Genomic DNA, 57,671 nt, shown 5'->3' on the forward strand with positions numbered 1-57,671 from the left:
CTGTCGAGATCGTCGTCAATCACCGCGGACGGATCGCCGTGGAGTCCGTCCGGCTCGACGCCGTCGACCGTGCCGTCGTCGAGGTCGACTTCTCCCGTCCGAGCGTCGCCGAACTGACCCGGTGCGGACTCGACGACGCGGAGATCGCGCGCCGTCGCGACCCCGGTACCGCAGAATTGTGAGAGATGCGCACGACGGTGAGATGCGCCGACCCGTGCAGGCCCGGGCATCGAGAACGACCATGCGACAAGTGAATACGCCGACAAGTGAATAGGAGTCCACGAGCAATGAACATCGACATCAACGCCCTGCGGATGATCGAGTCCGACAAGGGCATCCCGATCGACACGGTGATCACCGCGATCGAGACGGCACTGTTGACCGCCTACCGCCACACCGACGGGTTCGCCCCGCACGCGCGGATCGACGTGAACCGCAAGACCGGCGCGGTCCGGGTGATGGCGCAAGAACTCGACGAGCACGGTGAGGTCGTCCACGAATACGACGACACCCCGGAGGGGTTCGGGCGAATCGCGGCGACCACCGCCCGGCAGGTGATCCTGCAACGGCTGCGTGACGCGGAGAACGAGAAGAGCTTCGGCGATCTCGTCGCCCACGAGGGTGAGATCGTCGGTGGCGTCGTGCAGCAGGATGCCCGCGCGAACGCCCGCGGCATGGTCGTGGTGCAGATCGGCAACGAGGCCAATGCCACCGAGGGCATCATCCCGTCGGCCGAGCAGGTCCCCGGCGAGACCTACACCCACGGCGACCGCATCAAGTGCTACGTGGTCGGCGTCAGCCGTGGACAGCGCGGACCGCAGATCACCCTGTCGCGCACCCATCCCAATCTCGTGCGCAAGCTGTTCTCCCTGGAGGTCCCGGAGATCGAGGACGGATCGGTGGAGATCGTGGCGGTGGCCCGGGAGGCCGGACACCGATCGAAGATCGCCGTGCACACCGGTGTCAGCGGCCTCAATGCCAAGGGGGCGTGCATCGGGCCGATGGGTCAGCGGGTCCGCAACGTGATGAGTGAGCTCGCGGGGGAGAAGATCGACATCATCGACTTCGACACCGACCCGGCGGTGTTCGTCGGGAATGCGTTGTCACCGGCGAAGGTTGTGTCCGTCGAGGTCGTCGACCTCGCCGCCAAGGCGGCCCGGGTCGTGGTGCCGGATTACCAGTTGTCGCTGGCCATCGGCAAAGAAGGACAGAATGCCCGACTCGCCGCACGGCTGACCGGATGGCGGATCGACATCCGGTCCGATGCAGACGACGCCCGTGCTGCAGGCCCGGGCACGCCCGGCAGCAGCCGATTGTCCTAGTCGCGGCCACTAGCGCTAGACTGAGCGATGGTTCAGCGAAAGCCGTCGACCTCGTCACCCGACGATGGCCGTCGGGGTCGTCCGATTCGGATGTGCATCGGATGTCGGTCTCGTACCGACATCACCGCACTGGTCCGCGTCGTCGCCCGAGAGGGTGCCGACGGACCCACGATCGTCGTCGATCTCGCGAAGACCATGCCGGGACGGGGTGCGTGGTTGCATCCGCGGGAGGACTGTGTGTCCGCCGCGGTGCGGCGGCGAGCGTTCGCCCCGGCGCTGAGGGCGTCGCGTCTCGTCGTGAACCCCGACGACCTCGTAGAAGTGTTCGATGCAGAAGTGATCGGTGCAGCTGCACCATCACCGACCACGGACGACAGCAGGCCCGATACCGGGCCGGAACAGGTAGCAGAAGACATGAGCACACCGTGAAGTCACCACGATGAGCACGTATCGGACGTAATCCGAGGCCGTAGCGGGCAGCCCGCTCGGCCTCCAAGTGAGGAGAGCAGTGGCAGGCAAGGCCCGCGTGCACGAACTGGCCAAGGAACTGGGCGTGACGAGCAAACAGGTGCTCGAGCGACTCAAGGAACAGGGCGAGTTCGTCAAATCCGCGTCGTCGACCGTCGAGGCCCCGGTGGCCCGTCGACTCCGCGAATCATTCCCGAACAAAGACGGCGGTTCGTCGGCGCCCAAGCCCGGCACCAACGGTTCCGCCCCCAAGCCCGGCGCAGGTCCGCGTCCGGGCCCCAAGCCCGGCGGTCCCAAGCCGGCACCGGCAGCGGAGCAGAAGCCCCCGAGCCGTACCGAGCAGACTCGCCCGGCCCCGCAGCCGGCCGCATCATCCCCGGCACCGGCCGCCCCGGCCCCGGCAGCTCCGACGCCCGCCGCCGCACAGGCACCGGCGACGCCCGCTGCCCCGAAGCCGGCAGCTCCGGCGCCTGCGGCCGCCGAGCGCTCCGCGCCCGCACAGCAGCCCGCACCGGCCCAGAAGCCGGGCGGACCGACACCGGGACCGCGTCCCGGTGGCCCGAAACCGGGCCCGCGTGCACCGCGCGTCGGCAACAACCCGTACTCATCGGCGCCCGCGCCGGCACCCCGACCCCCGGCCGGTCGTCCCGGCCCGGGCCAGGGCGGACCCCGCCCCGGTGGCGGTCGCCCCGGTGCCCAGGGTGGCCGACCCGGTCAGGGTGGTCCGCGTCCGGCTCCCGGCCAGGGCGGACCCCGTCCGAGCCCGGGTAACATGCCCCCACGCCCGAATCCGGGTGCGATGCCCAGTCGCGCCGCCCGTCCCGACGCCCGTCCGGGTGGTCGTAGTGGCGGTCCCGGTGGAAACCGGGGTGGCGGCGGCGGTGGATACCGCGGCGGCGGTGGCGGCGCTCCCGGTGGTGCTCCCGCCGGTGGTGGCGGTTTCCGCGGTCGTCCCGGTGGCGGCGGTCGTGGCCGCGGCGGTGCCGCGGGTGCGTTCGGTCGTCCCGGTGGTGCCCCACGCAAGGGCCGCAAGTCGAAGCGGCAGAAGCGTCAGGAATACGACTCGATGCAGGCGCCGGCCGTCGGTGGCGTCCGGCTGCCGCGCGGCAACGGTGAGACCATCCGGCTCGCCCGCGGCGCATCGTTGTCGGACTTCGCCGACAAGATCGACGCCAACCCGGCCTCGCTGGTCCAGGCGCTGTTCAATCTCGGTGAGATGGTCACCGCGACCGAGTCGGTCAACGACGAGACGCTTGAGCTGCTCGGCTCGGAGATGAACTACACCGTCCAGGTGGTCAGCCCCGAGGACGAGGATCGCGAACTCCTCGAGAGCTTCGACCTCAGCTACGGCGAGGACGAGGGCGACGAGGAAGATCTCGAGCAGCGTCCGCCGGTGGTGACCGTCATGGGTCACGTCGATCACGGTAAGACCCGACTGCTCGACACGATCCGTAACGCCAGCGTCCGCGAGGGCGAGGCCGGTGGCATCACCCAGCACATCGGTGCCTACCAGGTCAACACGCACCTCAACGGTGACGACCGGTTGATCACCTTCATCGACACCCCCGGTCACGAGGCGTTCACCGCCATGCGTGCCCGCGGTGCGAAGGCCACCGACATCGCGATCCTGGTGGTCGCGGCCGACGACGGCGTCATGCCGCAGACGGTGGAGGCCATCAACCACGCGCAGGCGGCCGATGTGCCGATCGTGGTGGCGGTCAACAAGATCGACAAGGAAGGCGCCGACCCGCAGAAGATCCGGGGTCAGCTCACCGAGTACGGTCTGATCCCCGAGGAGTACGGCGGCGAGGCGATGTTCGTCGACATCTCTGCCAAGCAGGGCACCAACATCGACGAACTGCTCGAAGCGGTGCTGTTGACCGCGGACGCGTCACTCGACCTGCGGGCCAACCCCGACATGGACGCACAGGGTGTGGCCATCGAGGCCCACCTCGACCGCGGACGTGGACCGGTGGCGACCGTGCTCATCCAGCGCGGCACGCTGCACGTCGGCGATTCCATCGTTGCCGGTGACGCCTACGGTCGTGTGCGTCGCATGGTCGACGAGCACGGCGACGACATCGAGGCGGCGCTGCCGTCGCGGCCGGTGCAGGTCATCGGCTTCACCTCGGTGCCCGGTGCCGGTGACAACCTGCTCGTCGTCGAGGAAGACCGCATCGCGCGTCAGATCGCCGACCGCCGCAATGCGCGCAAGCGCAACGCGCTGGCCGCACGCAGCCGCAAGCGGATCAGCCTCGAGGATCTCGATTCGGCGCTGAAGGAAACCAGCCAGCTGAACCTGATCCTCAAGGGTGACAACTCCGGTACCGTCGAGGCCCTCGAAGAGGCGCTGCTCGGTATCGACATGGGCGACGAGGTCTCGTTGCGGGTCATCGACCGCGGTGTCGGTGGCGTCACCGAGACCAACGTGAACCTGGCGGCCGCCTCGGACGCGATCATCATCGGATTCAACGTCCGAGCGGAGGGCAAGGCGACCGAGCTGGCCAACCGCGAGGGTGTCGACATCCGGTACTACTCGGTGATCTACCAGGCGATCGACGAGATCGAGAGCGCGCTCAAGGGCATGCTCAAGCCGATCTACGAAGAGGTGGAGCTCGGCCGCGCCGAGATCCGCGCGATCTTCAAGTCGTCGAAGGTCGGCAACATCGCCGGCTGTCTGGTGCAGTCGGGCATCGTGCGTCGCAACGCCAAGGCACGTCTGCTGCGTGACAACGTGGTCGTCGCGGAGAACCTCACCATCGCCTCGCTCAAGCGGGAGAAGGACGATGCCACCGAGGTTCGCGAAGGCTACGAATGTGGTCTCACACTGACGTACAGCGACATCAAGGTCGATGACGTCATCGAGTCCTATGAGTTGCAGGAGAAGCCGCGCGACTGACGCGTATCACTCTCGAGTGCTCCCCTTCCGCGAGTGTGCCGCGCAGGCACCGCGCGGGAGGGGAGCGCCTTTCGATCCCTTCGGGAAGGACAATCATGGCCGATCCGGCACGAGCACAACGGCTGGCCAAGCGGATCTCGTCGATCGTCGCCTCGGCGATCGCCCACGACATCAAGGACCCACGGCTGGCCCATGTGACGATCACCGACGCGCGCGTCACCGGCGACCTGCACGACGCGACGCTCTTCTACACGGTGATGGGCGAGACCCTGGACACCGAGCCGGACTACGAGGCCGCCGCGGCCGGTCTGGCGAAGGCCACCGGAGTCCTGCGGTCCAAGGTCGGTGCGGGCACCGGGGTGCGTTTCACCCCGACGCTCACCTTCGTCCTCGACACCGTCCCCGACGCCGCCCGGCACATGGAGGAGTTGGTGGCGCGAGCGCGGGCGAGTGATGAACTCGTTGCGCGGCGTGCCGCCGAGGCCAGACCGGCCGGTGAGGCCGACCCGTACCGTGCGCCCGGTCACGACGACGATGGTGATCCCGACCGTGATGATGAGGACGGCGATCAGGCGTGACCGCAGCGTCGAGTGCGGCGATCGCGCAGACCATCCGACGGGTCGCCGACGACGAGGGCCCGGTGACCATCCTGTGTCACGTCCGACCCGACGCCGACACCATCGGCAGCGGGTTGGCGCTCGGGTTGGCGCTCGATCGGCTCGGGGTGGACGTGGAGGTCGCTCATCCCGGTCCGGAGTCACTCCCGGTGGCTTTCGCCGATCTGCCCGGGCACAAGTTGCTCGTCGACTCGGCAGCCCTGCGAGGCAGTCGGCTGGTGGTGTCGGTTGACGCCGCGAGCCGCACGCGGCTCGGTGAGCTCGAGTCGCTCTTCGCCGACGCCGAGACCACGGTTGTCATCGATCACCACGCGTCGAACCCCGGTTTCGGCGACCTCGACTTCGTCGACCCGCACGCCGACTGCACCGCGGTGCTCGTCCTGCGTGTGCTCGACGACCTCGGCGTCGACCTCGACGAGGACATCGCGACCTGTCTCTATGCGGGTTTGATCACCGACACCGGCTCGTTCCGCTGGGCACGGCCGGAGTCGTTCCGGGTGGCTGCCCGGCTCGCCGACGCCGGCGTGGACTCCCGGACCTGGAGTCGCCGGCTGCTCGACACGCATCCGTTCGGCTGGCTGGGCATGGTCTCGGAGATCCTCGCCACCGCGACGCTCGACCGAACTGCCTGTGGCGGTGAGGGATTGGTGTACGCCGTGGTGAACCATCGGGCGTTGGCCGGGATGAGCTGGGAAGAATCGGAGAGCGTCATCGACATCGTCCGGACCACTGCCGAAGCCGAGGTCGCCGCGGTGTTCAAGGAGATCGACGCCGGTGAGTGGACGGTGTCGTTGCGTTCCAAGAGCACCGTCGACCTGGTTCCCATCGCCCGTACCCATGGCGGCGGCGGACATCGCCACGCCTCGGGCTACAGCGACTCGGGTACGGCCGACGAGGTGATCGGTCGCCTCAGGCAATCCCTGTGACCGAACGCAACGCCCCCGAGCCCGCAAACCCCGAGGGGTCGGAACCGGATGCCGGCGGGCTCGATGCCGGTGTGCGTCGGGTCGGCATCCTGACCGTCTCGGCTCTCGCGGTACTGATCGCGCCCCCGCTGTATCTGCTGTTGGATCTCGCAGTGGTCGGTCGGTTGGGCGGCGACGAGCTGGCCGCGCTGGCCGTGGCGACTCTGGTGCTGTCGATCATCAGCACCCAACTGACGTTCTTGTCCTATGGCACCACCGCCCGCTCGGCGCGCAGGTACGGTGCCGGTGATCGGCCGGGCGCGATCGCCGAGGGCGTACAGGCGAGTTGGATAGCGCTGGCCGTGGGACTGGTGATCATCGCCGTCGCCTGGCCGGTCGCGCCGTACGTGATGTCGGCGCTGGTGGGCGACGCCTCGGCGTCGTCGGCGGTCGTGGCCACCGATGCGACGCAGTGGGTGCGGGTCGCGGTGTTCGGTGTGCCCCTCATCCTGTTGTCGATGGCCGGCAACGGCTGGATGCGCGGGGTTCAGGAGACACGTCGACCCATCATCTATGTGGTTGTCGGGCTGGCGATCTCGGCAGTGCTCGTCGTCGGTCTCGTCCACGGACTGTGGTTCTTCCCGCGACTGGGCATCGTCGGCAGCGCGGTCGCCAACGTGATCGGACAATCGATCACCGGGCTGCTGTTCGCCGCGCGCGTGGTGCGTGAGCAACTGGTGAGCGTGCGGTCTTCGGCTGCCGAGGAGTCGGGCAGTGTGTTCGCGGCCTTCGCACCGAATCGCCCGATGATCGCAGCGCAGCTGGTGATGGCCCGCGACCTCATCGTGCGCAGTCTGTCGTTCCAGATCTGTTTCATCTCCGCGGCGGCGGTGGCCGCCCGATTCGGTGTCGCGCAGGTGGCCGCACACCAATTGGTGCTTCAGCTCTGGGAATTCATGTCGCTGTTCCTCGATTCGGTGGCCATTGCCGCCCAGGCCCTAGTCGGGGCAGCACTGGGCGCGGGATCGGTGACCATTGCGCGCTCGGTCGCCCGGCGGGTGACCTTGGTCTCGGTGATCGCCGCCGCGGTGATGGCCGCGGTGTTCGCGGCGGGCGCGACGACGCTACCCAAGGTGTTCACCTCCGACTCGGCGGTGCTCGACGCGATCGGGGTGCCCTGGTGGTTCTTCGTGGCGATGCTGCCGATCGCCGGCGTGGTGTTCGCCCTCGACGGTGTACTGCTCGGCAGCGGCGACGCCGCCTTCTTGCGCACGGCGACCCTCGTCGCCGCACTCGTCGGCTTCCTCCCGCTGATCTGGATGTCGCTGATCTTCGAGTGGGGACTCGCCGGCGTGTGGAGTGGACTGGTGGTGTTCATGATCGCCCGGCTGATCGCGGTGTGCCTGCGTATCGCCTCGGGACGCTGGCATCGCGTGGGCGCGACGACGCCGGCCGGCAGCCGGGTCGATCAGGTGCCCGCCGGAGGCTGACTGGGCGGCTGACCTGGCCACGCCTGCGGTGGCGGGGTGGGCCAGGCCGGCGGTGGCTGAGAGGGCCATACAGGCTGCTGCCCGGCAGGCCACGATGGCGGCCCGGATGTGGCCGGTGACGAGGGTGGCCACGGTGCTGGGCCGCCCTGGGTTCCCCACGCGGCGGTCGGGCCGGCGGAGGTCGGGGTAGGCCGATCACGTCGAAGGGCGAGACCTATGGCGTCGCATGCCCACACAACGAGGACTCCCGCGATGACGAACGCTGCCTGGATCGACACGTTGGCAAACCACCACCACGTCAGGGAATCGATGTGGACGTTGAGCCACCTGATATTCGCCATGTGATTGGCGAGCACCCATGTCCCGATGCACACGACCCCGGCCACCGGGATCACACCGATCCACGCATACGGCGTGGATCGGCGGGCGATGCTCCACCCGCCGATGGTGCCGATCAAGAACGTTGCGGCGACGATGTTCCATATCACGCTGTACCAATCGTGCGTGTTGATCCAGATGCCGTAGGGCGGTGCGGTCAGTGCGTGACTGATGGCCAGCAGGACGAAGGCGAACACGGCGCCGAGTATGCCGCGTACGAGGGTCCGTCCCCAGGGCACGAGTATGACGACGAAGAGCAGGTAGATCACCGTCCACGCGATGAAGTTCGCCCAAGAACCGGTGAAATTGCGGTGGGTGACGATGAGGATCACCAGCGACAGACCCCACAGGAGGACGGTGATCGCCGCACTGATCAGCACTCGCACCCACCACGGGCCGCGCCCGCCGGGCATCCGCGAACCGACGGCCGGCGCCGGCGCTGCGGGGGCCGCGGGAGGGTAGGGATAACTCATGGTCGGCATCATGGCATGTCGTCGCCGCATCCGCGCGTGCCGGGCGCCGCCGGACATCAGACCGCATGGCACGATGGATCCTCGTGGCTACTCTCTGGGCGATCAGCGATCTGCACGTCGCACATCGGGGCAACGAGCACATCCTCGACCAGATCCGGCCGAAGACGTCGGACGACTGGTTGATCGTGGCCGGTGATGTCTCCGAACGCACCGATGACATCGTCGAGACCCTGCGCCGGCTGCGCGCTCGTTTCCACACCGTCGTGTGGGTTCCGGGCAACCACGAGCTCTACACGACGGCCAAGGATCCGCTGCAGGTGTTCGGGGTGGCTCGCTACGACTATCTCGTGCAAGCGTGCCGGGACATGGGGATCGTGACGCCCGAGGACATCTATCCGTTGTTCGATCCCGGTGACGGCTCTGCGCCGGTACGGGTGGTCCCGATGTTCCTGCTCTACGACTACACCTTTCGGCCCGAGGGCACCTCGACCGCCTTGGCGGCATTGGCACTGGCACGGGAACGCAATGTGGTCGCCACGGACGAATTCTTGCTGTCCCCGGAGCCTTTCCCGACCCGCGACGCGTGGGGGCGTGCCCGCGTGGCGGCCACCCGGGCACGGCTGGAGGCGCTCGACCCGACCGAGCGGACGATCCTGATCAATCACTGGCCGTTGCGGCGGGAACCGACCGACACCCTGATGTATCCGGAGTTCGCGCTGTGGTGTGGCACCACCGAGACCGCTGACTGGCACACCCGGTTCAACGCTGCCTGTTGCGTGTACGGGCATCTGCACATCCCGCGGACCACCTTCTACGACCTCGTGCGGTTCGAGGAGGTGTCGGTCGGCTACCCGCGCGAATGGAAACGCCGCGGGCTGCCCGAACCGTTGCTGCGCCAGATCGCACCGGATCCCGGTCTGCGCGAGGAGGATCTGCCGCCGCACGGCGCGCGATTCGAGCTGCCGCCCGACTACGAGCGTCGCGCCGAGGAGTTCGCCCGGCGGCTCGAACAGCGTCGCGCCGAACAGGCCGCCCGTCGTGCCGAACGGTCGACGAACGACACCCGGAGGGACCAACCGTGATCGAGAAGTTGTTGCCCAGTGGGGTGGCCTCGGCGGAATCCTTCGGTGACCCACCGGATCTCACCCCGCTGCCGGGGGAGGAGTCACTGATCTCGCGGGCCGTGGAGAAGCGCCGACGCGAATTCACCACCGCACGCCACTGCGCTCGTCAGGCGTTGGGACAGCTCGGTATCGAGCCGGTCGCGATCATGCGGGGCGAACGCGGAATGCCGCTGTGGCCCGAGCAGGTGGTCGGTAGCCTCACCCACTGCGACGGGTACCGGGCGGCGACGGTCGCCTACGCGATGGCGGTGCGCTCACTCGGCATCGACGCCGAACCGCACGACGCCTTGCCCGACGGCGTCCTCGACCACACCAGCCTCCCCGCCGAACGTCAGGTACTCGCCGACCGTCCCGACACGCTGCACTGGGACCGATTGTTGTTCTGCGCCAAGGAGGCAACCTACAAGGCGTGGTTCCCGCTGACCCAGCGGTGGCTGGGTTTCGAGGACGCGCACATCACCGTCGAGCAGGACCGAGGTGCCGAGGTCCCCATGGGCACCTTCATCTCTCGCATCCTGATCGACGGCCGGACCGTCGACGGTGGCAGTCCGCTCTCGGAGTTCCACGGCCGGTGGATGGTCGATCGCGGCCTCATCGTCACCGTGATCGCGGTGCTCTGATGGCCGACGCCTCCATCGAGAACGCCGGCCTCGTCATCGTCGACAAGGCGGCCGGCATCACCAGCCACGACGTGGTCTCGCGGTGCCGCAAGATCTTCAATACGCGCCGCGTCGGACACGCAGGCACTCTGGACCCGATGGCGACCGGCGTTCTCGTCATCGGCGTGGAACGGGCCACCAAACTCCTGGGACTGTTGTCGCTGACCACCAAGTCGTACACGGCGACGATCCGTCTCGGGGCGGCCACCGACACCGATGACCGCGAGGGTCGGATCATCAGTCGCGGGGCGGTGTCGGCGATCTGCGATGACGAGATCACCCGTGCGGTCGCCGATCTCACCGGCGACATCTCGCAGGTCCCGGCCAAGGTCAGTGCGATCAAGGTCGACGGGCGACGCGCGCATGCGTTGGCCCGCACAGGTGCCGAGTTCGATCTCGCCGCGCGTCCGGTGAGGGTCTCACGATTCGAGATCAGGGCGATCCGGCGGCCCGAGGACGACGGCGGCGAAGCCGGCTTCCTCGATCTCGACGTCGAGGTCGACTGTTCGGCCGGCACCTACATCCGTTCCCTGGCACGCGATCTCGGCGATGCTCTCGGCTCCGGCGGCCACCTGACCGCCCTGCGGCGCACCGCGGTGGGGCCGTTCACCCTGGAGCACGCCCGAACCCTCGACGTCCTCGCCGAGACCCCCGAGTTGTCACTGACGATCGACCAGGCGGCACTGTTGTCGTTCCCACGTCGCGACATCGACGACGACGAAGCCGAGTCGATCAGTCAGGGACGGTGGCTCGTTCCGTTGGGCCTCAAAGGAATTCACGTCGGCGTCGATCCGCGCGGGCAGGCCATCGCACTGATCGAGGAGAAGGGCAGGCGCGCCAGCTCGGTGATGGTGGTACGACCGGCGACGCTGCGCTGATACCGGCACCGTGGGCGAGTTCAGCTGCGCCGCAACTCAGCTCGCGGTCACCAGGAAAATCGCGCGTGCGGCGATGTCGCCGAGATCGATCGGCGTGCCGTCGTTGACGCTGATCGCAATGGTGCCGGCGAACGGCCGCTTCTCGACGACGGTCACCGTGCAGTCGAGTGCGACACCCATCTGATCGAAGTAGCGCAACATCTCCGGATCGGTGTCGGAGATCCGCGCGACGGTTCCGGAGTCGCCGACGTCGAGGTCGGCGAGTGAATCGGCGTCCGGGGTGGGTACCGCACCGTCGACCGAGGGGATGGGGTCGCCGTGCGGATCCCGGCTCGGGTAACCGAGTTTGGCGTCCAGGCGTGCCATCAGACGGTCGGACACGGCGTGTTCGAGGACTTCGGCCTCGTCGTGCACCTCGTCCCAGCCGTAACCGAGTTCACGCACCAGGAACGTCTCGAGCAGCCGGTGTCGGCGCACCATCAGGATCGCCGCGGTGCGGCCCTCATCGGTGAGAGTGACCGCGCCGTAACGCTCGTGGGAGACAAGACCCTGATCGGCGAGCTTGCGGATCGATTCCGAGGCGGTGGAGGCCGACACCCCCATCTTGTCGGCGAGCAGTTTGGTGGTGACCTTCACATCTGCCCACTCCTGCGAGGTCCAGATGACCTTCAGATAGTCCTGGGTCACGGTCGACAGCGTGGTCACCGCAGGCGGCGATTCGCTGTCCCCGGCGGCGGGGGACAGTCCTCTGTTGGGCATGGTGCTCAGCTTATGTGTCGATCCCTCCCGACGCGAAGAAGCGCGGTCGCCGGCACGGGTGGCGGGTGCGAAGTCCGGTGGCGACACCCGAGGTTCACGGTGTTCGTGGACGGCGGTCACCGGAGGTTCACACAGCCCGGGCGGTGCTGGTACGGCGCGGCCGGTGGCCGTAGTGTTGTCGGCGTGTTGCGTTGGAGAGGTCTGGAGGACGTCCCCGCGGATTGGGGTCGGTGTGTGGTCACGATCGGTGTCTTCGACGGCGTTCACCGCGGCCACGCGGAGTTGATCGGCGCCGCGACGAAGGCCGCCCGCGAACGTGGCGTACCCGCGGTGCTGATGACGTTCGACCCGCATCCCGCCGAGGTCGTGCGTGCGGGCACCCATCCGCCGCAACTGACCACCCTGACGCGGCGGGCCGAACTCGCCGAGCAACTGGGTATCGACGTGTTCTGTGTGATGCCGTTCACCCCCGAACTCGCCGCGCGGACCCCGAAGGACTTCGCCCACGACGTGCTCGTGGAACGCCTGCACGCCGCCGACGTCGTCGTCGGAGCCAACTTCACGTTCGGCAAGAAGGCCGCCGGCGACGTCGCCAAACTCACCGAGCTCGGCGCCAAGTTCGGGTTCGAGGTGCAGGCGGTGTCACTGTTCGGCGAACATGCCGTCACCTACTCCTCGACCTACATCCGGTCGTGTGTGGCCGCCGGGGACGTCGAGCGGGCGACGGAGGCGCTCGGCCGCCCGCACCGGGTGGAGGGAGTGGTCGTCCGCGGCGACGGGCGGGGGCGTGAATTGGGTTATCCCACAGCCAATGTCGCACCGCCGATGCATGCGGCGATCCCGGCCGACGGGGTGTATGCCGCGTGGTTCACCGTGCTCGGGGCCGGTCCGGTGGTCGGCCAGGTGATCCCCGGCGAGCGGTACGAGGCCGCGGTGTCGGTGGGCACCAACCCCACCTTCTCCGGGCGGACCCGCACGGTCGAGGCCTTCGTCCTCGACACCAGCGCCGACCTGTACGGTCAGCACGTCGCCGTCGACTTCGTCAGCCACATCCGCCCGATGGAGCAGTTCGACAGCATCGACGGACTGCTCGAGGCGATGGCCGACGACGTGGAGAAGACGCGCGCCATTCTCGCCGCGTCCGATCAGTGAGCGACGTGCGCGGCGATTTGGGTGCCGGGGTTGCCCGCTGGTAAATTGGCGGATCGGCGTTGCTGCAGTCCGCGGTGGCGCGCCGCCCCGCACCGGCCCCGGTGGGCTCGGTCGGGAAATGACATTGTCGCGGTACTGAGAAACAGGAGTATCTCCATGGCACTGACTGCTGCCGAGAAGAAAGAAATCCTCGGCCAGTACGGTCTGCACGAGACCGATACCGGCTCGCCCGAGGCGCAGGTCGCGCTGCTGACCAAGCGCATCACCGACCTCACCGAGCACCTCAAGGAGCACAAGCACGATCACCACAGCCGCCGTGGGCTGCTGTTGCTGGTCGGCCGCCGTCGTCGTCTCCTGAAGTACGTCGCCAAGGTCGACATCGAGCGCTACCGCTCGCTCATCGAGCGCCTCGGCCTGCGTCGCTGACCTCCCCGTCGCGTCGAGGTCATCAGACATCACGAGAACCGGTCACCCTCGTTGGGGGGTGGCCGGTTCTTGTCGTGTCAATGGTCGTCGTGTCAATGGACTTTGTCGTGTCAATGATAAGGTGGCCTCGGAACGCCGCCGTGACGTGCGAGTCCACGGAAGTGATGAAGAGTCAGATCGGTCCTCGGTAGTGGCCGCCGGAACACGAGGTTCCGGCCGCTTCGATCGAAGGCCGTCTGAGCAACAACGGGTGCGCATACGAGCGCGCCGATCACCTCCCGCCGACGATCTCACCCACGCGTGTTCCGGGCTTGCCGCCCACGCGGACACCGACACGAGCAGCCGAGCATGATCGCCGTGTCGTCGCGCCGCGGGCAGCCCCTATCCGCATAGAGAAGGCCGCCGGAAATCGCGGCCACCCACGGCCGCCGGATGCGGCCGCAACGAAGGGATCAACACCCCACATGTCCGATGTGACCACCACCGAGGATTTCGCCGACTACGACGAAACCATCACCGAGGCCACCGCCGTCATCGACAACGGCAGCTTCGGTACCCGCACCATCCGCTTCGAGACCGGACGCCTCGCCCTGCAGGCCGCCGGCTCGGTGACCGCCTACCTCGACGACGAGACCATGCTCCTGTCGACCACCGCGGCGTCCAAACACCCCAAGGAACACTTCGACTTCTTCCCGCTCACCGTCGACGTCGAGGAGCGGATGTACGCCGCCGGGCGTATCCCCGGCTCGTTCTTCCGCCGCGAGGGCCGTCCGTCCACCGATGCGATCCTGACCTGCCGGCTGATCGACCGTCCGCTGCGCCCGTCTTTCGTCGACGGTCTGCGTAACGAGATCCAGGTCGTGGTGACCGTGCTCTCGCTCGATCCCAAGGACCTCTACGACGTCGTCGCGATCAACGCCGCGTCGGCCTCCACCCAGCTCGCCGGGCTGCCCTTCTCCGGTCCCGTCGGCGGCGTGCGCGTCGCCCTCGTCCCGACCGAGGAGAACAAGGCAGGCCAGTGGGTCGCGTTCCCGACCGCCGAGCAGCTCGAGGGCGCGGTGTTCGACATGGTCGTCGCCGGTCGCATCGTTTCCGGCGAGGGTGATTCCGCCGACGTCGCGATCATGATGGTCGAGGCCGAGGCCACCGAGAACGTCATCGAGATCATCGCCGGTGGCGCTCAGGCGCCGACCGAGGCGATCGTCGCCGAGGGCCTCGAGGCCGCCAAGCCGTTCATCGCTCGCCTCTGTGAGGCGCAGAAGTCCCTCGCGGCGGCCGCCGCCAAGGAGACCGGCCAGTTCCCGCTGTTCCCGCCGTACGAGTCCGACGTCTTCGACGCCGTGTCGGCCGCCGCGAGCGAGAAGCTCGCTGCGGTCCTCTCGATCGCCGGCAAGCAGGAGCGCGACGACAAGACCGACGAGCTCAAGGAACAGATCCTCACCCAGCTCGCCGAGCAGTTCGAGGGCCGGGAGAAAGAAATCGGCGCGGCGTTCCGTTCGGTGACCAAAAAGCTTGTGCGCCAGCGCATCCTGACCGATCACTTCCGTATCGACGGACGCGGCATCACCGACATCCGCTCGCTCTCGGCCGAGGTCGCGGTGATCCCGCGGGCCCACGGCAGCGCCCTGTTCGAGCGCGGCGAGACCCAGATCCTGGGCGTCACCACCCTCGACATGGTCAAGATGGCCCAGCAGATCGACTCGCTGACCCCCGAGACCTCCAAGCGCTACATGCACCACTACAACTTCCCGCCGTACTCGACCGGTGAGACCGGTCGCGTCGGGTCGCCGAAGCGTCGCGAGATCGGCCACGGTGCGCTCGCCGAACGTGCGCTGGTGCCGGTGATCCCGAGCGTCGAGGAATTCCCGTACGCGATCCGCCAGGTCTCCGAGGCATTGAGCTCCAACGGCTCGACCTCGATGGGCTCGGTGTGTGCCTCCACCATGTCGTTGCTCAATGCCGGTGTGCCGCTGCGCGCCCCGGTCGCCGGCATCGCCATGGGTCTGGTGTCCGACACCATCGACGGCGAAACCCGTTACGTTGCACTGACCGACATCCTCGGCGCCGAGGATGCCTTCGGCGACATGGACTTCAAGGTCGCGGGCACCAAGGACTTCGTGACCGCGCTGCAGCTCGACACCAAGCTCGACGGCATCCCCAGCCAGGTTCTCGCCGGTGCGTTGACCCAGGCCAAGGACGCCCGGTTGACCATCCTCGACGTGATGGCCGAGGCGATCGACGAGCCCGATGAGATGAGCCCGTACGCGCCGCGGATCACCACCATCAAGATCCCGATGGACAAGATCGGTGAACTGATCGGCCCCAAGGGCAAGACGATCAACACCATCACCGAGGAGACCGGCGCCAACATCTCCATCGAGGACGACGGCACCGTGTTCATCGGTGCGTCCGACGGCGAGTCGGCACAGGCTGCGATCGACCGCGTCAACGCGATCGCCAATCCGCAGCTGCCCAAGGTGGGCGAGCGGTTCCTCGGCACCGTGGTCAAGACCACCGCGTTCGGTGCCTTCGTGTCGCTGCTGCCCGGCCGCGACGGCCTCGTGCACATCTCCAAGCTCGGTAAGGGCAAGCGCATCAACAAGGTCGAGGACGTGGTGAACGTCGGCTCCAAGTTGCAGGTGGAGATCGCCGACATCGACGAGCGCGGCAAGATCAGCCTCATCCCCGTCGACGACGACGCCAAGGCCGCACCGGCCGAGGAGAAGGCCTCCGCCGACGCCTGATCGTCGACTCGGTTCCCCGGCCCGTTCCCGCTTCGGCGGGGGCGGGCCGGTGTCGTCGGTGCTGGTATGTCGTGGATGCCACTCACAGGCTCTACGAGTGTGTCAGTAGCCTGGCGGGCGTGTGCTTGATCCTGTTCGCCCTCGAGGTCGACCCGAATTATCGCCTCGTCCTCGCCGCCAACCGTGACGAGTTCCATCGTCGGCGCAGCGCCGCGGTACACCGGTGGGACGATCTGCCGGTGATCGGTGGACGTGACCTCGAGGCGGGTGGTACCTGGCTCGGCCTCGCTCCCGACAAGTACCGGTTGGCCGCGGTGACCAACGTGCGGGACGGGATCGCACAACCGCAGCCGGACAAGCGATCTCGCGGTGGACTACCCGTCGACTTCGTGACCGGCACGGGCAGTGCCGCCGACGCTGCGGCAGCCCTCGTGGAGACCGCCGACCGGTATGCCCCGGTGAACCTACTCGTCGACGACGGAGCCGAGATGTGGTGGGCCACCAACCATCTCGAACCCCGTGCCGTGCGGGTGGAGCCGGGAATCCACGGATTGTCCAACGGCGCACTCGACGAACCGTGGCCGAAGGTGACGGCGGGGACGGCCATGCTGCGCGACGCGCTGACGTCATCGGTCCCGTCGTCGTCCGACCCCGAAGCACTGCTCGACGCCCTGCACGACACCACCGTCGCCGAGGACGCTGCGCTCCCGCACACGGGTGTTCCGCTCGACAACGAGCGCGCCCTGTCGGCCATATTCGTCGACATGGGGGAGTACGGCACCCGGGCCGGCACAGTGGTTCGGATCGACTCCGCCGGCCACGGCGACATCACCGAACGTCGCTACACCCCCGACCAAGGTCCCTCCACCGTGGCCATCAGCGTCTGATCGTCCACCGCATTGTGCCGTGCTCGCCATCACCAGGGGCAGGGAGGCCATTGGAGGCGTTGTGACGCAGCCGGTTCCCTGGATTCGGCTATCGTCGTGGAGGTGGGTGACGAGAGACACCGTGCAGCGGCCGCGGAGGAGCAACCGCTGCCCCTGTTCGTCCTCATCCGGGGGTAGCGGGCAGGGGCGTTGATCCCCTGGAGGCTCAGCCTTGTCCCGTACCGATGCTCACGCGCCGCTCGCCGTCCGCCTGCATCGCGGCGAACTCGCCGCCTTTGCCGAGCATGACCATTCGAGCGCGGAGTGTGACCTGCCTGCTCGTCCGCCCGTCGATCCCGTGTCGGCCCGCACCGCGTGCCAGTGGGTGTGGCGCTACTGCGGTGTCCACGTCTGCTCGTGTTCTCTGTGCCACGCCGGCGACCACGCACGTCGTCGCAATCGTGTGGTGCGCAGGCAGAGTCGGCGTCGTCTCGATGAGGCGCTCAAGGAATGGCGCGCTGGGGGGGTGTCGGCGTCGACGATGTCACCGCACCGAGATGGCGGCGCGAGTAGCGTTCGGTCGCACCTGGTCTCACGCCGACGCCTGCGCCCCATCGAGGGAGCGCAGGCGTCGGTGTGCCGAGACCGGGTGGTGATCTCCTCAGTGCGCGGCGAACGGATTCGCGGTGACCGGGATGTCCAGGGCGGCACCGACTTCCGGGGTGAAGAGGTGTCCGTCGTGGGTCGACAGTCCGGCGGCCAGCGAGGCGTCGTCGCGGCAGGCCGCCTCCCATCCCTTGTCGGCCAGGCGCAGCACGTAGGGCAGGGTGGCGCCGGTGAGGGCCTGGGTCGAGGTGCGCGCAACCGTGCCGGGCATGTTGGCCACGCAGTAGAAGACGCTGTCGTGCACGGTGAAGGTCGGATCGTCGTGGGTGGTGGGGCGTGAATCCTCGAAGCAGCCGCCCTGATCGATCGCGATGTCGACCAGCACCGAGCCCGGCTTCATCTGTGCGACAAGGCTGTTGGGTACCAGGACCGGCGCCTTGGCGCCCGGGACGAGAACCGCGCCGATGACCAGATCGGCCTGCTTGATCGCCTCGGCCAGGGCCAGAGACGTCGAGTAACGAGTGTGCACCCGACCACCGAAGCGTGCGTCGATCGCGCGCAGCTTGGTGATGTCGAGATCGAAGACGGTGACCTGGGCGCCCATGCCCATGGCGATGGTCGCCGCGTTGACGCCGCTGACCCCACCGCCGATGACGACGACGTCGGCCGGTTCGGTTCCGGGAACGCCGCCCATGAGAACTCCGCGGCCACCTTCGGACCGCATCAGGTGGTACGCGCCGACCTGCGGGGCGAGCCGGCCCGCGACCTCACTCATCGGGGCCAGCAACGGGAGCGAGCCGTCGGCGGCGCGAACGGTCTCGTAGGCGATCGAGGTGGTCTTCGACGCGAGCAGCGCATCGGTGCACGGACGGCTGGCGGCGAGGTGCAGGTAGGTGAACAGGGTCTGCCCGGCACGCATTCGCGGGTATTCGGCGGCGATGGGCTCCTTGACCTTGAGGATCATCTCGGCCTGATCCCAGACCTGGTCGGCGGTCGAGAGGATCTGCGCCCCGGCCTCCTTGAAGTCGTTGTCGGCGATCGCCGAACCGAGTCCGGCACCGGCCTCGACGACCACCTCGTGGCCGCGATGGGTCAGCTCGGCGACTCCGGCCGGGGTGGCGGCGACGCGGTACTCGTTGTTCTTGATCTCGGTGGGGATACCGATACGCATGACGGGTTCTCCTTGACGGGTGGTGGTCTGTGGCGCCGACGGTGATGGACGTCGACCAGGAATGCTCATGGCTGAATGTTCCTCGATGAACTAGCCTTAAGAGTGAAGTAACTTCGAAATCGACACAAGAGACATGAATATGATTCTCGAACTCGTCGGTATGGCGAAGATCCATCGACCAGGAGGTATCTGATGCCCGGCTCGCCGAAGGATGTTCGGCCACAGCTCGACGAGGTCGATCGTCAATTGCTGCGGCACCTGCAGACCGATGCCCGGGTGACCAACAGCGACCTCGCCGCGCGCGTCGGGATCGCCGCATCGACCTGCCACGGTCGGGTCCGTCGACTGCGGGATCTCGGCGTCATCCGCGGGTTCTTCGCCGATGTCGATCCCGCGGCGGTGGGTCGTCCGCTGCGTGCGATGGTCGCGGTCAGCCTGCAATCGGATGCCCGCGGTCAGATCCGGAAGTTCGTCGGTGAGATCACCGGCCACGACGAGGTGATCGACGTGTTCTTCCTCGCCGGCTCCGACGACTACCTGCTGCACGTCGCGACCGCCGACACCGAGGAACTGCGTCGCTTCGTGGAGATGCTCAACGCCCGCCGAGAGGTCGCGGGCACGACGACGTCGCTGGTGTTCGACCACCGACGCGGCGACGCGCCGATCTACTGACCTGGTCTGCGCACCCTGATTCGATGTCCACGTCCACCGGCCGTGGCGCCTGCGGGCGGGCACGTCGACGCGTCCCCATAGACTTGGTGCGGGACCAATCGGGTCGTACGCGGCAACCCGTCGAGGAAAGGCTGACATGGCGCAGGGCATCAGGGTTGGGGTCTTCGGCTCCAACGGCAAGGTCGGCAGGGCGATCGTGTCGGGCATCGAGGCGGCCGACGACCTCACCTATACCGCCGGCGTCGACAAGGGCGACGCCCCGGAGTTCTTCACCGACACCGACACTCAGGTCGTTGTCGACTTCACCCACCCCGATGTGGTGATGGACAACCTGAAGTTCCTCATCGGCAACGGGATTCACGCCGTGGTCGGAACGACCGGCTTCACCGACGAGCGCCTCGCACAGGTACGCGAATGGCTCGCCGAGGCACCCGGTGTGGGGGTGCTCATCGCGCCGAACTTCGCGATCGGTGCGGTCCTGTGCATGCGCTTCGCCCAACAGGCGGCCCGCTTCTACGACTCCGTCGAGGTGATCGAACTGCATCACGCGGCCAAGGCCGACGCGCCCTCGGGCACCGCCTATCGCACCGCGTCGTTGATCGCCGAGGCCCGTGCGGCCGCCGGCGTCGGCCCCAGTCCCGACGCCACGACCGCCGAACTCGACGGCGCGCGCGGTGCCGAGGTCGACGGTGTGCGCGTGCACTCGGTGCGCCTCGCCGGCCTCGTCGCCCATCAGGAGGTCCTGCTCGGCACCGAGGGCGAGACCCTGACCATTCGCCACGACTCGCTGGATCGCACGTCGTTCGTCCCGGGTGTGCTGCTCGGCGTCCGCAGCATCGGCGAGCGGCCGGGTCTGACCGTCGGTCTCGACGACCTCATGGACCTGTAGGGGCGCCGCTCATGGCTCCCGACCCCGATCCGTCCCGTCCCGATCCGACCGGATCGGATGCGGACCAGTCGTCCGCCCGGTCGAAGAAGGTCCGCGAGCGCGACGCCCGTCCGATCGTGTGGATGATCGCCTTCCTGGTCATCGCGATGTGCGTGTACTTCGTGCTGCTCGGGCAGCGTGGCGTCGACCTGATCACCAGCGGGACCGCGGCCGGCATCGGCATCGGGATCGGCGTGCTGATCCTGCCGTTCCTGGGGATCTGGATGATCGTGGCCACCTTACGGGCCGGTATCGAGCATCAGCGATTGGCGCGCGCGATCGCCGAGGAGGGGCGGGAGCTCGACGTCTCCGACATGCCGCGCCGACCGTCCGGCCGCATCGAACGCGATGCGGCCGACGCGCTGTTCGCGCAGGTTCGTCAGGAGTGGGAGGCCGACCCGAATGACTGGCGCAACACCTACCGCATCGCCCGCGCCTATGACTACGCCGGGGACCGGAGTCGCGCCCGGGAAATGATGAAACGTGCTGTCGCGCAGTACCGTGGGCGGGCGTGATGGCAACACTGCTGATCGTGCACCACACCCCGTCGCCGCACTGTCAGGCGATGTTCGAGGCGGTCGTGTCGGGCGCCACCGACCCCGAGATCACCGGTGTCGAGGTCGTGCGCCGCGCCGCGCTGTCGGTGTCGGCCAGCGACTTTCTCGACGCGGACGGTTACGTATTGGGGAGCCCGGCGAACCTCGGCTCGATCTCGGGTGCTCTCAAGCACGCCTTCGACGGTTCGTACTACCAGATCCTCGATTCGACGCGGGGCCGACCGTTCGGGCTGTACCTGCACGGCAACGAGGGCACCGAGGGGGCGCAAGCCGCCGTCGACCGGATCACCGCCGGACTGGGCTGGACGAAGGCCGCCGAGTACGTCATCGCGTCGAACAAGCCCGACAAGGCGGTGCTCGAGGCGTGCTGGGAACTCGGGGCCACAGTGGCCGCCGGGATCATGGAGAGCTGAGAGCCCCTCGTTGCGCCGCTATTCATAGGTATGCCTAAGCTCATGTCCATGTCGAGAACTTTGCGCAGTTCGTGGCTAGGTCGAGTGTTCACGTCGATGGTGTGCCTCGGGGCGGTCGTCGTGGGTTCCGGTGTGGTGGCGGGTGAGGCACGGCCCGAGCCCGCGCCGGACCTGGCTGTCGAGACGGTCACCGGTGGTCTGCGGATTCCGTGGGAGGTGGTGGCGGCGCCGGACGGAACCATCCTCACCAACGAACGGTCGGGAAGGTTCGTGGCCGTCGCGCCCGACGGCCGCGCACACACGGTGCGGGCAGACCTGTCGACCCTGTTCGTCACCGGCGAGGCCGGACTGATGGGAATGGCGCTGGATCCGGGCTTCGCCACCAACCGACGCCTCTACACCTGCCAGTCGGAGGTGACCGCACCGACCGGGCGGATCACCGCTCCGCCGTCACTCATCCGGTCGCCACTGCCCTGGCCCAACACCGGTCAGGTGAACAGCGTCGTCGCCTGGGCGTGGCGCCCGACTGGTCGGCGCTGACGCGGGAACGCACCGTGCTGTCCGGCATCCCGCTCACGATGGCCGGGCGCGAAGCCGGGTGCGGTGTCACCGCAGCCCCCGACGGCACACTCTGGATCGGCACCGGCGACACCGGACTGCCGACCGTCTCCCAGGATCGATCCTCGTTGGGCGGCAAGGTCTTGCACATCAACGCCGACGGCAGCCCGGCAGCCGGCAATCCCGACGCCGCCAGCCCGATCTTCACCCTCGGCCATCGCAACGTTCAGAACATCGCCCTGGGTCCGGCGGGGCGCGTGTACTCCATCGAGCAGGGCACGCATGTCGACGACGAGCTCAATCTCCTCACCGCCGGCGGCAACTACGGTTTCCGCCCCGACAAGCGAATTCCCCTCAACGACGAGGACGCGGTGATGACCGATCCCCGCGTACCGGGTGCGATCGGTCCGGTGTGGAAGTCGGGTGCGCCGACGGTCGCGCCGCCCGCCATCACCTTTCTCCCCGATTCCGGTTGGGGACAGTGGAACGGTGCCCTGGTGATCTCCGCGCTCAAGGGCAAGCGACTGATCCTCGTGCAGCTCTCCGACGATGGACGGCGGGTCGTGCGAACAGCCGACGCACTCGACGGTGAGTACGGCAGGCTGCGCGGGACGACGATCGCCGCCGACGGGTCGTTGCTGCTGCTCACCAACAACGGCACGGACGACAAGATCCTGCGGGTTCGGCCGAGCTGATCGGCGCGCCGGGACAGGTTCACCCATGCCGGGTTCACCTACACTGGCTCCCGTGAGCACGGCGATCCACGGCAGCGCGCCGACCGGCACGATCCCCACCCCGTACGAGGACCTGTTGCGGTTGGTGCTCGACACCGGCACCCCGAAGGCCGACCGCACCGGAACCGGGACGCGCAGCCTGTTCGGCCATCAGTTGCGCTACGACCTCGCCGCGGGATTCCCGCTGATCACCACCAAGAAGGTGCATCTCAAGTCGATCGTCTACGAGTTGCTCTGGTTCTTGCGCGGAGACTCCAACGTGCGATGGCTGCAGGACCGCGGGGTCAGCATCTGGGATGAATGGGCCGACGCCAACGGTGATCTCGGCCCTGTCTACGGAGTCCAGTGGCGCAGCTGGCCGACACCGTCGGGGGAGCACATCGACCAGATCTCGGCCGCGCTGGACATGCTGCGGACCAACCCGGACTCGCGCCGTAACATCGTCTCGGCCTGGAACGTCGGGGAGATCCCGCAGATGGCGCTACCGCCCTGCCACGCGTTCTTCCAGTTCTACGTCGCCGACGGCAAGCTCTCGTGCCAGCTGTATCAGCGCAGCGCCGACCTGTTCCTCGGCGTGCCGTTCAACATCGCGTCCTACGCCCTGCTGACCCACATGATGGCCCAGCAGGCCGACCTCGACGTCGGCGAATTCGTCTGGACCGGCGGCGACTGCCACATCTATGACAACCACGTCGAGCAGGTGACCCGCCAGCTGTCGCGGGAGCCCTACCCATACCCGACACTCGCGTTGCGCAAAGCGGATTCGATCTTCGACTACGACTTCGACGATGTCGCCGTCGTCGGCTACCGGTCGCACCCCGGCATCAAGGCGCCGGTGGCGGTCTGACCTGTCGTGGCCTGAGGTGCCGCGAACGGCAATGTCGGAGGTGGCCATTATCCTGGGTTCATGGGCGGCATCACACTCATCTGGGCGCAGGATCGGGTCGGCGCGATCGGCCGCGACAACACCATCCCGTGGCGTGTGCCCGAGGACATGGCACGGTTTCGCGAGGTCACCGGCTCGCACGCGGTCGTGATGGGACGCAAGACCTGGGAGTCACTGCCCGAGCGTTTCCGGCCACTGCCCGGTCGGCGCAACATCGTGATCACCCGCTCGCAGACCTATCGCCCCGAAGGCGCCGAGGTGGTCCACACGGTGACCGAAGCGCTGCAGCTCGCCGGCTCCGACGCGGTGGTGATGGGCGGTGGAGAGATCTACACGGCCGCAATGGACTACGCGACGCACCTGCGCGTGACCGAGATCGACGTGCTGGTCACCGGTGCCGATGCGTTCGCCCCGGTGATCGACGAGAGGTGGCACGCGACGACCGAGACCGACTGGGCGCAGTCGAGCACCGGGACGTTCTATCGGTTCGTCGACTACGTGCGGCACACGTCCTGACGTGGCCGCCGCCCTCACCACGGCTCAGGCCCGCCGCATCGCGCTGACGGCACAGGGATTTTCCGATCGGCCGCCGACTGGTGCCGTCACCATGCGGCTTGTCGAACGAGTCGTGGCGCGCACCAAGCTGTTTCAGATGGATTCGGTCAACATCGCAGTGCGGGCGCATTATCTGCCGCTTTTCAGTCGGCTCGGCCCCTACGATCAGGCACTGCTCGATCGGGCCGCCTGGCGGCCCGGGCGTGGGCGCCGTTTGTTGACCGAATACTGGGCGCACGAGGCCGCGCTCATCCCCGTCGACGATTGGCCGCTGTTCGGGTTCCGGATGGCCGAGTACCGCGACGGACGCTACCGTCACACGCGAGACACCATGCGTCGCAACCGTGAACTCGCCGACGACGTGCGCGCCGTGATCGCCGAGGCCGGGCCGGTGACCCCGCGGCGCATCGAAGAAGTCCTCGGAATCGAGCGCGCACCACAGGCCGCGGGCGGCTGGTGGAACCGCGGTGAGGTCAAACACCTCTGCGAGGCGATGTTCGCCTCCGGTGAGTTCGCCGCGACCCGCGACGACGTCTTCGGACGTCACTACGACCTTGCCGAGCGGGTCGTCGGCGCCGATCGAGTGGACCGTCGTGTCGAGCGGGACGACGCGCACCGCGAACTCGTGAGGCGTGCAGCATCGGCCTTGGGGGTGGCCACCGTCGCCGACCTCGCCGACTACTACCGGCTCAAGACCGCAGACGTGCGGCCCGCTATCGCCGACCTGATCGACTCCGGTGTCCTGCAACCGGTTTCGGTGGACGGGTGGCGCGATGGTGCGTACCTCCACACCGCTGCAACGGTTCCCGCCCGGGTTCGCACAGCCAATCGTGAACGGGGAGCCATTCTGTCCCCGTTCGATCCGCTGGTGTTCTTCCGGCCTCGCACCGAACGAATCTTTGGTTTTCACTATCGAATCGAGATCTACGTTCCCGAACACAAACGCGTGCACGGGTATTACGTCCACCCGTACCTGCTCGGCGACGAGATCGTGGCGCGCGTCGATCTCAAGGCCGATCGGCAGCGCGGGGTGCTGATGGTTCCGGGAGTATTTTCCGAGGCTGGGCAACGTCTTTCGGAGATCGCGTCGGCATTGCGACGCGACCTGCAGGTGTTGGCCGACTGGCTCGGGATGGAGTCGGTCGAGATCGGTTCCCGCGGGGACCTTGCCGACACGCTACGTCATCTCTTCGACTGACAAGCCAGAACTGCGCAAAGTAACGCCTCGACAGGGTTCCCGATAACCACCACAAGTCGCGCTCATCGGCGAGGACGGCGAAAAAGCGTCGCTCGTGGCACTCATTCGCGAGCGTTGATGAGTTGGTGCGGATCGTCGCAGGGTTGCGATGCCGTCCGTTCAGGCACAGGGTGACGACAGGCCCAACCCGACAGAGGAGCTGGTGTGGAGCCATTGGATCGGACGGCAGCGGATCAGACAGCAGGGGATCGGCCGCCAATGCATCGACCGGCATTGCGTCGACCGGGCGATACGCAGATGGTCGCCGGAGACCCCGGCGGGAAAGCGCGTGGGCTGGCATTGCTGGCCGAGGTCGGCGTGGCTGTACCGGAATGGGTGGTGCTCGGCGCTGATCTATTCGAAAAGTATGTGCAGGAAACAGGTCTCACCGATCTGAGGCATCTGGTGAACTCGGCCGAGGATGAGCGCACCGCCCAGCGGTACGCGGCAGAATTGCGCGAGCGCGTCCTGTCGTCGTCGACGCCCGACGGCATCGACGACACGATCGACGCGGCATGGTCGCGACTCGGCCGCGGACCGGTGGCGGTGCGGTCGTCGGTGGCGGCCGAGGACGGCGCGGACCTCTCCTACGCCGGCCAGTTCGAAACATATCTCAATATCACTGGAACACAGGATATCTCGCTCCGGGTGCGTCAATGTTGGGCGTCGGCGTACGCGCCGCGGGTGCTCACTTACAGGTGGGCACACGGGGTCCGCGAAGCGGATGCGATCGCCGTGGTGCTGCAGCGACAGCTCGATCCGTTGACCAGTGGAGTCGTGTTCACCGCCAACCCCACGACCGGTGCCCGCGACGAGATGGTCGTCAGCGCGGTGTACGGACTCGGGGAGGGACTCGTCTCCGGCGCCGTCGACGCCGACACCGTCATTGTCGGTTCCGACGGGTCGGTGCGCGATACGACCATCGGGGACAAGGACTTCCGGGTCGTCACGCTGCCCGGTGGTGGCGTCGCGAGCGTCGTCGTCGACGATGCCGAGCGGCGGCGCGCGGTTCTGACCGACGGCCAGATACGAGAACTCGTCGCGACCGCCGAGCGGGTCGAGAGGGCCCTCGGTGGACCCCAGGACATCGAATGGGCCTTCGACGGTGCGGGTCTGTGGTTGCTGCAGGCCCGCCCGATCACCACCGCAAAGACCCCCGGGCCTCCGTCGAGACCGGTGTCGGACCGGCTGATCCGCGGTGCGGGCGAGTGTGTGGCCGACGACGATCTGCGAATCTGGGACAACTCCAACATCATCGAGAGCTTCAACGGGATCACCTCGCCCCTGACCTACACCACCGCCGCCGACATCTACGGTCGTGTCTACCGCGGCTACGCCGAGTCGATGCATCTGCCGCGGGCGGCCCTCGCCCAGATCGACACCTGGACGCCGGTGATGCTGGGCTGTTTTCACGGACGTGTGTATTACAACCTGCTCCACTGGTACCGGATGGTCGGCATGGCGCCGGGGCATGCCCTCAACCGCAAGGTCCTCGAGGCCGCGCTCGGCGTCGCCCAACCACTCGACAAGGACCTGGCACGAACGCTCAAGCCCTACTCCCTGGCCAACCCGATCCGGCGGCTCGCCGTGCGAGCGGTCACCACGGCGGTGTACCTCCGTCGGATGCGCGACATCGACGACCTCGTCGAGGACTTCCTCACCGAGTTCTACCGCGTCTACGACCACTTCGAGAACCTCGATGTGGACACCATGACCGGTGCGCAGGCCTATCGCACCTACCGTGAGGTGGAGGGCGATCTGGTTCGCCGATGGGGCCCGCTGATGGTTCTCGACGCCATCCTGCTCACCCTGACCGGCGCGATGTATCTGGTGACCAAGATCTTTCTGCCCAGGGCGCCGGAATGGTTCCTCTACGCCGTCGTCGGACCGGGCGCCGACGTCGAGTCCGCCGAACCGGCCCGGGCGATGGCCGCACTCGCCGATCTGGTGTCCGCGGACCCCGACGTCCGAGAACTCGTCACCACCGCCGACCCCGCCTCGATCCGCCGTGCCCTGCACGAAGGCGGCCACGATGCGGTCGCCGCAGCGGTGGAGGACTACCTGCAGCGCTACGGATACCGAAGTCTCGACGAACTGAAGCTCGAAGTCCCCGACCTGCGTGAGGATCCGTCGTCGGTGTTCGTCATGCTGCGCAGCGCACTGGCGCGCAACGCGGAATCGGCCGCACCTCCCGACCCGGGCACGCGTTCGGATCCGGCCATGCGTTCCCTCGGTCCGCCGCCGGAGTCCGCCCAGCAGTATCTCGACGCCCACCTGCACGGACTACGTCGCCGGACATATGACGCGCTGCGCGGCAAGCTGTCTCGGTGCGCCGCGCATCGTGAGCGTCTGCGATTCGCTCGCACAAGGGCTTTCGGCATGGTCAAACGGTTGATCCGCGTGATGGGCCGCGACCTCGCCGAGCGCGGGGTGCTCGAGGACTTCACCGACGTCTTCGAGCTGACCGTGACCGAACTCCGCGAATGTTACGAATCGGGCCCACCCGACGATGTAACGGCCATGGTGTGCGCACGCAGAGCGGCCCGCCACGCGGACTCGACCCTGATCGCGCCGGAACGCTTCGAGACCCGCGGACAGCGGTTCGACGACGAGGCACTCGCCGCGCAGGGCTGGACACCCGTGGCCGAGACCGCCGCCGCGCCTGCGGGATCGGTACTCGCGGGCACACCGTCGTGTGCGGGATCGGCCGAGGCGACCGCCCATGTGGTGACCGAACCGAACGGCGTCGACGGCGGGATCCTCGTGGCCTATCGCACCGACCCCGGGTGGGTGGCCGCACTGCCGTCGGCCTCGGCACTGGTCATCGAACGCGGCAGCCCGCTGACCCACGTGGCCATCGTCGCCCGCGAACTCGGCATCCCGACAGTGGTGCAACTCCGTGACGCGACGGCGTTGCTGCGCACCGGGATGCGGGTGCGCGTCGACGGCACCGCGGGAACCGTGACGGTCGTGTCGGACGCGCCGCAACCGACCGATACCGCACCCGACGACTCGCCATCGTTGACTACCGCAACCCCGGACGGGGCGCGACTCGAGAGGACCCCCGACCATGCGTGATCGAACCGGCCGTGACGCACCCGAGATCATCCGAGGATGGCTGCGCGACCCCGCACCGGACAAGGGCATTCACCTCGCCGATGAGGACGGTGGGTGGATCTTCCACTCCTACACCGACATCGCCGCGCGAGCGTTGCGCATCGCCGGTGCCATGCGCGAGCACGCGGTACGGCCCGGTGACGGAGTGTGCGTGATCCTGCCCACCGATGTCACGTGCGCGGCGGCGTTCTACGCGGTGTGGGCGTGCGGCGCGGTCTTCACACCGATCACCCCGCCGACCTTTGCCGACCTCGACGAGTACACCGCGCACGCCGCGTCGATCCTCGCCCAGGCCGCTCCCGCGCTCGTCGTGACCGCCCCGGGTCTGACGCCACTGGTGACCGACGCGGTGTCCGCGGCGGGACTCGATGCCCCGGTCATGGAGGTGGGCGCCGCCGGCTCGGATGCGACGCCGCTCGACGATCTCGCGCCGACGATCGAATGCGCTCTGCTGCAGTTCACCTCCGGATCCACCGGCACGCCGCGCGGGGTCGAGATCTCCTGGCCGAACCTCGCGACCAACACCGCGATGATCACCGACCTGCTGCGCTGGGGTGCCGATGAGCCGATGGCGTCGTGGCTTCCGCTCTACCACGACATGGGATTGGTCGGCGGTTTCCTCACCACGGTCACCAATCAGGAAGATCTGTACCTGATGCGACCCGACCAGTTCGTGCGTGATCCGGTGCGCTGGCTGCGCGCGATGGAGATCGCCCGCCACACGCCGTCTCCCTCGTTCTCCTTGGGCTATCTGGCCCACCGTGTTCGCCCCGACGACATCGACGGTCTCGACCTGTCGGGATGGCGCACCCTCGCGGTCGGTTCGGAGCCGGTGGAACTGTCGGATCTGCAATCCTTTTGCCGCCTTGTCGCCCCACAGGGCTTCGACCCGGCCGCGATCACCCTGGCCTACGGACTCGCCGAATCGACGTTGATGGTCAGTTCCTCGAGGCGCGACCGGCCGATCACCCTGCTCCGACCGGCCTCGCCACTTCGGTTCGGGGAGCCGGTCGACATGGGCAGATGTGCGGTGTTCGACGTCGACGCCGAGTATCCGGGATCGGGATGGATTGCCGGCCTGGGGTGTTCGACCCCTGACTCCGAGGTCGCCGTCGTCGACGACGACGGTCGGCCGGTGCCCGACGGGGTGCTCGGTGAGGTGACGGTCCGCGGTGGCTCCGTCGCCCGCGGCTATCTCGCCGGGTCACCGGCCGGTTCGACCCACATCACCGACGGTGTGCTCCACACCGGCGATGCCGGATTCCTGCACAACGCAGAGCTCTATGTCCTCGGTCGGATGGGATCGAGCCTGAAGGTGCGGGGCCGCTCGGTGTTCATGGAGGATGTCGAATCGACGGTGTCGGTCGAATGCGGGATCACCAAGGGCAAACTGGCGGCGGTGGCGATCACCGATGCCGGGTCGCAAGGCGTCGCACTGTTCGCCGAGACCGCGCCGGGAGAATGGATCTCCCACGCCCGCACCGTCATTCGCGGGCAACTCGGGCCCGCTCAGACGGTCACCGTCATCACCGGCGGGCGCGGCCTGATCCGGCGCACCTCGAGCGGAAAGCCGCGCCGGCGCCACATGTGGCAGATGTTCACCGCCGGGGAGATGACCGACGCCGTGGTGCATGAGGTCGACGGGACCGCGAGTGCCGCTGCTGCGAGCACCGTCGCATCGGCCCGGGAGACCGCCGACGACCGGGCCGTTCCGACGCTGCCCGCGCAGCGCGTGGCCCAACTCCTCGATACCGCACTCGACTCGGTCGTCGTCCCCGACAACTGTGCGATCGTGTTCGAGGGGTCACTCGCCGAGGGATTCGGCAACGAAGGCTCCGACGTCGATTTCCTCGTCGTGGCGGGCGGCGACGAAGAATTGCCGACGCTGCCGACGGTCCTGTTCGGTGACGGCCGCCGCCTCGAGGTGCGCACCCGTTCGCTCGCCCAGCTGCGCCACCACTTGGAGACGGTCGCCGATCATCTGGCCACCGGCACCGTCTCCGAGCTCGACGAGGATCTCCTCAACCGGTGTCAACGATTCCTGCGCTCGACCACGATTCGTACGAGCGCCCTCGTCGACCTCGACGAGCTGCGGGCGATCATCGACCACCGCCGTTTCGGTGAGGTGATGGCGCGATGGTGGCGCCACCGCACGGTCGCGGTGCTGCGGCACGTCACCACTCTGCGGACCCTCGGTGCCGACGACGAAGCGCTCGGGTGGATGCGTGATGCACTCGTTCAGGCGGCCAAGGCATGGTGCGCCGAGCGTGGCGAAACCTACGTGGAGACCAAATGGCTTCCCCGACAACTCGATCGGATCGACGACGAGCGGATGACCGAACGGTGGACCGCTGCGACCACACCGCCCACGCCTGACGCCGACTCGACCGGCTCCTGGTGGGTGGCGGCCACCGACCTGCTCGCGGAGATCGGAATCGACGCGAACGAGTGGACGGATGCGCGGCAGCTTCGGCTCGCACGTGTTCCCGGGGTGACGACGTGGACCATCGGTTCGCGTGTGCACGTGGTGCGTGGTGTGCGGGACGTCTTCGTGCTCTCCGACCCCGCGGCCCAAGCGTGGCGGCAGATGGTGTTCCGTCGTCCGGTGCTCGAGATCTGCGACCGCGGTGACCGTGCCGGGCAGGCGGAGCACCGCCCGGTCGCGGAGTACCTCGTCGAGTTCCTTCGACTCGGTGTCGTCGGAGTGGACTGGGCAGGCGCCGGGCCCATCCGGCCGGCGATGGCGATGTGCGAGGTCTCCGAACCGTACACACCACCGCCGGCCACGAGCGGTCCGATCGTCGGACTGGGTGGGGCGGTCGCCCCGCCGAGGGAGGGCGTTGCCGTGCTCTCGCCGTTGCCCGCAGAGCGATTCGCCTCGGCCGGCCTACAACTCACCTGGGCCAACATCGTCGCCGAGAACGCGCGGGAGGACCTCGTCGGCGCCCTCAAGAGCGGGCAGGGCGGTGTGGCCGATGTTGCAGCGCCACGCCTGATCGCAATGATCGCCCGAATGGTGCTCTCGGCGTGGGGAGTTCATCCTCTACCTTCCGATGTCACTCCGGCAGCCACGCTCCGCAGGATCCTGCCGAGCCCGATGATCGAACCCTCGACACTCACCGTCATCGAGCGGGCCGCCCATTTCCGATTCGACGACATCTTGTCCTCGGGCGGCGACGGACTCGCCGAACTCGAGGTACTCGACGGACTCCTCGGCGCGGTCCGGGCGCTCGTCGGCAGTGACTTCCCGGCCTCCTTCGACTCCCGCGACCAATGGCGCCGCACCCTCGAGATCGCCTACGACTGGGTTCGCCTGGGCACTCACCTGGAGGTTCGGTTGCCGCTGGCCGAGGCCGCCGATCTGATGAACAGCGGAGGCGGACAACCACATCCGGTCGCCGACGCCCCGCCGGCACCGTCCACGCCGATCGGGGGTGGTGCCCGATGAGCGTCGACGAGCAGCGCGCCGTGGGGCCGGACCACCAGGTCCGACGGATCGTGGTCGCGATGGCGCCGAATCCGCCCGCGGATGTGCCGGCGGTAACCGATCGCCTTCGCGAGGACCTCGGATACGAATCCGTCCGGCTCATCGAGCTCACCATCGCCCTGGAGAGAGCGTTCGGCCTGCCGCCCCTACCGCCCGCCGAACTCGCCGGCGTGCGCCGGGTCGGAGACGTCGAGGCCCTCATCCGCCGCCAGATCGGCCCCGACGATAGTCGCCGGATCAGCACCGACGACAGTCGCCGGATCAGCACCGACGACAGTCGCCGGATCAGCACCGACGACAGTCGCCGGATCAGCACCGACGGTAGAGGAGAAGGCCGATGACCCCGTCACATGATCGGCGCCGGCGTGATCACATCCTGGTGACCGGCGCTGCGGGCCTGGTCGGTACCGAGGTGTGCCGCAGACTCGAGGCGTCGGGCCGGCCGGTGATCGGCGTGACCCATCGCAACGACTCACTGATCGCCAACGACGGTGCACCCGTGACCATTTCCGACACGATCACCGGTGACGTGCGACTCGGTGGATTCGGTCCCGCGGTGACCGCCCGGGCCGATTCGCTGGCCGGTCGGGTATCGACGATCGTGCACTGCGCGGCGACCACCGCCTTCGATGCCGCCGACGAGGACTACGCGCAACTCAATGTGGGTGGCACCGCGCACGCCGTCGACCTTGCCCGCGCCTGGGACGTCCCGTTGGTGCACGTGTCGACCGCCTATGTCTGCGGCATGCGGGGCGGCACGATCGCCGAGGACGAGCTCGACGTCGGTCAGGTGTTCGGAACCCGCTACGAGAAGAGCAAATTCGATGCCGAGAAGCTCGTCGAACGGGCCCGCGCCGATGGGTTGCGCGCGGTGACGGTCCGGCCCGGGATCGTGACCGGCGTGAGTACCGACGGTGCCATCCGGGACCACAAGAACCTCTACACCGTCGTCAAACTCATGGTCGAGGGCAAACTGCGCACGCTGCCGGGACGCTACGACGCCACACTGTCGCTCGCGCCGGTCGATCACGTCGCCGACATCGTCACCGCCGCCACGTGCCACGCCGCCGATCTCGACGGAAAGGTACTGCACGCGTTGAGCTCTCGGCCGGTGACCCTGCGGGAGCTCTCCGACGTCCTGGCCGAGTATCCCTCCTTCCATGTGGCCACCTTCGTCCCGGATGCCACCTTCGATCCCGATGCACTCGAGGTGATCGAACGCGAGTACTTCCGCCGGGTCGGCTCGCTCTACACCAGCTACTTCCAACGGCGGCAGACCTTTTCGACCGGCATCGCCGAGACTGTCCTGGGGCGGCCGGCACCGGAATGTGGACCCGACTACTTGCGATTGCTTCTCGACCATTGCCTCGACATCGGCTACCTCGGTGCGCCACTGCCAGACGTGGAGACCGTCCTCGCCGGCCTCGGTGGTGCTCGATGACCGTGAAGACCGAACGCGCGCACCACGCGACGACCCCCATGACCGCCGATCTGCTCACCCGGATCGGCGTCGACGGCGCCGACCTGTCGACCCACCTCGGCGACACCTACGTGCTCGAGGCGATAGAGCATCTCGATCGGATGGGTGTGGAGGCAGACTGGTTCGCCACCCGATGCTCACTGCTGCTCCTCAAACCCGACGCCGTGGTGGCCCGTGGCGTCGCGCCGACGCTCGAGTGGCTGGCCGCGCATCGGTGGCGAATCCTGCACGCCGCACGGGTCGAGTCGGGACGCCACCTCGCGAGGGCGTTGTGGCAGACCTCGTGGGCGCGGGCGTCGGTCGAGCGTCGCCGACTGGCCGACCTCCTGGTCGAGATGTGCGACTCCATGGTCCTTCTCGTCACCGACGACCACAGCGCTGTCGGTGCCGCGGACGGCGCTGTCGGCGTTTCTGCGGGCGCTGTCGAGGACGTCGAGGGCGCTGTCGGCGTTTCTGCGGGCGCTGCCGGCGGGGAGTCGGCGACCGAGCGGCTGACGCGGGAGAAGGGACCCACCGATCCGACCGCGGGTGCCCCGGGTGAGCTGCGGCATGCGCTCGGTCACCGCAGCTACCTGCTGAATCTCGTGCATACACCCGACACGCCCGTCGAGGTGTTGCGGGAATGGGCGATCATGCTCGACGAATCCGGTCGCGAGGCCTGCCTGCAGGATGTGATCGACGGTGGTGTCGGCGTCGCCGAGCGGGTGGCGGCGTTGGCTGGGGAACTGTATTCGCAGACACCGGAGCGTGAATTCGTTCGCGCAGTGGCTGCCGAGCGGGTCGCTGCCCAGATGAGTGCTGCTGCTGCACGCCCCGCGTCCCCGGGGCCCGACCTCACCGATGACCGGGTCTGTGCCGACATGCTGCGCAGCGCCTGGGCGAACGGGATCGACCTGGACCCGTGGTCGGTGATCGTGCTCGGCTCCCACGTTCTGCCCATGACATCCGACCCGACCCGACGGGAGTGCAGATGACCACCCATATGACACCGACCCCGGACCGCCTCGATGTGGCTCACACCTGCCACAGCCAGACGATTCCGCGCGAACTCGTTCATCGGTGTTCCATCTCGGAGGTGTTCGTCACGTCGTTGTGGCGCGCGCAACCGGATCTCGGCGGCGACGAATTCCGCGTCGGTGCGCAGCTTCCGCGGATGCACGCCTACTTCGGGGATCACCGTGGGCCGCAGGCGGGTCGGCACGACCCGTTGTTGGTGATGGAAACCGCGCGGCAGGCCGCGATCGCGGTGACCCACCAGTTCTTCGACGTGCCGCTCGACAGCGCCTTCCTGGTCCGTACCTTCAACGGCGTCGCCGACGCACCCCTCGCCGACGGGGCGTGGCGGCCGGGATCCCGGCCCGCAGACGTCGACATCGCCGTCGGCATCGGTGCCCGCCATGTCGTCGCCGACCGGCTGATCGGACTCGACATGGTGCTGGCGATCTCGGCCGACGGTGCGCCACTGATGACCGTGGACGGGTCGTTCTCCTGGACGACCCGTGCGCAGTGGTCGGCCCTGCGCGCGCAGGCGCGCGGCGGTGCGGAACGCGGGCGCGTCCACGTGGCCGAGCCGGCACATCCACACGTCGTCGGTCGCTCTGACCCGCGCAACGTCGTGGTCGGGGTGCGCGCGCGGGATGGCCACGAGACGCGGGGCGAACTCGTCGTCGACACCGCCCACCCGGGCTTGTTCGATCACGAACTCGACCACGTGCCGGGCACCCTGCTGCTGGAAGCGGCGCGACAGATCGCGTTTGCTCATGTCGGTACGGACGTGCGGATCGCGGCGGTCCGGAGTTCGTTCGGCCGGTTCGTCGAACTCGATCGGCCGGCGAGGTGCATCGCACGTACAGACCATGCATGTACAGATCATGGGCACGACCCGGCCGACCCCGGAGCGGCAATCTCGGTGCTGGTGACGATCGAGCAGGGCGGCACCGCGTGCGCCGAGGTCCGGCTGGGTGTGGTGATCGGGACGTGATGGTGACCGAAACCCTTCGGGCGTCGTCGGTCTCGGTTGCGCGCATCGCCCGATTCACCGCGGTGATGTTCAAGCCGCAATATCTGCTCTTCGGGGTCCTGTGGGTGCTCGCGGCCGAAGGGACTGCGGCCCGGCTCAGCGGTGTGCGTTGGGAGCCCGGAGCGGCAACGGTCGTGCGCGTGGTGGTCGTGGTGCTCGTTCTGCTGTTCCTGCGGATGGTCGACGAACAGAAGGACCTCGACTACGACCGTGTGTACCACCCGGACCGGCCGCTGGTGACCGGTGCGGTCACCGCCACCGACCTGCGCGTTGCGATGCTCGTGCTCGGGGTGGTCGTGGTGGTGCTGTCCGGGACGGCGGGTGTGGGCTCGGCGATCGCGATCGCAGCGGTGCTCGCCTACGGCCTCGGTCTGTGGGCCGCCGAGACGGTGTGGCCTGCGCTGCGGCGGTCGGTGCTCGGCAATCTCGCCGTCACCTACCCGGTGCAACTGGTGTTGGCGGCGTATGTGATCGCCTCGGCGGTCGACACCGGACAGGTGGACGCAGCATGGTCGACGGCGTGGGTCGCGGTGCTGATGGCCGGGTCGTTCCTGCAGTTCGAGTTCGCGCGGAAAATATCTCGCCGACCGCGACCAGGTGAGATGTACTACTCGAATCCGCTCGGTGCCGCCGGCGCGGTCGGTGTCTCGATGGGCTTCGTCGCCCTGACGACGGTCGCGGTCCTGGCCATCTGGACGCCGTGGCGATTCGATGGCGTCGGCGCCCTCTTCGGTTGGGCGGCAGTGGTTCTCGCCGTCGTCCCGGTCGGGGCCGCGGTGGTGTGGCTGCGTTCGCGCCACGACGGGTATCCGCCCGTACCCGCCGCGGTGTACGTCCTGACCGTCTACCTCGCGGTCATCGGCGCGGCGCTGGCCACCCCGACGGGATGAGGTGACTCACCGATGACCAGCGCTCGCTCATCGCCTCGGCTCGAGGCGCACCCGGACCTGCGAGGGGGCGGCGACGAAATCGGTGGTCGATGGCCTGACCCGGCGGCGTCCGGCCGGCCGGACGGTCCAGCGCGAGTACAGGGCTGCCGAGCACAACAGGATCGTCGAGATCGCGAACGTGTTTCCCGGGCAATGGCGTTCTCCCACACCGAAAGCGAGATCGGCTTTCCGGTCGAGATACTCGGCTCGGTCCGGCTGCCATCGGTCCGGGTCGAAGGTCTCCGGATCGGTGTAGAACCGTGGGTCGTGCAGGACGAGGTACGGGCTGTAGATCACCGTCGAACCGTCCGGCAGGGTGAGTCGACCGGTCTCGTCGTCGCCGAGGGTCACCGGCCCGTCGGCGGTCTGACTGCTGATCCACGGCCCCCACATCCGCAGTGTCTCGGCCACGACCCGACGCAGGTAGGTGAGCTGTTCGAGGTGGTCGGGGTGTACCGGTCCCTCGCCGACGACGCGTTCGACCTCTTGTGCAACAAGGGAACTCACGTGCGGGTTGCGGGCGACCTCGTACCACACCCAGGCCAGGATCGATGCCGTCGAACCGACGCCGGCGGCCACCATCAGCAGCAGTTCGTCGATGATCTCGTCGTCGGACAGGCCGATTCCGGTGTCCTCGTCGGTGTGTCCGACGAGGACCGACAGGACGTCGCCGTGATCGACGCCTTGGCTTCGGTAGCGGCGAACGACGGCGCCGATGGCCTCGCGCAGCATCGCCGAATCCCGCGCGAAACGCCGGTTCGCGCGCATCCGCATCCGGCGGACGGGGGCGGGCAGTGCGCCGCGGATGATCACCTCGCCGAGCAACCAGGGCACGGTTTCGCGAACCCGATCGAGCGCGTCGGCGCCGAAGTCGGCACGAAACAGCGTCGAGGTGACGGTCTGCAGGATCAGACCGTGCGCCTCGGTCCGCAGGTCCACCGGACGCTCATGGGGCAGACCGCGCGACCAGTCGTCGGCGATGGCGGCCGTGGTGACCGCATACCGCGCCAGCCGACGCGCCCGCAACGCCGGTGCCATCTGACGTCTGCGCATCTCGTGGCGTCGGCCACTGAGGACATTGGAGGCCTCCCGGATCGCCTCGTGCATCGCCTCCTGCAGATCGGCGCGGTGGAACTCGCCTGCGGTCCGAAAACCGATCTGCCGGATCAGTTCCGGAGTCGTGACCAGATAGGCGGGCCGGGTCCCGAGGTCCACGCGCACCACCGGGCCGATACGGCCCAGGCCGACGATGAAATGCAGTCCCTGTCGCAGGGCGACGACGCTGTGGCCGAGCCCGGGTACGCGCCCGGGCGCGCTCGGGACGTCCTCGGGCCGCACAGGCATACTTCCTCGGCGCAGTCGCTCGGTACCGACGAGTTCCCGGTAGATCCCGATGGTCTGCCGGGTCATTCGGGACTGGGGGACTGCCTTGTCGGACAACGCATCTCGAGCAGCGAGTCGTGCCGGGTCGGCGATCACCGCTGCGATGACCGCGGCGACGGAATCGGCCGACGGATCGGCGGCGCGCAGCCCGCCGCCGGTGGGCACCGTCTCGTCGAGGTCGGGATCGCAGTAGATCACCGGGAGACCGGCAGCGGCGGCCTCGAGCAGGACCAGTCCCTGGGTGTCGAAACCGGCCGAGGTGAACAACAGCGCGTCGGCGTCGGCCATCGCGGCCAGTACTCCGGCCCGGTCGGTCGAACCGAGCAACCGAATACGTTGTCGCAGCCCGAATTCGTCGACGAGGGTACGGATGTGGTGCTCCTGATCGCCGCTGCCCAGGATGTCGAGGGTGCATCCCGGGGTCGACGCGACCGCCTCGACGGCCACCATCGGACGCTTCTCCGCGGAGATCCGGCCGCACCACAGCAATCTGAGCGGATCGTCGTGGCTGTGAGTCGACCGTTGCGGCAGTGTGGCCAGGAGATCGTCGTCGACACCGCCGGAGACGACCCGGATGTCACCCGAGAGACCATGGCGGCGCAATCGGTCGGCAAAGTGCTCGGTCGGTGCGATCACCACGTCGGCGGTACGCGCCTGCGCAAGCATCATGTGCCACACCTGCCGTGCGGTGCGGGACTCGGCAACCCGCGCGACCCCTCCGCCGTGGGTCAACAGGCGGGGGGAGACGAAGCAACGGTGCAGGATTCGCATTCCCACCGCGGACGCCCAGGGCGCGGGAGAGGTGCGTTCGACGAACACGTCGTCGCGACTGTGCATCGTCTGGACAAGCGGAATGTGGTGCCGCCGGGCGATTTTGGCGCCGAGGATCGCAACGCCATAGGTGGTGTGCACGTGCACGACGTCGATCGGGGCGCGTCGGATCAGTTCATTCTCGACCGCCGCGAGGACTCCGCGGGTGGGTACGACGAACGGAAATCCGTTGACCGACAGCGCCCGCGGTGCGGGGACGGCCACGAGCCAGGTGGGCACGGCGGCCTCCGGATCGGTCGGCGCAGGAGCGAACACGGTCACCCGATGGCCGAGGCGTTCGAGTGCCCGACGCTGGTCGTCCACCGCGGTCGAGATGCCACCGAGCGATCCCGGCGGGAAGTCGGTGAACATGGCGATGTGCAGCCGGTCGTGGGGCATACCGCCGGGCTCAGGCGCCGTGGGCTCGCCGGGCTCGGGCGCCGTCGGCTCGCCGGGCTCGGGCGTCGCACTGTCGGGTCGCATTGTCTGCAGGGTAATCCACACCGCAATCGAAAGGAGTCACATGAGGATCGCGATCCCGTTGACGGGAACACGCGGAGACGTCCAGCCGGCCGTCGCGCTGGGCGTGGAACTGCGCCGGCGCGGGCATGACGTCCTCGTCGGTGCGCCACCGAATCTCCTCGACTTCACCCGTCGTGCCGGTCTCGACGCGGTGAGTTGCGGACCCGATGTGGCACAACTGTATTCCTCCGATGAGGGTCAACGGGCGTTGGCCGCGGGCAGCAGCCTGGCATTGATGCGACTGGTCGGTGCGCAGATGGCCGACTATGCGTCTCGGATGAACACGGAGGTGATCGAGGTCTGTCGCGGTGCCGACGTGGTGGTCGCGACGCTGCTGACCGAGGATCGTGCGGCGTCGGTGACCGAGGCCTTCGGCATCCCGATGGTGACGATGCACGGATTCCCGGGGCGGCCGAGCCGCAGCTATCCGTTCCCGGGCGCGCTGCCACCGACGATGACACCGCCCGCGGCGGTGAATCGCGCGACATGGCTGCTCGCCGACAACGTCCGTCGGCTCGTCTTCCTGCGATACCTGACTGCGTTGCGCGCGGAATTGGGGCTACGTCGGAGTCTGGCGATTCCCGCCCAGATGTGTGCTCGCCGAGGGATTCCGGAGATCCAGATCTACGATCGCGCACTGGTGCCCGGCCTGGCCGAGGAATGGGGGCACCGACGACCGCTCGTCGGGTTCCTGCCGCTGGAACCCGACACACGTGCCGCGGTCGGCGACCTCGACGGTGACCATGCCGAGGTGACCAAGTGGATCGGGGCCGGGAGCCGGCCGGTGTACTGCGGCTTCGGCAGCATGCCGATCCGTGACGCATCGGCCACCGTCGCCATGATGCGGACGGTCGCAGCACGGCTCGGCGTGCGCATCCTCGTCAGCGCGGGGTGGAGTGATCTCGATCCGGGCTCTCGCGGCGTCGCCGACAGCGACGTGATGGTCACCGGCGCGCTTGCACACGATCTGATCTTTCCCCGATGTGCGGCAGCGGTGCATCACGGTGGGATCGGCACGACCTTCGAGAGTCTGCGCGCGGGCATTCCGACACTGATCTGTTCGGTGTCGTTCGACCAGCCGATGTGGGGTGGGCAGGTGACCCGGCTCGGGGTGGGCGGGCACCTCCCGTTCGCCGACCTCGACGCCGATTCGCTGACCGATGCTCTCCGCGCCATCCTGCGCCCCGAGACCGTCGATCGCGCGGCCCGGTTCGCGGCACGACTGACCGAGCACTCCGACGCCACCGCACGCACGGCCGACATCGTCGAGGCCGCCGCGTGAGGCGGAATGGCGGCAGCCGGTCAGCGATGACATGCTTGTGCACCGACCACGCGAATACATCCACACAACAGAGGTGAGACACGACGATGACGGTGACCTTCGGCGATCACGACTATGCGCTGGTGATGTTCGACCTCGACGACACGCTCGCGCCGTCGAAGAGTCCGCTCGACGACGCGATGGTCGAGGTGTTGCGGCGGCTGCTGCAGCGGTCACTGGTGTGCATCATCTCCGGGGGGCGCTACGAGCAGTTCCGCGCCCAGGTCCTCGACCGGATCGGTGGCGTCGAGGAAGTCGCCAACCTGCACCTGATGCCCACCTGCGGCACCCAGTACGTCCGGTACTCCGCCGGACAGTGGGAGACCGTGTACGCCGAGGACCTCACCGACGACGAGAAACAGCGCACCCTCGACGCCCTGGAGACCGGCGCGAAGGAACTCGGGCTCTGGGAGACCGAGACCTGGGGCCCGATCCTGGAGGACCGCGGCAGCCAGATCACCTACTCGGCGCTGGGACAGTCGGCGCCGGTGGACGCCAAGAAAGCCTGGGACCCCGACGGCGCGAAGAAGGAATCGCTGCGGGCCTATGCCGCCGAACGACTTCCGGATCTGGAGGTCCGCAGCGGCGGGTCGACATCGGTGGACGTGACCCGCAAGGGCATCGACAAGGCCTACGGCGCACGCAAACTCATGGAGATCCTCGACCTGGGCCTCGACGACATCCTGTTCTTCGGGGATCGGCTCGACGAGGGTGGCAACGACCGCCCCGTCCAGGACATCGGCATCACCTCCGTCGCGGTCGAGGGCTGGGAGGACACCCACGCCAAACTGGTTGCGCTGCTCGACAACTGAGCCACCGACCCCGATCGGGTCACGAATCGAGGGGACTCAGTCCAGGGGCGCCGCGGCCGGTTGCACGCGTGGCGATCCGGCCATCACCCGGTAGGAGCGGCCGTGGTACCGACCGGTCCGCGGATCGGCCTTGTCGGTGACGAACCACCAGTCCATCTGTGCCGCAGCCGGTGTGACGGTCAGTACGGCGTATCCGTGAGCATCGAAGTCGTTCCAGCGGACGTGCCGGTTGGCCGCCATCAGTGCCGGCGAGACCGCCGCACCCGCGGTGTGCTCGGGCACGCCGAGGATGTCGTCGATGTTGCTGGAGGTGACCGAGGTGACGACGAGTTCGGTTGCCACCGAACCGCTTCCCGGATAGTCGGCGGCATCGACCGGGATGTCGCACGCCCACGACGAGTGGATGTCGCCGGTGATGAACACCACGTTGGCGACCTTGTTCGACCGGATCGCGTCGAGCAGGCGCCGGCGATCGGCGGTGTAGCCGTCCCACTGATCGGGGTTGTAGGGCAACCCCTCGGCGGGCAGCCCGAGGAACTCGGTGAGGGCGGCGGTGGTGCGTGTGTCGAGCGGGGGCAGCAACACCGGTGAGATCATCACGGGATTGCCGACGATCTTCCATCGCGTCGACGAGGACGCGAGACCGTCGGTGAGCCAACGCATCTGGGCGGCCCCGGTGATCGACCGGGGCGGGTCGTTGATGCGATTCGACGACATCGAGGCCTGTAGGTCGCGGTAGGTGCGCAGGTCGAGCATCGACAGTTCGAGCAGCCGACCGAAGCGTAACCGTCGATAGAGGTGTGTGCCCGAGTCGTCGGCGGCCGAGCGCACCGGCATCCACTCGTGGTAGGCGCGTTCGGCGGCGGCCTTGCGTGTCGCCCACGCACCCTCGTCGGGCGAGTGGTTCTCGGCGCCACCGGCCCACGCGTCGTTGGCGGATTCGTGATCGTCCCAGGTGCAGATCCACGGCAGAACACGATGGAGCTCCGCGAGATCCGGATCGGTCTTGTACTGCGCGTGACGGACTCGGTAGTCGGCGAGCGTGACGATCTCGTGTCGAGGTGAATGTGTGCGCACCGCACCGGCTTTACCGGTGTACTCGCCGGTGCCGTACTCGTAGAGATAGTCGCCGAGCGCGACGATGGCGTGCAGGTCTCGGTGGGAGCGAAGATGCCGGTACGCGCCGAAGTACCCCGCCTCCCAATTCGCGCACGACACCACCCCGAAGCGCAACCGCGACACGTCGGCGTCGGGTGACGGCGCGGTGCGGGTGCGGCCCACCGGCGACACCGCCCCGGTGGCCGGCCCGGAGGTCACGCGAAACCGGTAGTGGTACTCGGTGGCCGGCGTGAGGCCGGCCGCATCGACCTTGACGGTGAAGTCGTGCTCGGTGACGGCGTCCACCGCGCCCGACGCGACGATCGTCCCGAAGTGCTCGTCGTGGGCGATCTCCCACCGCACGGTGCCCCCCGCGCCACGTCCCGAGCCCGGAACCGCGTCGACGGTCGCGGTGATCCGGGTCCAGAGGATGACCCGGTCGGGCAGCGGATCACCCGAGGCGACACCGTGGGCGAAGACCGCGGAGGTCACGGGAACCGACGCCGGTGCCGCGAGGGCGTTGGTCGCCCACAGGCCCGCGACCGGGCTCGCCGCGCACAGCGCGGCACCGGTCTGCAGAAGCCGTCGCCGCCCGAGCGGGCTCACAGCAGTCTGGTTCACAGCGGTCGGGTTCATGCGCGGCTGGTTCACGGGGCATCATTGTGCGGCATTTCCGACATATCGCCATGGCCGACCTCGCGTGGCGCTCACATCGGTGCTGGTCGCCACAGCGGTGACACCGACGCGACGCCGAGAATTCACCTGCTGCTCATCGCGATCGCCGTCGTGTGCACAACACGACGGTCCGGCACGGGGTGGGCGGAATCGCCACGGATGCCGGTGGGACAATCGATGACTGCGTTCTCCTCCCGCCCGGGGGACGCGGCGATGGCGTGAGGCGAGTGACGAGGAGGCGACGTGTCCGAGATGGTTCCGTTGCGGGTGCAGATGGTGGCTGCCACCGAGTTCACCGCGCCGTCGGATGTGCCCTGGACCACCGACGCCGACGGCGGCGAGGCCCTGGTCGAGTTCGCCGGTCGAGCCTGCTACCAGAGCTGGGACAAACCGAATCCGCGGACCGCCACCAACGCCGGCTACCTGCGCCACATCCTCGAGGTCGGGCACCTCTCGCTGCTCGAGCACGCCACGGTGACCTTCTACATCACCGGCATCTCCCGGTCGTGCACCCACGAACTCATCCGCCACCGGCACTTCTCGTACTCCCAACTGTCCCAGCGGTTCGTCCCCGAGCACGACTCGAACGTGGTGGCACCCCCGGCCATCAGCGGCGATGCGGAACTGGAGCGCTTGTTCATCGAGGCCACCGACGCCAGCCGCGCCGCCTACACCGAACTCCTCGCCGCACTCGAGGCCAAGTTCGCCGACGTGCCCAATGCGATCCTGCGTCGGAAACAGGCCCGGCAGGCCGCGCGGTCGGTATTGCCCAACGCCACCGAAACCAAGATCGTCGTCACCGGCAACTATCGTGCGTGGCGCCACTTCGTCGGGATGCGCGCCACCGAGCACGCCGACGTCGAGATCCGCCAGCTCGCCGTCGAATGCCTGCGCCAGTTGATGCAGGTCGCGCCGACGGTCTTCGGTGACTTCGAGATCGGCACGCTCGCCGACGGCACCGAGGTCGCGACCTCACCGTTCGTGCTCGAGGGCTGAGGTCCTCCCGTACAGCACCGGCGGCCCACAAAGTGCTGGTGGCGTGCCTTTCTGCGACACGTAGTGCCCATTGGCCGCGGGCCACGGCGCCCCGGTAATCTTGACCACCATGAGCGCAACCGAGTCGCAGCCACAGGCGCACCCGTTCGGGACCAACGTCGTGGCGATGGTCACCCCTTTCCGTCCCGACGGTTCGCTCGATCTGGACAAGGCCGCCGAGCTGGCCGACCACCTGGTCGGCAAGGGTTGTGACGGACTCGTGGTCAGTGGCACCACCGGTGAGTCGCCGACCACCACACCCGACGAGAAGATCGAGCTGCTGCGCACCGTTCTGGACGCGGTGGGCGACCGCGCCCGCATCACCCAGGGCGCGGGTAGCTACGACACCGCAGAGAGCATCCGCTTCGCGCAGGCCTCGGAGAAAGCCGGCGCGCATGGTCTGCTCGTCGTCACGCCGTACTACTCGAAGCCGCCCCAAGCGGGTCTGCTCGCGCATTTCCGCGCCGTCGCGGACGCGACCAGCCTGCCCGTCCTGATCTACGACATCCCGCCCCGCTCGGTGGTGCCGGTCGCCAACGAAACGATGCTCGCACTCGCCGAACACCCCCGGATCAAGGGCGTCAAGGATGCCAAGGGTGATCTGCATTCGGCCGCGGGACTGATCGCCTCCACCGACCTCGAGTACCTCTCGGGTGAGGACGCGCTCAACCTGCCGTGGCTGTCGATCGGCGCGACCGGCTTCGTCAGCGTGATCGGCCATCTCGTCGCAGATCGCTTGCGCGACATGCAGATCGCCGTGGAGAAGGGTGATCTGCAGACCGCCAGATCGATCAACATCACCATGCTCCCGCTCGTCAACGCGATGGGACGGCTGGGAGGGGTGACCATGGTCAAGGCGTCGTTGCGCATCCTCGGACTCGACGTCGGGGACCCACGCCTCCCGCAGGTACCCGCCGACGGTCCGCAGATCGAATCGCTCATCGCCGATCTGCGCACGGCCGGATTGCTGGACCGATGACCGGCCCCCAGCGCCGCCGTAGCGCCCGACGTCAGGCCGGACCGCCCGAGCCCGCACCCGCCACCGATAGCGCCGGCTCACCGGCCCCCGCCTCGTCTGCCCCCGCCTCGCCCGCCGTGGATCCCCCGACGGCCTCAGCGTCTGGCGGAGGGTCCGAAAGTGCGGCTGCGCAGCAGGATTCGGCCCGCCACGCCGCATCGGCTCCGGCGGAGAACCGGGGTGGAGGTGAACCCCGTCGGTCCGGTCGGCACGAGCGCCGCGACAACGCGCGAGGTGCACGAGGCGGTGGTGGTGGCCGGGATCGCGGCACCCCCACGCCGCCGGCACCCGTCGATCGACTCGGTACGCCGCGCCGTCTGCCGAAGGGCGCGCTGCGCGTGGTCGCCCTCGGTGGCATCGGTGAGATCGGCCGCAACATGACGGTGTTCGAGTACAACGGCAAACTGCTGATCGTCGACTGCGGGGTGTTGTTCCCCGAGGACGCGCAGCCCGGCGTCGACCTCATCCTCCCGGACTTCCGCTACATCGAGGACCGGATGGACGACGTCGAGGCGGTCGTCCTGACCCACGGGCACGAGGATCACATCGGTGCGGTCCCGTTCCTGCTGCGTCTGCGTGGCGACATCCCCGTCGTCGGATCCAAGTTCACGCTGGCACTCGTCGCGGCCAAGTGCCGCGAACATCGGTTGCGTCCCAAGCTCATCGAGGTCCGCGAGGGCGAGCGGACCACGCACGGCCCCTTCGAGTGCGAGTACTTCGCGGTGAACCACTCCATCCCGGATGCGATCGCCGTCGCGATCCGGACCCCGGCCGGACTGGCCCTGCACACCGGCGACATCAAGCTCGACCAGCTGCCGCTCGACGGCCGACTCACCGACCTCGCCGGATTCAGCAGACTCGGCGATGAAGGCGTCGATCTGTTCCTCGTCGACTCCACCAACGCCGAGGTGCCGGGATTCGTCACCCCCGAACGGCAGATCGGGGGAGTGCTCGACCAGGTGATCGGCAAGGCGCGTGGCCGGGTCATCGTCGCCTCCTTCGCCAGCCACGTGCACCGCATCCAGCAGATCATCGACGTCGCGCACACCCACAACCGCCGGGTCACCTTCGTCGGCCGCTCGATGGTGCGCAACATGCAGATCGCCCAGGACCTCGGTTATCTGCACGTGCCCGACGGTGTCGAGGTCGACATGGACACCGCGGCAACCCTGCCCGACCACCGGGTGGTGCTGATCTCCACCGGATCGCAGGGTGAGCCGCTCTCGGCGCTGTCGCGGATGGCCCGCGGAGAGCACCGGCAGATCAACATCCGCTCCGCCGACCTGGTTGTCCTCGCGTCGTCGCTCATCCCCGGCAACGAGAACTCGGTCTTCGCGGTCGTCAACGGCCTCGCGAAGCTCGGCGCCACGGTCATCACCCAGCAGAGCGCCAAAGTGCACGTCTCCGGCCATGCGTCGGCCGGCGAACTGCTCTATCTCTACAACGCGGTCCGGCCGAGCAACGCGATGCCGGTGCACGGCGAGTGGCGTCACCTCCGCGCGAACGCCGCGCTCGCCGAGGCCACCGGGGTGAACCCGGATCGGATCATGCTCGCCGAGGACGGCGTCGTCGTCGACCTCGTGGACGGGCAGGCGCAGATCGTCGGCCGCGTCCCGGTCGGCCACGTCTACGTCGACGGTCTGTCCGTCGGTGACGTCGGTGAATCGACGCTGTCGGAACGACTCGTCCTCGGCGAGGGCGGGTTCATCGCGATCACCGTCGCCGTCGACTCCACCACCGGGCGTGCGGTGAGCACCCCCGAGGTCTCCGGTCGCGGTTTCTCCGACGATCCGGACGCCCTCAAATCCGCTGCCGACCTCGTCGATCAGGTGCTCGACACGCTGGCCGCCGAGGGCGTCTCCGACACCCACCGCATCGCGCAGGGCATCCGCCGGACGGTGGGCCGGTGGGTGGCCGACACCTATCGGCGCCGACCGATGATCGTGCCGACGGTGCTCGCCGTGGGCGACTGACCGCGACTGACCCGAACGCGGCGTCCTGACGAGACTCCTTGTGCGTCAACGCCTCCGGAAAGTCCAACATGTCCGGTGTGTCACCATCCGGGCGTCGCCGCCGGTTCATCCGGCGCTCTCCTCACCGTTCACGCGCCGGTGGTAGCCTCCCCGCGTGATCGCCGCCGGACGGGCGGCGGCCGGACGGGCAGGAGTGGCGTGGTGACGGTGATCGGCGAGCGGTATCGGTGGCACGTGCGTGCCGTGGCGGTGGCTTGTACGGCGTTCGGGATCTTCGCCCCGGCGGCGACCATCGCGGCCCCCGTCGGCGCCGCCCCGCCCGCGGTGTCGACAACAGCGACCCCGCAACCGCAGGCAGTCGACCTCGGCGGGGTCACCAACGCCCGAACGTTGCACGACTACCGCACCGCCGACGGCGCGGGCATCACCGACAAGGTCATCCGCAGCGCGAACCTCTCCACGATCGACGACCGCGGGATCACCGAGCTCCGGCGGCGCGGAGTCCGCACGATCATCGATCTGCGCACCGCGTTCGAGACCCGGCTGCAGCCCGACAAGCCCGTGCCCGGCACCGTGGTCGAGTCGTTCGACGTCCTGCGGACAGCACCGACCACCGACCTCATCGACATCGGTTCCGCGTATCGCCAGTTCGTGGTGAACCCCGTGGCGCGGCAGGCGTTTCGCGATTCACTGCTGTCCATCCAGCGCACGGTCGCCGACGGTGGCGCCGTCCTGTTCCACTGCACCGCCGGCAAGGACCGGACCGGTTGGCTCGCCGCAGTGCTGTTGACCATCCTCGGGGTGGACCGCTCGGTCGTCGACGCCGACTACCTCGCCAGCAACCGGTTCCGGCACGCGTCCGCCACGGACCCGCTCAACGGCGTGAACCTCGGACTGCTCGACACCGCCTTCGGTGCGGTGCGCACGACCTACGGAAGCTTCGACAACTACGTGCATCACGGGCTGGGCCTGAGCGACGCCGATGTCGACGCGCTGCGCCACACACTGCTGATCCCGGCACGCTGACACCGGCTCTGCCGCGATATCGGGGCGCGGTGACCGACGGTCATCGGCCGCAGACAGTAGCGTTGGGGAGTGAGCTTCGCACAGGATGAACGCCGTGCCCTTGTCGACTCGATGCGTGAGGTGGGGCCGGACGCGCCGACACTCTGCGCCGGATGGACCACGCGCGATCTCGCCGCGCATCTCGTGGTCCGGGAACGCAGGCTCGACGCCGCACCGGGAATTCTGATCAAACCCCTCGCCGGATACACCGAGAAGGTGCAGGCGTCGGTGGCCGCCGACACCGACTGGGACAAACTGCTTGCCGACCTCGCCTCCGGTCCACCGATCTTCTCACCCATGCGCCCACTGGACCGGTGGGCGAATCTGGCCGAGATGTTCATCCACCACGAGGACGTGCTGCGCGGTGCCGCCGACCCCGACAGTGAGTGGGTTCCGCGCGTCCTCGACCCCGGACTCCAGGACGCTCTGCGCATGCCGTTGCGGTCGATGAGCAAGATGACGCTGCGCTCGATGCCCGCTCGGGTCACGCTGCGCAGCACCGACGGCGCTGACCTCGCCTCGGGCGGTAGCGGAGAGCCGGTGACGGTCACGGGTACGCCCGGGGAGTTGCTGCTGTTCGCCACGGGGCGGACACCGGTGGCGGTGACGTTCGACGGCGATCCCGGACGGATCGATGCGGTGAAGGCGGCGGCCCACGGCTTCTGATCGCCGCACTGTGCTGTTCTCCCTCTGAGTGGCTGGAGTGCGGCGGCTTCCGGTACCGGACGGCGCCGAAACCGCCACGTCGCGGGTCACGAATTCGACACGCGCCGGTGTTGCCGGTGTTGCCCGTGTGACTGAGGTGATCATTGCCGACTAGTCTGTCGGCATGGCTTCGAGAGCGAGCACTGGCACGCGCACGTCCGCATCCCGTGCGTCGGGGGGGTCCTCGTCCGCACGGTCGGGGACATCGGCGCGGTCACGTACGTCGGCGTCGGCTTCCCGGTCGAAGAACGGCGCGAGCGCCAAGGCGACCTCGAAGTCTGGGAAGGCGAGTTCGGCCGGCACGCGTTCGACCCGGTCGGGTGCGCGCAGCGCCACCGCGGGCAAGACACGCACGTCGGGCACCTCTCGTGGGACGTCGCGGTCGAGTGCGGCCGCGTCGGCCGATATCTCGCGGCGAAGCTCGGGTGCGGGCGCCGTGGGTGCTGTGGGCAAGGGTGTCGGCAAGGGCATCGGAGCCGGTTGGGGACTCCTGGCACGCGGAGTCGGTGGTGTCGCCCGTGCGGGCTCGGGGCGCCGGGGACCGTCGAACCGGGATACCGATCTCGATGACTTCCACGACGACGACCTCCACAACGACGACCTCCACAACGATGACTTCTACGACGACGACGTCGAGGCAGCCGCAGAGTACGACGATCCCGATCTCGGCGCCGGCCCCCGTGGCGGACGACGCGCAGGCGACCGGCGTGCACAGCGCGACCGCGCGTCGGCCACCGGCGACGTCGGCGGCCACACACACCGGCGCGATGGTGTGGCCCTCGGGTTGCTGGCGCTCGCCGTGCTCATCGCGGCGGGAGTGTGGTTCGGCGCCGCCGGTCCTGCCGGTGCCTTCATCAATGCGCTGATACGTGCGATCGTCGGGTCGTTGGCGGTCCTGATCCCGGTTGCACTGGTCGCTGCGGCGATCATCCTGATGCGACGACCGCCGAACCCGGTGCGTCGGGGCCGCTACATCGGTGCCGCGCTGCTCATCGTGTTGCCGTTGCTGGGACTCATCCATCTGGTGGCGGGGTCGCCGACCGATCTCGACGGTCGATCGAGTGCCGGCGGGTTCCTCGGGTTTGCCGTCGGCACGCCGCTCACCGCCGGCGCCACCGCGTGGGTGTCGGTGCCGATTCTGTTGTTGTGCATGGCCTTTGGTGTTCTCGTCATCAGTGGTCGGACGGTGCGTGACGTGCTCGACGCAGTGCGCACCTACCTCGGCCTGACCGCAGGTGTCGACGACTGGGACACCGACGACGAACTGCCATGGGACGCCGACGTCGATCTGGCCGACGACCCCGACTCCTACCACCCCGACTCCTACGACCCCTACGATCGTGACGACTTCGGGTCCGACGATCGGTTCGGAGGGGCGTCCGCACGACGCGGTCGTCCCGTGGGCGACCCGGGTTACTCGCCCGATCCCTACGACAACTACCCACCGGATCCGAACGCCGAGAGCCCGCGGCGCGCACGTCGATCTCGTCGTCCGGCACCGGTCAGTGCCGGCGACGTACTGGCGTCGGCGACGACGGAGAGTTTTGGCGACGACGCCACCACCGATCCGTTCGTCGACGAGGTCACCGAACCGCTCGGTGAGCCATCGGCGCCGCGGCGCGCGCGCAACCGGTCCACCGCCCGGGCAACCTCGGATACCGCCAAGCCCACACGTGCCACGCCGCCCGCGGCGACTCCGCCTGCCCCGGCGCCGACCCCCGTCGACGACGACGCGGACGAGCCGTTCACCGTCGAGCCCGCCGACGGCGACTATCGGCTGCCGCCGACCACGCTGCTGATCGAGGGCGACCCGCCGAAGCAGGGGAGCAGCTCGAACGAGGACATGATCGACCGCGTCACCGGTGTTCTCGAGCAGTTCAAGATCGACGCCGCGGTCACCGGTTACACGCGTGGGCCGACGGTCACCCGCTACGAGGTCGAACTCGGTCCGGGGGTCAAGGTCGAGAAGATCACCGCCCTGCAACGCAACATCGCCTATGCGGTGGCCACCGACAACGTGCGACTCCTCGCGCCGATCCCGGGCAAATCGGCGGTCGGTATCGAGGTACCCAACTCCGACCGCGAGATGGTGCGTCTTGCCGACGTCCTCACCGCGCCGTCCACCCGCAAAGACGGCCATCCGCTGGTGATCGGCCTCGGCAAGGACATCGAGGGTGACTTCGTCAGTGCGAATCTCGCGAAGATGCCGCACCTGTTGGTCGCCGGCTCGACCGGGTCGGGTAAGTCGAGCTTCGTCAACTCCATGCTGGTGTCTCTGCTCACCCGGGCCACCCCCGAACAGGTGCGGATGATCCTCATCGACCCGAAGATGGTCGAGTTGACGCCGTACGAGGGTATTCCGCACCTGATCACCCCGATCATCACCCAACCGAAGAAGGCTGCGGCCGCATTGGCGTGGCTGGTGGAGGAGATGGAGCAGCGCTACCAGGACATGAAGGCGTCCCGGGTGCGTCACATCGACGACTTCAACGCGAAGGTGCGTTCCGGTGAGATCACCACGCCACTCGGTTCCGAGCGCGTGTACAAGCCGTATCCCTACATCGTGGCGATCGTCGACGAGCTCGCCGACCTGATGATGACCGCCCCACGTGATGTCGAGGACGCGATCGTGCGTATCACCCAGAAGGCCCGCGCCGCGGGTATTCATCTGGTGCTGGCCACCCAGCGTCCGTCGGTGGACGTGGTGACGGGCCTGATCAAGACCAACGTGCCCTCCCGGCTGGCCTTCGCGACGTCGTCGCTGACCGATTCGCGCGTCATCCTCGACCAACCGGGCGCGGAGAAGCTCATCGGCATGGGCGACGGACTGTTCCTGCCGATGGGGGCCAACAAACCGATCCGCATGCAGGGAGCGTTCATCACCGACGAGGAGATCAGCGCCGTCGTCGACTATGCCAAGGAGCAGGCCGAGCCCGAGTACACCGAGGGCGTCACCGCTGCCAAGGCCGGCGACAAGAAGGACATCGACTCCGACATCGGCAACGATCTCGACGACTTGCTCCAGGCGATCGAATTGGTCGTCAGCAGCCAGTTCGGTTCGACTTCGATGCTGCAGCGAAAACTGCGTGTCGGCTTCGCCAAGGCCGGCCGACTCATGGATCTGATGGAGACCCGAGGGGTCGTCGGACCGAGCGAGGGATCCAAGGCCCGTGAGGTGCTGGTGAAACCGGAGGATCTGGCCGGCGTCATCGCGTCGATCAACGGCGGTGGGGATCAGGACGGCGACACCGCGCCCGAGTAGAACCGGGCCTGCGGTCTCAGGAGTCGCCGTGCGCGGCGAGCCAGTCGCGTGCGCGTCGCGCCGAGGCCCGTGACAGCCAGGCATCGGTGACGATCTCGGTCAGCTCGTCGACCGAGATCTCACCGATCCGTGACGTCCGCAGCAGCACCGACGGGTGACCGTCGAAGTGCGCCGTCGTGAAGAACGGCGACCTCGGGTCCTGCACCAGCGCCTGCTTGTCGGCCTCCGAGGGCACCCATAGCACGACGACGTCGTCGTATCGGTGGCCCGACTCGTCCACCGCGTCCGGGCGCGGCGTACGGAAGAACACGAAACTCTTGCCGCCGACCTGATAGATCGGACGATCGGGATCGTCGTTCGCCTCGGTGACGTGCGGCATCGACCGGGCCGCGGTGTGAAGGTCATCCACGGTGGCCGCGCGGGACCGGTGTCGCGCCATGACCGCCATCGTAGGGTGCCGTCGGATCGGTCGCCGCTGTGATTCACACTTTCGGTTCCGCGCCAGCCGAACCGGTCGAAACGGACATCGTGTAGGGTGGTCGCAGATCGAAGAGGGGAGTATCCCCATCTCGCGGCGGGTCCGTCAATACGGTCGCGGATTCCGAAGGTGCCGATCACCTTCGGACCGTGGCCCGGATCCCCGGTCGTCCATCGGCGGGAGAGACCTCTGGCATCGCAACCATCTTTGTGCTGCGCGCTGGAGGTAGATCGCTCATGCAAGTCTCGACCACCATGTGGATCATCACGTGTCTGGTGATCCTGGGTCTGTTCGTCTTCGATTTCTTCGCCCACGTCCGGGTTCCGCATGCTCCCTCCCTCAAGGAGTCGGGCATGTGGTCGGCCATCTACATCACGATCGCCGTCATCTTCGGCGGATTCGTGTGGTGGAAATGGGGATCGACCTACGGCGGTGAGTATTTCGCCGGGTACGTCACGGAGAAGGCACTGTCGGTCGACAACCTGTTCGTCTTCGTCATCATCATGTCGAAGTTCGCCGTGCCGAAGGAATACCAGCAGAAGGTGCTGCTGCTCGGCATCGTCATGGCGCTGGTGCTGCGCGGTCTGTTCATCGCCGTCGGTGCCGCCGCGATCAACGCCTACAGCTGGGTGTTCTACCTGTTCGGTGCGTTCCTGATCTTCACCGCCATCAAGTTGCTGCGGGAGAGCGACGATCCGGTTGAGCACGAGGAGCAACGCGAATCGCGTCTGGAACGGTTCGTCAAGCGTGTCCTGCGCACCTCGGACACCTACGATGGCGACCGCCTGTTCACCCGAATCTCGGGCAAGCGGATGGCCACCCCGATGCTGTTGGTGCTCATCGTCATCGGCTTCACCGACATCCTCTTCGCCCTCGACTCCATCCCGGCGATCTACGGACTGACCCAGCAGCCCTACCTGGTGTTCACCGCCAACGCGTTCGCCCTGATGGGTCTGCGTCAGCTGTACTTCCTGCTCGGCGGCTTGCTGGACCGCCTGGTGTACCTGTCCTTCGGCCTGTCGTTCATCCTGGCCTTCATCGGCGTCAAGTTGGTGCTGCACGCATTGCACGAGAACACCCTGCCGTTCATCAACGGTGGCGAACACCTGTCGGTCCCGGAGATCTCCACCCCGCTCTCGCTGGGCATCATCGTCGGCACCTTGGTGATCACGACGATCGCGAGTCTGGTGAGTTCGCGACGACAAAAGGCGGTTCCGCCGGCGTGATGGGGACGGTGCGGCGCGGACCGCCATCGGTCCGCACCGCTTTCCACCTCATTGCGAGAGATGGTGTGCCACGGCGGCATCCAAGATCTCGGTCGTGAGGCTGCAGGTCGGACTGTAGGTCTCGTACGCCTCGACCATGTACTCAATGGTCTCGACCCGCTCGGGTGGCTTGCCGGGGTCGAGGATGTCGGTGCGATAGGAGACCTCGCGTCGCGCGACCGGATGCTCCAGGTCGACGAAGGTCCACCCCTTGCATCCGGTGGCGCCGTCGTCGCGAAGCTGTGCGCGGAAGCCACGCACCATGATGTCGCGGATCTCGCTGCGGCCGAATCGGATCACCGGATCGGGTGGACCCGGACGATGTGTTGAGACGGCGTCGACGAAGATCCCGTGATCGAAGTCTGCCGACGGTTCGAGGTCGATCCGGCACGTCGACCACCACCGCCCCTCCGGGATCTGCGCACGCGGATGGCGTGGACGCAGAAACCGTGCGGCACCGCACATGTCGATGCCCGAGAGACGTGAGGTGACCGGAAACGGCGATGCCGTGCGCAGCCGGAGGTCACGAGCCCGGGGTACCGCCGCGCGCACGATGTCGGTCAGCGCGTCGCAGACATCTCGCGGATCGGTCCCGGCGGACCGGTACGCGGAGAAGAAGACACCGAGTTTCGGGCTGTGGGTCACCGCGATCGAGCAATGCAGGCCGTCGCCACCGAGGCCGAAGCCGCCGTGAATCCGGGCGTCGACCCCCTCGATCGGCAACCGTGTGAAGGAATCCCCGCCGTACATGCGGGTGGGCGTCGGGGAGACCGACAGATGCGTGATCCTCGAGGTGGACTCGTCGAACCGCAGTTCGCAATCCTCCAAACTGCTGTCGAGGCCGACATCGTAGGGGCGATCGCCAACGATACGGGTGGTTGCCTCGACATCGAGGAATCCGCACGGGTCCAGCGCGGCGAAGTCCTTGAGGCGCGCGGTCTCGGCAGGGTCCCGCAGATCCAGTGCCCATGGTGGGTCGACGACGGCGACCGGCGACCCGGTGAGCGTCAGGGTGCAACCCGTGAGCGACACACCGATCGCGGTCACGGCGACGGCGATCCTCGCCGCGGCAGGCCATTCCCGGCGTCTGGGCGCACATCTCCACATGGGCGTCGATTCTCCACAGTGCGAGCCGGTGTGCGACCCGCCCGATCAGATCTGTGGACAACTCTCGGTGAGCAACTCGCCGGCGGTGCTGCGAACCGCTCGTGGTGCGGTCGGTCGCGCGAGGTCAGTCGTCGAACGGTCCGTACACCTGGGTGAACTCGACGATGCGTACCGAGTCGACGGCCTGGTGTGCGTTGAAAGGGTCGTTGGCCATGAATGCCTCGGCAGCATCGATGTCGCCGTCGACCCGGATCATGATCAATGCTCCGGTGCCGTCGGGGTATGGACCGCTGAGGAGCACGTTGCCGGCCTGGTGCTCCTCCGACAGCCATTGACGATGGACGGCACGGTGGGCGTCGCGGATGGCCGCCTTGGCCGGCTCGTAGCCGTAATGCACCGCATAGATGGTCACGAAAGAATCTCCTCGCTCTGGTGAATGTGGTTCGACACGTTGGGGTTTCGGCTCATCATGTCGATTGCTCGGCGGCCGGCGCGTCGAGGTGTACCAGCATCCTGGTGTTGCCCAGCGTATTCGGCTTGACGTAGCTCAGGTCGAGGAACTCCGCGACACCCGTGTCATAGGAGCGGCACATCTCCTCGAACACCTCTCGGGTGACCGGTGTGCCCTCGATCTCACGGAATCCGTGCCGACCGAAGAACTCGGTCTCGAAGGTCAGCACGAAGACGCGTGCGAGCTGCAACTCTCGCGCCACATCGAGCAATCGCGCGACGAGCCGGTGGCCGATACCGCGCCCGGAGCACTGCTGATCGACGGCGACCGTACGAACCTCACCGAGATCGGCCCAGAGCACGTGCAGTGCACCACAACCCACGACGAGCCCGTCGAGTTCGGCCACCCAGAACTCCTGCACGGCCTCGTAGAGTGTGACGAGGTTCTTCTCCAACAGGATTCGCCCGGCGTACTGGTCGATGAGTTCCTTGATGCGGGGGACGTCGGAGGTCCGGGCACGACGGACGACGACCTCGCCAGGGGAGTTCATGGGTTCATCTTGCCCCCAGGACCGCCGGGCGCGTCACCGGGAGGCACGCTCTCCGACCGGTGGCGCGACGAGGCACCGGTGAGCGTGGCCCGCCCGCGCACGGATCCGCCGGTCGCCGAGCGCGCATCGGTCGATACCCTGGTGATCGTGCGAATGAACGACACGCGTCCGACGCCGAGTACAGGAGTCGGCGCCCGGGACGCGGTCTCATGACCGATCGGATGCGCCGGGCGGTCAACGAACGCGGTCTCGCCGACGTCGGGCGGGGACCCGATCACATCACCGATCCCGTCGACCCGGTGCCCGTCGTCAACATCGCCAATGCACTGACCGTCTTCCGGATCGTCCTGGTGCCGGTCTTCCTGGTCGTGCTGTTCATCGACGGCGGACATGACACCTGGTGGCGGGTCGGTGCCGCGGTGATCTTCGGCGTCGCCGCGATCACCGACCACATCGACGGCCGCCTGGCCCGTGGACGAAATCTGGTCACCGACTTCGGCAAACTCGCCGACCCCATCGCCGACAAGGCATTGATCGGTTCGGCGCTGATCGGATTGTCACTCCTCGGTGATCTGTCGTGGTGGATCACCGCGATCATCCTGGTCCGCGAACTCGGGGTCACCGCATTGCGGTTCTGGGTGCTGCGGCACGGGGTCATCCCGGCCAGCCGGGGCGGCAAGCTCAAGACGTTGTTGCAGGCCATCGGTATCGGGTTGTTGCTCTTCCCGTTGAGCGGGCCGTTGCATCTGGTGGCGGTCATCATCATGTGGGTGGCCGTCGTGATCACGGTGGTCACCGGATTCGACTACGTATGGCAGGCGCTGCGCATGCGTCGTTCCGCCCGTCATCGGGCCCGCCGGACCGCATCGCAACGTGGCGCCCCGATCACCGAATCGGGTACGGAGCGTCACTGACCCGCCGCAGGTCCGTCATCGGCGCCAGCGGCCGGGCGGACATGCCCCGGCTCGCCGCCGGACAGACGCGGCGACGGCCACGGAATTCGACTACTGTCGTCCACACGCGCACCCAATGGTTTGCCCGCGCGTGAGCTTCGGGAACGACACACCCCCGTCGGGCGTTGAACAGCACGATGTTGGTTGACCAACACGATGTGGAGCCCTATCACGGGCGGTTCATCGGGCCGGTGGCGATGTTCGGATGTGCGAGACAGACAGGGAGGAAGCCCGATGGCAATGCTTTTGCGAGAGGCGCTCGGCGACAGCCTGCGTCGCGTTCGCACCCAGCAGGGCCGGACGCTGCGTGAGGTGTCCACCGATGCGCGGGTGAGTCTGGGTTACCTGTCCGAGGTCGAGCGGGGCCAAAAAGAGGCATCCAGCGAACTACTGGCCGCCATCTGCGATGCGCTCGAGGTGGAGATCGCCGATCTGCTCCTCGACGTCGGCACGGCCATGCGTCCCGACCATGCCGCGGCGCCGGCGGCCGAGGGTGCCGACCGGGAGGCGGCCATCGCGTCCAAGGTGGTCATCGCCGCACCCGAGGTGCGCGCCCACGCGACCGCGCTGGCCGCGGCCTGACGTCGCATCGTCGACAAACGCCTACTCGTCCACCCCGGGAGCGTGCGCGATCTGGCTCTTCGGCGCAGGTTGTGAGATGGCGTCGGCGCCGGATGT

General features: G+C 67.9%; 49 protein-coding genes and 2 pseudogenes (1 of these 51 cut by a window edge). 41 read left to right on the top strand and 10 right to left on the bottom strand.

The features are described from left to right. The 8 genes and pseudogenes from rimP to GOPIP_RS18890 form a co-directional block, all read left to right on the top strand. Positions 1 to 182: the end of a ribosome maturation factor RimP gene (rimP, locus tag GOPIP_RS18855; RefSeq protein WP_006371362.1), read on the top strand. It extends 364 nt beyond the left edge of the window; only the last 182 of its 546 coding nucleotides appear in the window; its start codon lies off the left edge, out of view; it ends in the stop codon at positions 180 to 182. A gap of 105 nt (positions 183 to 287) precedes the next feature. After that, positions 288 to 1,322: a transcription termination factor NusA gene (gene nusA / locus GOPIP_RS18860; RefSeq protein WP_006371363.1), complete on the top strand. Its 1,035-nt coding sequence runs from the start codon at positions 288 to 290 to the stop codon at positions 1,320 to 1,322. A 90-nt stretch (positions 1,323 to 1,412) separates the two neighbouring features. Further along, a pseudogene (locus GOPIP_RS29545) lies at positions 1,413 to 1,598 on the top strand (YlxR family protein); the annotation flags it as partial. A 21-nt stretch (positions 1,599 to 1,619) separates the two neighbouring features. Beyond that, entirely contained in the window at positions 1,620 to 1,751 is a 132-nt protein-coding gene (locus GOPIP_RS29730; protein WP_265078092.1) for a hypothetical protein, read from the top strand. Between the two features lie 79 nt (positions 1,752 to 1,830). Further along, complete coding sequence (gene infB, locus GOPIP_RS28035; protein WP_006371365.1) at positions 1,831 to 4,689, top strand: translation initiation factor IF-2; 2,859 nt, start codon at positions 1,831 to 1,833, stop codon at positions 4,687 to 4,689. Between the two features lie 95 nt (positions 4,690 to 4,784). After that, positions 4,785 to 5,267: a 30S ribosome-binding factor RbfA gene (gene rbfA / locus GOPIP_RS18880; RefSeq protein WP_006371366.1), complete on the top strand. Its 483-nt coding sequence runs from the start codon at positions 4,785 to 4,787 to the stop codon at positions 5,265 to 5,267. After that, a complete protein-coding gene (locus GOPIP_RS18885; protein WP_006371367.1) occupies positions 5,264 to 6,232 on the top strand; it encodes a DHH family phosphoesterase in 969 nt (322 codons plus the stop codon). Before rbfA ends, GOPIP_RS18885 begins: the two co-directional genes overlap by 4 nt. Then, positions 6,229 to 7,701, top strand: a complete 1,473-nt coding sequence (locus GOPIP_RS18890) for an MATE family efflux transporter (RefSeq protein WP_006371368.1) — start codon at positions 6,229 to 6,231, stop codon at positions 7,699 to 7,701. Before GOPIP_RS18885 ends, GOPIP_RS18890 begins: the two co-directional genes overlap by 4 nt. Here GOPIP_RS18890 and GOPIP_RS18895 read toward each other — a convergent pair. Beyond that, positions 7,680 to 8,552, bottom strand: a complete 873-nt coding sequence (locus tag GOPIP_RS18895) for a hypothetical protein (protein WP_006371369.1) — start codon at positions 8,550 to 8,552, stop codon at positions 7,680 to 7,682. The genes GOPIP_RS18890 and GOPIP_RS18895 overlap by 22 nt on opposite strands. Before the next feature lie 83 nt (positions 8,553 to 8,635). Between GOPIP_RS18895 and GOPIP_RS18900 the strand changes: the two genes are divergently transcribed. Genes GOPIP_RS18900 through truB form a run of 3 tightly spaced genes read left to right on the top strand, consistent with a single transcriptional unit; the run spans position 8,636 to position 11,213 of the window. After that, complete coding sequence (locus GOPIP_RS18900) at positions 8,636 to 9,634, top strand: metallophosphoesterase (protein ID WP_014359789.1); 999 nt, start codon at positions 8,636 to 8,638, stop codon at positions 9,632 to 9,634. Next, positions 9,631 to 10,296: a 4'-phosphopantetheinyl transferase family protein gene (locus GOPIP_RS18905; protein ID WP_006371371.1), complete on the top strand. Its 666-nt coding sequence runs from the start codon at positions 9,631 to 9,633 to the stop codon at positions 10,294 to 10,296. The genes GOPIP_RS18900 and GOPIP_RS18905 overlap by 4 nt, the downstream gene beginning before the upstream one ends. Further along, positions 10,296 to 11,213, top strand: coding sequence for a tRNA pseudouridine(55) synthase TruB (gene truB, locus GOPIP_RS18910; RefSeq protein WP_006371372.1), 918 nt, complete (start codon positions 10,296 to 10,298; stop codon positions 11,211 to 11,213). The genes GOPIP_RS18905 and truB overlap by 1 nt, the downstream gene beginning before the upstream one ends. A 36-nt stretch (positions 11,214 to 11,249) precedes the next feature. Here the strand turns inward: truB and GOPIP_RS18915 are convergent, their stop codons facing one another. Continuing rightward, complete coding sequence (locus tag GOPIP_RS18915) at positions 11,250 to 11,972, bottom strand: metal-dependent transcriptional regulator (RefSeq protein WP_006371373.1); 723 nt, start codon at positions 11,970 to 11,972, stop codon at positions 11,250 to 11,252. Between the two features lie 183 nt (positions 11,973 to 12,155). On the opposite strand from GOPIP_RS18915, the gene GOPIP_RS18920 reads away from it, so the two are divergent. The 4 genes from GOPIP_RS18920 (at position 12,156) to GOPIP_RS18935 (ending at position 17,181) form a co-directional block, all read left to right on the top strand. Continuing rightward, the gene (locus GOPIP_RS18920) at positions 12,156 to 13,124 is read left to right on the top strand and encodes a bifunctional riboflavin kinase/FAD synthetase (protein WP_014359791.1); all 969 of its coding nucleotides are present in this window, start codon (positions 12,156 to 12,158) and stop codon (positions 13,122 to 13,124) included. Between the two features lie 156 nt (positions 13,125 to 13,280). Continuing rightward, complete coding sequence (gene rpsO, locus GOPIP_RS18925; protein WP_006371375.1) at positions 13,281 to 13,550, top strand: 30S ribosomal protein S15; 270 nt, start codon at positions 13,281 to 13,283, stop codon at positions 13,548 to 13,550. A gap of 464 nt (positions 13,551 to 14,014) precedes the next feature. Further along, positions 14,015 to 16,294, top strand: a complete 2,280-nt coding sequence (locus tag GOPIP_RS18930) for a polyribonucleotide nucleotidyltransferase (protein WP_006371376.1) — start codon at positions 14,015 to 14,017, stop codon at positions 16,292 to 16,294. A gap of 119 nt (positions 16,295 to 16,413) precedes the next feature. Next, a complete protein-coding gene (locus GOPIP_RS18935; protein ID WP_035728436.1) occupies positions 16,414 to 17,181 on the top strand; it encodes an NRDE family protein in 768 nt (255 codons plus the stop codon). 640 nt (positions 17,182 to 17,821) lie between these two features. On the opposite strand, the gene ald is transcribed toward GOPIP_RS18935, so the two are convergent. Beyond that, on the bottom strand, positions 17,822 to 18,937 hold the full coding sequence (ald, locus tag GOPIP_RS18940) for an alanine dehydrogenase (protein ID WP_006371379.1): 1,116 nt from the start codon (positions 18,935 to 18,937) through the stop codon (positions 17,822 to 17,824). A 192-nt stretch (positions 18,938 to 19,129) separates the two neighbouring features. Between ald and GOPIP_RS18945 the strand changes: the two genes are divergently transcribed. The 15 genes and pseudogenes from GOPIP_RS18945 to GOPIP_RS19015 all read left to right on the top strand — a co-directional run bounded on the left by GOPIP_RS18945 (position 19,130) and on the right by GOPIP_RS19015 (position 36,471). Further along, entirely contained in the window at positions 19,130 to 19,609 is a 480-nt protein-coding gene (locus tag GOPIP_RS18945; protein WP_006371380.1) for an Lrp/AsnC family transcriptional regulator, read from the top strand. Between the two features lie 136 nt (positions 19,610 to 19,745). Then, a complete protein-coding gene (gene dapB / locus GOPIP_RS18950) occupies positions 19,746 to 20,498 on the top strand; it encodes a 4-hydroxy-tetrahydrodipicolinate reductase (RefSeq protein ID WP_006371381.1) in 753 nt (250 codons plus the stop codon). An 11-nt stretch (positions 20,499 to 20,509) separates the two neighbouring features. Continuing rightward, positions 20,510 to 21,052 carry a hypothetical protein gene (locus tag GOPIP_RS18955; protein ID WP_006371382.1) on the top strand — a complete coding sequence of 181 codons (543 nt, stop codon included), beginning with the start codon at positions 20,510 to 20,512 and terminating at the stop codon, positions 21,050 to 21,052. Further along, on the top strand, positions 21,052 to 21,507 hold the full coding sequence (locus tag GOPIP_RS18960; protein WP_006371383.1) for a flavodoxin family protein: 456 nt from the start codon (positions 21,052 to 21,054) through the stop codon (positions 21,505 to 21,507). The genes GOPIP_RS18955 and GOPIP_RS18960 overlap by 1 nt, the downstream gene beginning before the upstream one ends. A gap of 48 nt (positions 21,508 to 21,555) precedes the next feature. Then, positions 21,556 to 22,760 (top strand): annotated as a pseudogene (locus GOPIP_RS18965) (PQQ-dependent sugar dehydrogenase). A 25-nt stretch (positions 22,761 to 22,785) separates the two neighbouring features. Continuing rightward, positions 22,786 to 23,646, top strand: coding sequence for a thymidylate synthase (locus GOPIP_RS18970; RefSeq protein WP_006371386.1), 861 nt, complete (start codon positions 22,786 to 22,788; stop codon positions 23,644 to 23,646). 60 nt (positions 23,647 to 23,706) lie between these two features. Next, positions 23,707 to 24,201: a dihydrofolate reductase gene (locus GOPIP_RS18975; RefSeq protein ID WP_006371387.1), complete on the top strand. Its 495-nt coding sequence runs from the start codon at positions 23,707 to 23,709 to the stop codon at positions 24,199 to 24,201. Between the two features lies 1 nt (position 24,202). After that, complete coding sequence (locus tag GOPIP_RS18980) at positions 24,203 to 25,438, top strand: winged helix-turn-helix domain-containing protein (protein ID WP_006371388.1); 1,236 nt, start codon at positions 24,203 to 24,205, stop codon at positions 25,436 to 25,438. 258 nt (positions 25,439 to 25,696) lie between these two features. Beyond that, entirely contained in the window at positions 25,697 to 28,555 is a 2,859-nt protein-coding gene (locus GOPIP_RS18985) for a phosphoenolpyruvate synthase (RefSeq protein ID WP_081482534.1), read from the top strand. Beyond that, positions 28,548 to 32,042, top strand: a complete 3,495-nt coding sequence (locus tag GOPIP_RS18990) for an AMP-binding protein (protein ID WP_006371390.1) — start codon at positions 28,548 to 28,550, stop codon at positions 32,040 to 32,042. The genes GOPIP_RS18985 and GOPIP_RS18990 overlap by 8 nt, the downstream gene beginning before the upstream one ends. Next, positions 32,039 to 32,422 (top strand): acyl carrier protein, encoded by a 384-nt coding sequence (locus GOPIP_RS18995; protein ID WP_006371391.1) that lies wholly within the window; start codon positions 32,039 to 32,041, stop codon positions 32,420 to 32,422. Before GOPIP_RS18990 ends, GOPIP_RS18995 begins: the two co-directional genes overlap by 4 nt. Further along, entirely contained in the window at positions 32,419 to 33,522 is a 1,104-nt protein-coding gene (locus GOPIP_RS19000; protein WP_006371392.1) for an SDR family oxidoreductase, read from the top strand. Before GOPIP_RS18995 ends, GOPIP_RS19000 begins: the two co-directional genes overlap by 4 nt. Beyond that, on the top strand, positions 33,519 to 34,535 hold the full coding sequence (locus GOPIP_RS19005) for a nucleoside-diphosphate kinase (protein WP_006371393.1): 1,017 nt from the start codon (positions 33,519 to 33,521) through the stop codon (positions 34,533 to 34,535). The genes GOPIP_RS19000 and GOPIP_RS19005 overlap by 4 nt, the downstream gene beginning before the upstream one ends. Next, on the top strand, positions 34,532 to 35,542 hold the full coding sequence (locus GOPIP_RS19010; protein ID WP_006371394.1) for a ScbA/BarX family gamma-butyrolactone biosynthesis protein: 1,011 nt from the start codon (positions 34,532 to 34,534) through the stop codon (positions 35,540 to 35,542). Before GOPIP_RS19005 ends, GOPIP_RS19010 begins: the two co-directional genes overlap by 4 nt. Further along, a complete protein-coding gene (locus GOPIP_RS19015; RefSeq protein WP_006371395.1) occupies positions 35,542 to 36,471 on the top strand; it encodes a hypothetical protein in 930 nt (309 codons plus the stop codon). The genes GOPIP_RS19010 and GOPIP_RS19015 overlap by 1 nt, the downstream gene beginning before the upstream one ends. Before the next feature lie 27 nt (positions 36,472 to 36,498). Here the strand turns inward: GOPIP_RS19015 and GOPIP_RS28040 are convergent, their stop codons facing one another. Continuing rightward, positions 36,499 to 39,186 (bottom strand): cytochrome P450, encoded by a 2,688-nt coding sequence (locus GOPIP_RS28040; RefSeq protein ID WP_050955292.1) that lies wholly within the window; start codon positions 39,184 to 39,186, stop codon positions 36,499 to 36,501. 40 nt (positions 39,187 to 39,226) lie between these two features. Here GOPIP_RS28040 and GOPIP_RS19025 point away from each other — a divergent pair, with 40 nt between their 5' ends. Both GOPIP_RS19025 and GOPIP_RS19030 read left to right on the top strand, forming a co-directional pair. After that, a complete protein-coding gene (locus GOPIP_RS19025) occupies positions 39,227 to 40,507 on the top strand; it encodes a glycosyltransferase (protein WP_006371397.1) in 1,281 nt (426 codons plus the stop codon). A gap of 86 nt (positions 40,508 to 40,593) precedes the next feature. Beyond that, positions 40,594 to 41,358, top strand: a complete 765-nt coding sequence (locus tag GOPIP_RS19030) for an HAD-IIB family hydrolase (protein WP_006371398.1) — start codon at positions 40,594 to 40,596, stop codon at positions 41,356 to 41,358. A 36-nt stretch (positions 41,359 to 41,394) separates the two neighbouring features. Here GOPIP_RS19030 and GOPIP_RS19035 read toward each other — a convergent pair whose 3' ends face one another. After that, positions 41,395 to 43,092 carry an alkaline phosphatase D family protein gene (locus GOPIP_RS19035; RefSeq protein WP_050955293.1) on the bottom strand — a complete coding sequence of 566 codons (1,698 nt, stop codon included), beginning with the start codon at positions 43,090 to 43,092 and terminating at the stop codon, positions 41,395 to 41,397. A gap of 282 nt (positions 43,093 to 43,374) precedes the next feature. Here GOPIP_RS19035 and thyX point away from each other — a divergent pair, with 282 nt between their 5' ends. From thyX to GOPIP_RS19060, 5 genes are all read left to right on the top strand, one after another. Continuing rightward, positions 43,375 to 44,127 carry an FAD-dependent thymidylate synthase gene (thyX, locus tag GOPIP_RS19040; protein ID WP_006371400.1) on the top strand — a complete coding sequence of 251 codons (753 nt, stop codon included), beginning with the start codon at positions 43,375 to 43,377 and terminating at the stop codon, positions 44,125 to 44,127. A 109-nt stretch (positions 44,128 to 44,236) separates the two neighbouring features. Beyond that, complete coding sequence (dapA, locus tag GOPIP_RS19045; RefSeq protein ID WP_006371401.1) at positions 44,237 to 45,145, top strand: 4-hydroxy-tetrahydrodipicolinate synthase; 909 nt, start codon at positions 44,237 to 44,239, stop codon at positions 45,143 to 45,145. A 377-nt stretch (positions 45,146 to 45,522) separates the two neighbouring features. Then, positions 45,523 to 47,157, top strand: a complete 1,635-nt coding sequence (locus GOPIP_RS19050; RefSeq protein ID WP_006371402.1) for a ribonuclease J — start codon at positions 45,523 to 45,525, stop codon at positions 47,155 to 47,157. Between the two features lie 201 nt (positions 47,158 to 47,358). After that, positions 47,359 to 48,183, top strand: a complete 825-nt coding sequence (locus tag GOPIP_RS19055) for a tyrosine-protein phosphatase (RefSeq protein ID WP_231386679.1) — start codon at positions 47,359 to 47,361, stop codon at positions 48,181 to 48,183. A gap of 69 nt (positions 48,184 to 48,252) precedes the next feature. Further along, entirely contained in the window at positions 48,253 to 48,888 is a 636-nt protein-coding gene (locus tag GOPIP_RS19060) for a TIGR03085 family metal-binding protein (RefSeq protein WP_006371404.1), read from the top strand. A gap of 150 nt (positions 48,889 to 49,038) precedes the next feature. On the opposite strand, the gene GOPIP_RS19065 is transcribed toward GOPIP_RS19060, so the two are convergent. Beyond that, positions 49,039 to 49,281: a hypothetical protein gene (locus GOPIP_RS19065; protein ID WP_133092106.1), complete on the bottom strand. Its 243-nt coding sequence runs from the start codon at positions 49,279 to 49,281 to the stop codon at positions 49,039 to 49,041. Positions 49,282 to 49,363: 82 nt separating this feature from the next. On the opposite strand from GOPIP_RS19065, the gene GOPIP_RS19070 reads away from it, so the two are divergent. Further along, positions 49,364 to 52,189 carry an FtsK/SpoIIIE family DNA translocase gene (locus GOPIP_RS19070; RefSeq protein ID WP_035728411.1) on the top strand — a complete coding sequence of 942 codons (2,826 nt, stop codon included), beginning with the start codon at positions 49,364 to 49,366 and terminating at the stop codon, positions 52,187 to 52,189. 16 nt (positions 52,190 to 52,205) lie between these two features. On the opposite strand, the gene GOPIP_RS19075 is transcribed toward GOPIP_RS19070, so the two are convergent. Continuing rightward, positions 52,206 to 52,637 carry an MmcQ/YjbR family DNA-binding protein gene (locus GOPIP_RS19075; protein ID WP_006371407.1) on the bottom strand — a complete coding sequence of 144 codons (432 nt, stop codon included), beginning with the start codon at positions 52,635 to 52,637 and terminating at the stop codon, positions 52,206 to 52,208. A 266-nt stretch (positions 52,638 to 52,903) separates the two neighbouring features. On the opposite strand from GOPIP_RS19075, the gene GOPIP_RS19080 reads away from it, so the two are divergent. Then, the gene (locus tag GOPIP_RS19080) at positions 52,904 to 53,893 is read left to right on the top strand and encodes a TerC family protein (RefSeq protein ID WP_006371408.1); all 990 of its coding nucleotides are present in this window, start codon (positions 52,904 to 52,906) and stop codon (positions 53,891 to 53,893) included. Positions 53,894 to 53,941: 48 nt separating this feature from the next. On the opposite strand, the gene GOPIP_RS19085 is transcribed toward GOPIP_RS19080, so the two are convergent. The 3 genes from GOPIP_RS19085 to GOPIP_RS19095 all read right to left on the bottom strand — a co-directional run bounded on the left by GOPIP_RS19085 (position 53,942) and on the right by GOPIP_RS19095 (position 56,040). After that, positions 53,942 to 54,979, bottom strand: a complete 1,038-nt coding sequence (locus tag GOPIP_RS19085) for a DUF3558 domain-containing protein (RefSeq protein ID WP_006371409.1) — start codon at positions 54,977 to 54,979, stop codon at positions 53,942 to 53,944. A gap of 184 nt (positions 54,980 to 55,163) precedes the next feature. Continuing rightward, positions 55,164 to 55,451, bottom strand: coding sequence for a YciI family protein (locus GOPIP_RS19090; protein WP_006371410.1), 288 nt, complete (start codon positions 55,449 to 55,451; stop codon positions 55,164 to 55,166). 55 nt (positions 55,452 to 55,506) lie between these two features. Continuing rightward, positions 55,507 to 56,040 (bottom strand): amino-acid N-acetyltransferase, encoded by a 534-nt coding sequence (locus GOPIP_RS19095; protein WP_006371411.1) that lies wholly within the window; start codon positions 56,038 to 56,040, stop codon positions 55,507 to 55,509. 209 nt (positions 56,041 to 56,249) lie between these two features. On the opposite strand from GOPIP_RS19095, the gene pgsA reads away from it, so the two are divergent. Continuing rightward, on the top strand, positions 56,250 to 56,954 hold the full coding sequence (pgsA, locus tag GOPIP_RS19100) for a CDP-diacylglycerol--glycerol-3-phosphate 3-phosphatidyltransferase (RefSeq protein ID WP_014359812.1): 705 nt from the start codon (positions 56,250 to 56,252) through the stop codon (positions 56,952 to 56,954). Positions 56,955 to 57,227: 273 nt separating this feature from the next. Then, positions 57,228 to 57,575 carry a helix-turn-helix domain-containing protein gene (locus tag GOPIP_RS19105; protein ID WP_006371414.1) on the top strand — a complete coding sequence of 116 codons (348 nt, stop codon included), beginning with the start codon at positions 57,228 to 57,230 and terminating at the stop codon, positions 57,573 to 57,575. Positions 57,576 to 57,671 lie beyond the last annotated feature (96 nt).

The organism is Gordonia polyisoprenivorans NBRC 16320 = JCM 10675 (genome assembly GCF_000241325.1).
Classification (GTDB): domain Bacteria; phylum Actinomycetota; class Actinomycetes; order Mycobacteriales; family Mycobacteriaceae; genus Gordonia; species Gordonia polyisoprenivorans.

Bases quoted from the DNA above. Each gene is read 5' to 3' on its own strand.
- nusA (WP_006371363.1), top strand. From the start codon at position 288: ATGAACATCGACATCAACGCCCTGCGGATGATCGAGTCCGACAAGGGC.
- rbfA (WP_006371366.1), top strand. From the start codon at position 4,785: ATGGCCGATCCGGCACGAGCACAACGGCTGGCCAAGCGGATCTCGTCG.
- GOPIP_RS18895 (WP_006371369.1), bottom strand. From the start codon at position 8,552: ATGAGTTATCCCTACCCTCCCGCGGCCCCCGCAGCGCCGGCGCCGGCC.
- truB (WP_006371372.1), top strand. From the start codon at position 10,296: ATGGCCGACGCCTCCATCGAGAACGCCGGCCTCGTCATCGTCGACAAG.
- GOPIP_RS18915 (WP_006371373.1), bottom strand. From the start codon at position 11,972: ATGCCCAACAGAGGACTGTCCCCCGCCGCCGGGGACAGCGAATCGCCG.
- rpsO (WP_006371375.1), top strand. From the start codon at position 13,281: ATGGCACTGACTGCTGCCGAGAAGAAAGAAATCCTCGGCCAGTACGGT.
- GOPIP_RS18930 (WP_006371376.1), top strand. From the start codon at position 14,015: ATGTCCGATGTGACCACCACCGAGGATTTCGCCGACTACGACGAAACC.
- ald (WP_006371379.1), bottom strand. From the start codon at position 18,937: ATGCGTATCGGTATCCCCACCGAGATCAAGAACAACGAGTACCGCGTC.
- GOPIP_RS18945 (WP_006371380.1), top strand. From the start codon at position 19,130: ATGCCCGGCTCGCCGAAGGATGTTCGGCCACAGCTCGACGAGGTCGAT.
- dapB (WP_006371381.1), top strand. From the start codon at position 19,746: ATGGCGCAGGGCATCAGGGTTGGGGTCTTCGGCTCCAACGGCAAGGTC.
- GOPIP_RS18955 (WP_006371382.1), top strand. From the start codon at position 20,510: ATGGCTCCCGACCCCGATCCGTCCCGTCCCGATCCGACCGGATCGGAT.
- GOPIP_RS18960 (WP_006371383.1), top strand. From the start codon at position 21,052: ATGGCAACACTGCTGATCGTGCACCACACCCCGTCGCCGCACTGTCAG.
- GOPIP_RS18970 (WP_006371386.1), top strand. From the start codon at position 22,786: ATGCCGGGTTCACCTACACTGGCTCCCGTGAGCACGGCGATCCACGGC.
- GOPIP_RS18975 (WP_006371387.1), top strand. From the start codon at position 23,707: ATGGGCGGCATCACACTCATCTGGGCGCAGGATCGGGTCGGCGCGATC.
- GOPIP_RS18985 (WP_081482534.1), top strand. From the start codon at position 25,697: ATGCATCGACCGGCATTGCGTCGACCGGGCGATACGCAGATGGTCGCC.
- GOPIP_RS18990 (WP_006371390.1), top strand. From the start codon at position 28,548: ATGCGTGATCGAACCGGCCGTGACGCACCCGAGATCATCCGAGGATGG.
- GOPIP_RS18995 (WP_006371391.1), top strand. From the start codon at position 32,039: ATGAGCGTCGACGAGCAGCGCGCCGTGGGGCCGGACCACCAGGTCCGA.
- GOPIP_RS19000 (WP_006371392.1), top strand. From the start codon at position 32,419: ATGACCCCGTCACATGATCGGCGCCGGCGTGATCACATCCTGGTGACC.
- GOPIP_RS19005 (WP_006371393.1), top strand. From the start codon at position 33,519: ATGACCGTGAAGACCGAACGCGCGCACCACGCGACGACCCCCATGACC.
- GOPIP_RS19010 (WP_006371394.1), top strand. From the start codon at position 34,532: ATGACCACCCATATGACACCGACCCCGGACCGCCTCGATGTGGCTCAC.
- GOPIP_RS19015 (WP_006371395.1), top strand. From the start codon at position 35,542: ATGGTGACCGAAACCCTTCGGGCGTCGTCGGTCTCGGTTGCGCGCATC.
- GOPIP_RS28040 (WP_050955292.1), bottom strand. From the start codon at position 39,186: ATGCGACCCGACAGTGCGACGCCCGAGCCCGGCGAGCCGACGGCGCCC.
- GOPIP_RS19025 (WP_006371397.1), top strand. From the start codon at position 39,227: ATGAGGATCGCGATCCCGTTGACGGGAACACGCGGAGACGTCCAGCCG.
- GOPIP_RS19030 (WP_006371398.1), top strand. From the start codon at position 40,594: ATGACGGTGACCTTCGGCGATCACGACTATGCGCTGGTGATGTTCGAC.
- GOPIP_RS19035 (WP_050955293.1), bottom strand. From the start codon at position 43,092: ATGAACCCGACCGCTGTGAACCAGACTGCTGTGAGCCCGCTCGGGCGG.
- dapA (WP_006371401.1), top strand. From the start codon at position 44,237: ATGAGCGCAACCGAGTCGCAGCCACAGGCGCACCCGTTCGGGACCAAC.
- GOPIP_RS19075 (WP_006371407.1), bottom strand. From the start codon at position 52,637: ATGGCGGTCATGGCGCGACACCGGTCCCGCGCGGCCACCGTGGATGAC.
- GOPIP_RS19080 (WP_006371408.1), top strand. From the start codon at position 52,904: ATGCAAGTCTCGACCACCATGTGGATCATCACGTGTCTGGTGATCCTG.
- GOPIP_RS19095 (WP_006371411.1), bottom strand. From the start codon at position 56,040: ATGAACTCCCCTGGCGAGGTCGTCGTCCGTCGTGCCCGGACCTCCGAC.
- pgsA (WP_014359812.1), top strand. From the start codon at position 56,250: ATGACCGATCGGATGCGCCGGGCGGTCAACGAACGCGGTCTCGCCGAC.
- GOPIP_RS19105 (WP_006371414.1), top strand. From the start codon at position 57,228: ATGGCAATGCTTTTGCGAGAGGCGCTCGGCGACAGCCTGCGTCGCGTT.